The 57,273-nt window shown below is 65.3% G+C and carries 48 protein-coding genes, 1 tRNA gene, 1 other RNA gene and 1 other annotated feature (1 of these 51 only partly in view); of the genes, 26 read left to right on the top strand and 24 right to left on the bottom strand.

What is annotated here, in order from left to right; translation table 11 throughout:
• Positions 1–22: 22 nt before the first annotated feature.
• Positions 23–1,591, top strand: coding sequence for a recombinase family protein (locus HH800_RS11370; protein ID WP_082734419.1), 1,569 nt, complete (start codon positions 23–25; stop codon positions 1,589–1,591).
• Here HH800_RS11370 and HH800_RS11365 read toward each other — a convergent pair.
• The 3 genes from HH800_RS11365 to moaA all read right to left on the bottom strand — a co-directional run bounded on the left by HH800_RS11365 (position 1,577) and on the right by moaA (position 3,514).
• Positions 1,577–1,651: transfer RNA gene (locus HH800_RS11365), tRNA-Asn, on the bottom strand. The genes HH800_RS11370 and HH800_RS11365 overlap by 15 nt on opposite strands.
• Positions 1,652–1,727: 76 nt before the next feature.
• Positions 1,728–2,504, bottom strand: a complete 777-nt coding sequence (locus HH800_RS11360) for an NAD kinase (RefSeq protein ID WP_004207502.1) — start codon at positions 2,502–2,504, stop codon at positions 1,728–1,730.
• Positions 2,501–3,514, bottom strand: a complete 1,014-nt coding sequence (moaA, locus tag HH800_RS11355) for a GTP 3',8-cyclase MoaA (protein WP_169861136.1) — start codon at positions 3,512–3,514, stop codon at positions 2,501–2,503. The genes HH800_RS11360 and moaA overlap by 4 nt, the downstream gene beginning before the upstream one ends.
• 121 nt (positions 3,515–3,635) lie before the next feature.
• On the opposite strand from moaA, the gene HH800_RS11350 reads away from it, so the two are divergent.
• Complete coding sequence (locus HH800_RS11350) at positions 3,636–5,648, top strand: putative bifunctional diguanylate cyclase/phosphodiesterase (RefSeq protein ID WP_169861135.1); 2,013 nt, start codon at positions 3,636–3,638, stop codon at positions 5,646–5,648.
• Here the strand turns inward: HH800_RS11350 and HH800_RS11345 are convergent.
• Entirely contained in the window at positions 5,637–6,374 is a 738-nt protein-coding gene (locus HH800_RS11345) for a TorF family putative porin (protein ID WP_169861134.1), read from the bottom strand. The genes HH800_RS11350 and HH800_RS11345 overlap by 12 nt on opposite strands.
• Positions 6,361–6,768 (bottom strand): hypothetical protein, encoded by a 408-nt coding sequence (locus HH800_RS11340; RefSeq protein ID WP_048936909.1) that lies wholly within the window; start codon positions 6,766–6,768, stop codon positions 6,361–6,363. The genes HH800_RS11345 and HH800_RS11340 overlap by 14 nt, the downstream gene beginning before the upstream one ends.
• 498 nt (positions 6,769–7,266) lie before the next feature.
• On the opposite strand from HH800_RS11340, the gene HH800_RS11335 reads away from it, so the two are divergent.
• From HH800_RS11335 to HH800_RS11325, 3 genes are all read left to right on the top strand, one after another.
• Positions 7,267–8,403 (top strand): tetratricopeptide repeat protein, encoded by a 1,137-nt coding sequence (locus HH800_RS11335; RefSeq protein ID WP_169861133.1) that lies wholly within the window; start codon positions 7,267–7,269, stop codon positions 8,401–8,403.
• 116 nt (positions 8,404–8,519) lie between these two features.
• Positions 8,520–8,849: a DUF2322 family protein gene (locus tag HH800_RS11330; protein WP_169861132.1), complete on the top strand. Its 330-nt coding sequence runs from the start codon at positions 8,520–8,522 to the stop codon at positions 8,847–8,849.
• Positions 8,850–9,095: 246 nt separating this feature from the next.
• Positions 9,096–9,395 (top strand): hypothetical protein, encoded by a 300-nt coding sequence (locus HH800_RS11325; RefSeq protein ID WP_169861131.1) that lies wholly within the window; start codon positions 9,096–9,098, stop codon positions 9,393–9,395.
• 539 nt (positions 9,396–9,934) lie between these two features.
• Here HH800_RS11325 and mfd read toward each other — a convergent pair.
• Both mfd and HH800_RS11315 read right to left on the bottom strand, forming a co-directional pair.
• The gene (mfd, locus tag HH800_RS11320; protein WP_169861130.1) at positions 9,935–13,411 is read right to left on the bottom strand and encodes a transcription-repair coupling factor; all 3,477 of its coding nucleotides are present in this window, start codon (positions 13,409–13,411) and stop codon (positions 9,935–9,937) included.
• A 134-nt stretch (positions 13,412–13,545) separates the two neighbouring features.
• Positions 13,546–13,812, bottom strand: coding sequence for a succinate dehydrogenase assembly factor 2 (locus tag HH800_RS11315; protein ID WP_010338014.1), 267 nt, complete (start codon positions 13,810–13,812; stop codon positions 13,546–13,548).
• A gap of 87 nt (positions 13,813–13,899) precedes the next feature.
• Between HH800_RS11315 and recG the strand changes: the two genes are divergently transcribed.
• Positions 13,900–15,963 carry an ATP-dependent DNA helicase RecG gene (recG, locus tag HH800_RS11310; protein WP_169861129.1) on the top strand — a complete coding sequence of 688 codons (2,064 nt, stop codon included), beginning with the start codon at positions 13,900–13,902 and terminating at the stop codon, positions 15,961–15,963.
• Positions 15,964–15,977: 14 nt separating this feature from the next.
• Here the strand turns inward: recG and HH800_RS11305 are convergent, their stop codons facing one another.
• Entirely contained in the window at positions 15,978–16,367 is a 390-nt protein-coding gene (locus HH800_RS11305; RefSeq protein ID WP_169861128.1) for an endonuclease domain-containing protein, read from the bottom strand.
• Between the two features lie 135 nt (positions 16,368–16,502).
• On the opposite strand from HH800_RS11305, the gene HH800_RS11300 reads away from it, so the two are divergent.
• Positions 16,503–17,579 (top strand): mechanosensitive ion channel family protein, encoded by a 1,077-nt coding sequence (locus tag HH800_RS11300; RefSeq protein ID WP_234893182.1) that lies wholly within the window; start codon positions 16,503–16,505, stop codon positions 17,577–17,579.
• On the opposite strand, the gene HH800_RS11295 is transcribed toward HH800_RS11300, so the two are convergent.
• Both HH800_RS11295 and tyrS read right to left on the bottom strand, forming a co-directional pair.
• A complete protein-coding gene (locus HH800_RS11295; protein WP_004207490.1) occupies positions 17,551–17,907 on the bottom strand; it encodes a PilZ domain-containing protein in 357 nt (118 codons plus the stop codon). The two genes, HH800_RS11300 and HH800_RS11295, sit on opposite strands and share 29 nt — an antisense overlap.
• A gap of 76 nt (positions 17,908–17,983) precedes the next feature.
• The gene (tyrS, locus tag HH800_RS11290; RefSeq protein WP_169861126.1) at positions 17,984–19,201 is read right to left on the bottom strand and encodes a tyrosine--tRNA ligase; all 1,218 of its coding nucleotides are present in this window, start codon (positions 19,199–19,201) and stop codon (positions 17,984–17,986) included.
• A 55-nt stretch (positions 19,202–19,256) separates the two neighbouring features.
• Between tyrS and HH800_RS11285 the strand changes: the two genes are divergently transcribed.
• On the top strand, positions 19,257–20,342 hold the full coding sequence (locus tag HH800_RS11285; RefSeq protein WP_169861125.1) for an anhydro-N-acetylmuramic acid kinase: 1,086 nt from the start codon (positions 19,257–19,259) through the stop codon (positions 20,340–20,342).
• A 38-nt stretch (positions 20,343–20,380) separates the two neighbouring features.
• Here HH800_RS11285 and HH800_RS11280 read toward each other — a convergent pair whose 3' ends face one another.
• Entirely contained in the window at positions 20,381–23,056 is a 2,676-nt protein-coding gene (locus HH800_RS11280) for a hypothetical protein (RefSeq protein WP_169861124.1), read from the bottom strand.
• Positions 23,057–23,137: 81 nt separating this feature from the next.
• Between HH800_RS11280 and HH800_RS11275 the strand changes: the two genes are divergently transcribed.
• The 5 genes from HH800_RS11275 (at position 23,138) to HH800_RS11255 (ending at position 27,685) form a co-directional block, all read left to right on the top strand.
• Positions 23,138–23,440 carry an Hpt domain-containing protein gene (locus tag HH800_RS11275; RefSeq protein ID WP_037511783.1) on the top strand — a complete coding sequence of 101 codons (303 nt, stop codon included), beginning with the start codon at positions 23,138–23,140 and terminating at the stop codon, positions 23,438–23,440.
• Positions 23,441–23,543: 103 nt separating this feature from the next.
• Positions 23,544–24,716, top strand: coding sequence for a hypothetical protein (locus HH800_RS11270; RefSeq protein WP_169861123.1), 1,173 nt, complete (start codon positions 23,544–23,546; stop codon positions 24,714–24,716).
• A 77-nt stretch (positions 24,717–24,793) separates the two neighbouring features.
• Positions 24,794–25,879: a DUF2336 domain-containing protein gene (locus HH800_RS11265; RefSeq protein WP_017500594.1), complete on the top strand. Its 1,086-nt coding sequence runs from the start codon at positions 24,794–24,796 to the stop codon at positions 25,877–25,879.
• A complete protein-coding gene (locus HH800_RS11260; protein WP_169861121.1) occupies positions 25,876–27,267 on the top strand; it encodes a sensor histidine kinase in 1,392 nt (463 codons plus the stop codon). Before HH800_RS11265 ends, HH800_RS11260 begins: the two co-directional genes overlap by 4 nt.
• A gap of 76 nt (positions 27,268–27,343) precedes the next feature.
• Positions 27,344–27,685, top strand: a complete 342-nt coding sequence (locus tag HH800_RS11255) for a gamma-glutamylcyclotransferase family protein (RefSeq protein ID WP_169861120.1) — start codon at positions 27,344–27,346, stop codon at positions 27,683–27,685.
• A 60-nt stretch (positions 27,686–27,745) separates the two neighbouring features.
• Here the strand turns inward: HH800_RS11255 and gltA are convergent, their stop codons facing one another.
• Together gltA and gltX are read right to left on the bottom strand one after the other, a co-directional pair.
• Positions 27,746–29,032: a citrate synthase gene (gltA, locus tag HH800_RS11250; RefSeq protein WP_169861119.1), complete on the bottom strand. Its 1,287-nt coding sequence runs from the start codon at positions 29,030–29,032 to the stop codon at positions 27,746–27,748.
• Between the two features lie 20 nt (positions 29,033–29,052).
• On the bottom strand, positions 29,053–30,495 hold the full coding sequence (gltX, locus tag HH800_RS11245) for a glutamate--tRNA ligase (RefSeq protein ID WP_010336543.1): 1,443 nt from the start codon (positions 30,493–30,495) through the stop codon (positions 29,053–29,055).
• Positions 30,496–30,544: 49 nt separating this feature from the next.
• Between gltX and HH800_RS11240 the strand changes: the two genes are divergently transcribed.
• The gene (locus HH800_RS11240) at positions 30,545–32,677 is read left to right on the top strand and encodes a ComEC/Rec2 family competence protein (protein WP_169861117.1); all 2,133 of its coding nucleotides are present in this window, start codon (positions 30,545–30,547) and stop codon (positions 32,675–32,677) included.
• Here HH800_RS11240 and lexA read toward each other — a convergent pair.
• The 5 genes from lexA to trpD form a co-directional block, all read right to left on the bottom strand.
• On the bottom strand, positions 32,668–33,345 hold the full coding sequence (gene lexA / locus HH800_RS11235; RefSeq protein WP_097383507.1) for a transcriptional repressor LexA: 678 nt from the start codon (positions 33,343–33,345) through the stop codon (positions 32,668–32,670). The two genes, HH800_RS11240 and lexA, sit on opposite strands and share 10 nt — an antisense overlap.
• A 104-nt stretch (positions 33,346–33,449) precedes the next feature.
• Entirely contained in the window at positions 33,450–34,634 is a 1,185-nt protein-coding gene (gene glp, locus HH800_RS11230; RefSeq protein WP_169861116.1) for a gephyrin-like molybdotransferase Glp, read from the bottom strand.
• On the bottom strand, positions 34,631–35,116 hold the full coding sequence (gene moaC, locus HH800_RS11225; protein ID WP_169861115.1) for a cyclic pyranopterin monophosphate synthase MoaC: 486 nt from the start codon (positions 35,114–35,116) through the stop codon (positions 34,631–34,633). Before moaC ends, glp begins: the two co-directional genes overlap by 4 nt.
• Complete coding sequence (gene trpC, locus HH800_RS11220; protein WP_169861114.1) at positions 35,113–35,904, bottom strand: indole-3-glycerol phosphate synthase TrpC; 792 nt, start codon at positions 35,902–35,904, stop codon at positions 35,113–35,115. Before trpC ends, moaC begins: the two co-directional genes overlap by 4 nt.
• Complete coding sequence (gene trpD / locus HH800_RS11215) at positions 35,901–36,893, bottom strand: anthranilate phosphoribosyltransferase (protein ID WP_169861113.1); 993 nt, start codon at positions 36,891–36,893, stop codon at positions 35,901–35,903. Before trpD ends, trpC begins: the two co-directional genes overlap by 4 nt.
• Positions 36,894–37,025: 132 nt before the next feature.
• Here trpD and HH800_RS11210 point away from each other — a divergent pair, with 132 nt between their 5' ends.
• A complete protein-coding gene (locus HH800_RS11210; protein ID WP_169861112.1) occupies positions 37,026–38,780 on the top strand; it encodes a chloride channel protein in 1,755 nt (584 codons plus the stop codon).
• A gap of 161 nt (positions 38,781–38,941) precedes the next feature.
• Positions 38,942–38,997 (top strand) — a sequence feature (sul1 is cis-regulatory element that is thought to sense ions involved in sulfur or methionine metabolism; They are found in Alphaproteobacteria).
• Between the two features lie 63 nt (positions 38,998–39,060).
• Entirely contained in the window at positions 39,061–40,551 is a 1,491-nt protein-coding gene (locus HH800_RS11205; protein ID WP_169861111.1) for a SulP family inorganic anion transporter, read from the top strand.
• A 24-nt stretch (positions 40,552–40,575) separates the two neighbouring features.
• On the opposite strand, the gene HH800_RS11200 is transcribed toward HH800_RS11205, so the two are convergent.
• Positions 40,576–41,166 carry an anthranilate synthase component II gene (locus HH800_RS11200; protein ID WP_004207469.1) on the bottom strand — a complete coding sequence of 197 codons (591 nt, stop codon included), beginning with the start codon at positions 41,164–41,166 and terminating at the stop codon, positions 40,576–40,578.
• Positions 41,167–41,284: 118 nt separating this feature from the next.
• Between HH800_RS11200 and HH800_RS11195 the strand changes: the two genes are divergently transcribed.
• Positions 41,285–41,728, top strand: a complete 444-nt coding sequence (locus HH800_RS11195) for a hypothetical protein (RefSeq protein WP_169861110.1) — start codon at positions 41,285–41,287, stop codon at positions 41,726–41,728.
• A 128-nt stretch (positions 41,729–41,856) separates the two neighbouring features.
• On the opposite strand, the gene rnr is transcribed toward HH800_RS11195, so the two are convergent.
• Positions 41,857–44,172 (bottom strand): ribonuclease R, encoded by a 2,316-nt coding sequence (gene rnr, locus HH800_RS11190; RefSeq protein WP_169863302.1) that lies wholly within the window; start codon positions 44,170–44,172, stop codon positions 41,857–41,859.
• Positions 44,173–44,248: 76 nt separating this feature from the next.
• Here rnr and HH800_RS11185 point away from each other — a divergent pair, with 76 nt between their 5' ends.
• Positions 44,249–44,653, top strand: coding sequence for a cupin domain-containing protein (locus HH800_RS11185; protein WP_235682091.1), 405 nt, complete (start codon positions 44,249–44,251; stop codon positions 44,651–44,653).
• 125 nt (positions 44,654–44,778) lie between these two features.
• Here the strand turns inward: HH800_RS11185 and HH800_RS11180 are convergent, their stop codons facing one another.
• A complete protein-coding gene (locus HH800_RS11180; protein ID WP_169861108.1) occupies positions 44,779–45,105 on the bottom strand; it encodes a hypothetical protein in 327 nt (108 codons plus the stop codon).
• A 137-nt stretch (positions 45,106–45,242) separates the two neighbouring features.
• On the opposite strand from HH800_RS11180, the gene HH800_RS11175 reads away from it, so the two are divergent.
• The 3 genes from HH800_RS11175 (at position 45,243) to HH800_RS11165 (ending at position 47,785) form a co-directional block, all read left to right on the top strand.
• On the top strand, positions 45,243–46,640 hold the full coding sequence (locus HH800_RS11175; protein ID WP_169861107.1) for an aldehyde dehydrogenase family protein: 1,398 nt from the start codon (positions 45,243–45,245) through the stop codon (positions 46,638–46,640).
• A 16-nt stretch (positions 46,641–46,656) separates the two neighbouring features.
• A complete protein-coding gene (locus HH800_RS11170; protein ID WP_169861106.1) occupies positions 46,657–46,998 on the top strand; it encodes a gamma-glutamylcyclotransferase family protein in 342 nt (113 codons plus the stop codon).
• A gap of 232 nt (positions 46,999–47,230) precedes the next feature.
• Positions 47,231–47,785 carry a hypothetical protein gene (locus HH800_RS11165; protein ID WP_169861105.1) on the top strand — a complete coding sequence of 185 codons (555 nt, stop codon included), beginning with the start codon at positions 47,231–47,233 and terminating at the stop codon, positions 47,783–47,785.
• 69 nt (positions 47,786–47,854) lie between these two features.
• On the opposite strand, the gene HH800_RS11160 is transcribed toward HH800_RS11165, so the two are convergent.
• Positions 47,855–48,619: an NRDE family protein gene (locus HH800_RS11160; protein WP_169861104.1), complete on the bottom strand. Its 765-nt coding sequence runs from the start codon at positions 48,617–48,619 to the stop codon at positions 47,855–47,857.
• A 24-nt stretch (positions 48,620–48,643) separates the two neighbouring features.
• Here HH800_RS11160 and ssrA point away from each other — a divergent pair.
• The 4 genes from ssrA (at position 48,644) to HH800_RS11140 (ending at position 54,375) form a co-directional block, all read left to right on the top strand.
• Positions 48,644–48,998: a transfer-messenger RNA gene (gene ssrA, locus HH800_RS11155) on the top strand.
• A 297-nt stretch (positions 48,999–49,295) separates the two neighbouring features.
• Positions 49,296–49,676 carry a hypothetical protein gene (locus tag HH800_RS11150; protein ID WP_004207460.1) on the top strand — a complete coding sequence of 127 codons (381 nt, stop codon included), beginning with the start codon at positions 49,296–49,298 and terminating at the stop codon, positions 49,674–49,676.
• A 252-nt stretch (positions 49,677–49,928) separates the two neighbouring features.
• The gene (locus HH800_RS11145) at positions 49,929–51,584 is read left to right on the top strand and encodes a hypothetical protein (protein WP_169861103.1); all 1,656 of its coding nucleotides are present in this window, start codon (positions 49,929–49,931) and stop codon (positions 51,582–51,584) included.
• 91 nt (positions 51,585–51,675) lie between these two features.
• Positions 51,676–54,375 carry a TonB-dependent receptor domain-containing protein gene (locus tag HH800_RS11140; RefSeq protein WP_169861102.1) on the top strand — a complete coding sequence of 900 codons (2,700 nt, stop codon included), beginning with the start codon at positions 51,676–51,678 and terminating at the stop codon, positions 54,373–54,375.
• Positions 54,376–54,459: 84 nt separating this feature from the next.
• On the opposite strand, the gene HH800_RS11135 is transcribed toward HH800_RS11140, so the two are convergent.
• Entirely contained in the window at positions 54,460–54,969 is a 510-nt protein-coding gene (locus HH800_RS11135; protein ID WP_235682090.1) for a hypothetical protein, read from the bottom strand.
• A 216-nt stretch (positions 54,970–55,185) separates the two neighbouring features.
• Between HH800_RS11135 and HH800_RS11130 the strand changes: the two genes are divergently transcribed.
• Positions 55,186–56,730, top strand: a complete 1,545-nt coding sequence (locus tag HH800_RS11130) for an arylsulfatase (RefSeq protein WP_169861101.1) — start codon at positions 55,186–55,188, stop codon at positions 56,728–56,730.
• A gap of 99 nt (positions 56,731–56,829) precedes the next feature.
• Here the strand turns inward: HH800_RS11130 and HH800_RS11125 are convergent, their stop codons facing one another.
• Positions 56,830–57,273, bottom strand: the final stretch of a protein-coding gene (locus HH800_RS11125) for a bifunctional aconitate hydratase 2/2-methylisocitrate dehydratase (RefSeq protein ID WP_169861100.1). Its footprint extends 2,322 nt past the window's final position; 444 of the gene's 2,766 nt are visible here — the last part of the coding sequence; the start codon falls outside the window, past its right edge — the gene reads right to left on this strand; its stop codon occupies positions 56,830–56,832.

Genomic DNA, 57,273 nt, shown 5'->3' with positions numbered 1-57,273 from the left:
TAGTAGGATTCAGGAATTTGACATGGCTCGTCCCCGTAAACCCAAAGTGCAATCGCCTGCCCGGGGTCGCCCCGTCGGAGGTGAAAAAGCTGTCCTCTATGCTCGCGTCTCCACGGCGGAGCAGGAGAAGGAAGGCTTCTCGATCGACGCCCAGGTTGCTCTGGTCCGGGAGTATGCCGAGCGCATGGGGTTCGTCATCGCCGGCCAGTATGTCGATGTGGAGACAGCCAAAAAGACCGGCCGAACGCAATTCGAGGCGATGCTCAAATACCTTCGGAGCCATCCCGGGGTGCGCAACCTGCTGGTGGAAAAGACGGATCGGCTCTATCGGAACATCAAGGATTGGGTGACCCTCGACGGGTTCGACATCGAATTGCATCTCGTCAAAGAAGGAACGGTCCTCTCCCGCGACTCGCGGTCATCCGAAAAGTTCATGCATGGGATCAAAGTCCTCATGGCCAAGAACTATGTCGATAACCTGTCGGAGGAGGCTCGTAAGGGCATGCTAGAGAAGGCGAAGCAGGGCATCTGGCCTTCGCAGGCTCCACTCGGCTACCTCAATGTCGTCGGTCCACATGGGAAGAAAATCATCGTCCCCGACCCCGAGCTTGGCCCCATCGTACAGCGCGTTTTCGAATGGTTTGAAACCGGTGATTATGCTCTGAAGGAGGTCACCCAGAAAGCCAGAGACGCGGGGCTCAGATATCGTCGGAGCCAGCGGCCGGTCGGGAACAGCACAATCCACTACATGCTCCGAAACCGGCTTTATGCCGGCGCCTTCGAGTGGTCCGGCCGCTTGTACCAAGGCACTCACGATCCCTTGGTGACTCGTGAGACCTGGGAGAATGTGCAGGAGGTTCTCGACGGGCGTAGCGCGAGCAATGTCCGAGCCGAGGCTTTGCGTTTCGCATTCACCGGCCTCATCACCTGTGGGCACTGCGGATGCGCCGTCGTTGCGCAGATGCAACGTGGACGGTACATCTATTACCATTGCTCGGGCTTCAGGCAGAAGTGTCCTGAAAAATATGTTCGTGAAGAGGCCCTGGCATTAGCCTTCTCGGAGCAACTTGCTCGGTTGCGCTTGGATGACGAGATTTTCTCACTGATCGAACGCGCGATTCGCGAATCGCATTCCGACAAGAGTCGGGAGCGGGTTGAGACAATCGCCCGTTTGCGTCTCGAAGCGGACCGATTGCAGGAACGTCTCGACAAGCTCTACATCGATCATCTTGATGGCCGGATCACGGCTGACATGCACGACCGAATGTCTGCAACGTGGCGTGAGGAACGGGCAGGGTGCCAGCGCCGGATCGACGTGCTGCATAATGCCGAAGATGCATATGTCGAAGACGGGATCGCGTTGCTCAACCTCGGTCGGAAGGCGCACGCAACCTTCAGTTTACAGTCCCCAAGCAGCAAAAATTCGGCATTAAATCTGTTGGTTTTGAACAGTACATGGGCGAACGGCCAACTGCACGTCACCTTCCGTGAACCGTTTGATATGCTTGAAGAAATTGGATCAGGAAATCCGCCCACCGAGCCCCCGACCGGGTCGGGTGGCTCGGGCGTTTCAAGTTGGCTCCCCGAGTAGGATTCGAACCTACGGCCATTCGATTAACAGTCGAATGCTCTACCGCTGAGCTATCGGGGAGCAGCCCCGCTTGCGCCGGGCAGGCCGCGCATATGCAGCGGCTTGTCCCAAATGGCAAGCGTGAAATTGCAGAAAATTACGCGATGAATTGTTCGGCCGCGATCCGGTCGTCCAGCGTATGTTCGGGGTCGAACAACAAAGTCAGCGGAGTGGCGCGGTCGATCTTGACCTCCACCTGGGCGACGTCGCGAACTTCGCGCTGGTCGGCGACGGCGCTGACCGGGCGCTTGACCGGATCGAGCACGGTGAAGCGAATCGCGGTATTCTCGGGCAGGATCGCGCCGCGCCAGCGGCGCGGCCGGAACGGGCTGATCGGGGTCAGGGCGACCAGGGCGGACCCCAGTGGCAGGATCGGGCCATGGGCGGACAGATTATAGGCGGTGGACCCGGCGGGGGTGGCCACCAGCACGCCGTCGCATACCAGCTCCGGCAGGACAGGGCGATCATTGACCTGCACTTCGAGCTTGGCGGTCTGGCGGGTTTCGCGGAGCAGCGAGACTTCGTTGATCGCCGGGATGGAGAAACGCTCGCCATCGACGGTGTCGACCACCATGCGCAGCGGATTGACCTTGAAGCTCTTGGCCTTCTCCAGCCGCTGTTCCAGCCGTTCCAGCCGCCATTCGTTCATCAGGAAGCCGACCGTGCCGAGATTCATGCCGAAGACCGGCAATATACGGCGGGATTCCAGCATGGCGTGCAGCGTCTGCAGCATGAAGCCGTCGCCGCCCAGCGCGATTACCGTGTCCGCCTGTTCCAGCGGCACGAAATCATAGGCGGCGCGCAACCGCTCTTCCGCTGCCCGTGCAGCCTGGGTCGGGGACGCGACGAGGGCGCGCCGGGGTTCACTGTTCATCCGCCGGTGACACTCATATGTCGCTGGACCGCCGCGGTCGGAGCGCCGGCGCCGATCCGGAAATCATGGGCGGCGGGCTTGCGCCGCAGTGCGCGATCGACCAGCGGCTCGACCGCGGCGAGGCCGCCGCTGCGCAGGGCGGCCTTGAAATCGACATGGTCGTCATGGCCCAGGCACATGTAGATCTTGCCCTCGCAGGTCATGCGCATGCGATTGCAGTCGGCGCAGAAATTGCGGGTGAGCGGGGTGATGAGGCCAAGCCGAACACCCAGCCCCTCGACATCATGATAGCGCGCCGGGCCACCCGTGCGCGCCGCGATCGGGGTGAGGACATGATGGGCGTCAATCTCCTGCGCGACATGCGACAGCGGCAGATAATGGTCGGTGCGATCCTCGCCCGTTTCGCCCAGCGGCATGGTCTCGATCAGGGTCAGGTCGAAGCTCTGGCTGTCGCACCAGCGGAGCATCGGCAGGATCTCGTCGGCATTGATATCCTTGAGCGCGACCATGTTGATCTTGACCGCGAGCCCAGCCGCGCGCGCGGCATCCAGTCCGCGCCGCACGGCTGACAGGTCGCCGCCACGGGTGATATGGGCGAAGCGATCGGCCTGCAGGCTGTCGAGGCTGACATTGATACGGCGGACGCCGGCGTCGTGCAGCGCCTCTGCATGATCGGCCAGGCGCGTGCCGTTGGTGGTCAGCGTCAGTTCCTGAAGGCCGGCATCCAGATGACGACCGATTCGACGGATCAGGTCGATGATGTCGCGGCGCACCAGCGGTTCGCCGCCAGTCAGACGGATACGGCGCACGCCGCGCGCAATGAAGAGATCGGCGAGAAGCGCGATTTCCTCCAGCGTCAGAACCTGATTTTTCGGCAGGAACTGCATCCGTTCCGCCATGCAGTAGCGGCAGCGCAGGTCGCATCGATCCGTAACGGAAATCCGCAGATAATCGATCCGGCGGCCAAGGCCGTCGGTCATGGAAGTTGCGGCAGGATCGACCATGGCCATGCCCCTAGCTAGGCCATGGGCATGGCGGGCGCAAGCTGGCCGGTTGCGGGACGATGAAGAGGTCGGTAACCGGTTGCTGTTACAAGAGCGACATGTGCCTTGTCAGGGAGTCGAGAAAAGAGTGAGCGGGCAGGCCGCCCCGGACGGGCAGCGCAGCATCTTCATCCTGTCGCCCGGCGACCGCGACCCCCTGTGCCGCGCCGCGCAGGAGGCGGGCTGGCGCGCGATCGGCGCGCGGCGTGCCACGGATGCGCCGCAACGTTTCCTGCGCAGCGATGCCCAGATCGCGCTGGTCGATATGCGCGGTGGGACGGCGGCCAAACTGATTGCGCCACTGGTGCCGGCGGTTGACGCTGGCGGCTGCGCGCTGGTCGTGCTGGTCGATGCGGCGGCGGTCGCGACGCTGCCGCAATTGTTCGATGCCGGCGCGACCCATTTTCTGGTGGCACCGGTGACGCAACCCTTGTTGCAGGCGACGCTGGCATCGGCGCAGCGGCTGGTCGAGCGGCTCGGCGGTGGCGCGATGCAGAGCCAGCGTGCGCAGCGCATCCGCCGCGGCGACGCGCTCTACTGGGAGATGGACCGCGACGGCGCAGGACTGCGGCTGAGCGAGAGCCTAGCCCGCAATCTGGGGATAGAGGCGTGGCAGCCGGCGCCATCGACCCTGATCCACCGACTGGCGCGCAATGAACGCAAGGCGGTGTTGAACGCGCTGGAGGGAATGATGCAGTCGGGCCGTCCGGCGGCATTCGCCCATGCCGTGCCGGATCGGCCGGGCAATCGGCTGGTGCATCATCTGCGCTTCGTCGATGGCACGGTGGCCGCGGATGTGGAGTGGCTGTCCGACGCGCAGGACCAGGATGTGGCGAGCCGCGACAATCTGACCGGGCTGCGTTCGCGCCAGGCGGCGCTGGACTGGCTGGATCGCCGATCGGGGCTGCCGACGACGGTGGTGCTGCTGTCGATCAGCCAGTTCGATCGCATGAATGCGGCCTATGGCCAGGTGGTGGGCGATGCGCTGCTCGGGCGGATCGCTCGGCGGATCGAGCAGATTGTCGACAGCGTGGCGGGCCATGCGATGGTCGCGCGGATCGCCGGCACGGAATTTCTGGTCGGCCTGACTGGCGAGCCGGCGGCGGCGGAGCGGGCAACCTATCTGGCGCGGCAGTTGATCGAGGCGATCAGCCGGCCGTTCAGTGCGGGCGACCATCTGATCCGTTTGATTGCGCGATGCGGTATCGCGCAGGCGCGGGCGGAGGATGATGCGACCCAGTTGCTGCGGCGGGCGGGGGCTGCACTGGCCGATGCGCGGCAGGGCGGGGGCGAGGACATTCGCATCTTTTCCGCCGAGAAGCGCAGCCGGCAGCTCGACGCCGACCAGCTGGAAACCGACCTGCGGCTGGCGCTGCACCGGGGCGAGATCGGCATCGTGTTCCAGCCGCAATATCCGGTCTATGACCATCGCATCAGCGGGGTCGAGGCGTTGGCGCGGTGGAACCACCCGATTTATGGCCCGCTGGGGGCCGGCATATTGTTCGGCACGGCGGAACGGTCCGACTATATGCTGCCGCTGTCGGCGCATATTCAGGCCGAGGCATTGCGGCAGGCGGCGGCCTGGCCGAGCGCGCTGTCCAATCTGCGCCTGTCGATCAACGTCACGGCGGCGGATATTTCGCAGCCGGGGTTCATGGCTGATTTCCTGGGCCAGGTGGATCGCAGTGGCTTTCCCCGGTCGCGGCTGACGGTGGAGATTACCGAAAGCGGGCTGATCCATGATGTCGACGCGGCGGCGGCGCTGCTGACGGCGCTGCGGTCCGAAGGGCTGGCGGTGGCGATCGACGATTTCGGCACCGGCTATTCGAGCCTGGCTTACCTCAAGGGCCTGCCGCTCGATTATCTGAAGATCGACTCCAGCCTAGCCCAGGATATCGCCGGGTCGGCGCGCGACCGGATCATCGTGCGCGGGGTGATCCATATGGCGAAGTCGCTGGGCCTCAACGTCATCGCCGAAGGGGTGGAGACGGAGCAGCAGCTCGACCTGCTGGCACGGGAAGGCTGTGATTATTATCAGGGCTTCCTGCGCTCGGCCGGCGTCTCCACGCCCGAACTCATATCCCTGGTGCTACAGGGTTAGGCCGACCTTCCCGATGAGGGCCGCGCCGGCGTGGCGCGCGTCGCGGCTGTCGATGTCCGTGTCGCTGTAGCGCAGTTCCGCCGACCAGCGGCCGCGATACCAGGCGATGGCCGCGCCATAATCCCAATAATCCCCGCCCGGCCGCAACCGTTGCGAGGCGATCGGATCGCGATCCGACCCGGAACTATGGCCGACCCGCGCCGAGGCGGTGAGCGGCGTGCCCGGAATGGCGAAGGAAGCGGCGGAGGATAGATAGAGATTGTCGCCGCCGATCGCCGACTGGCGCGGGGCATATTGAGCGCCGATGTCGATGCTGGCAGGGCCGATCAGGAAGCCGGCGCCGGCGCCCAATTCGCCATAGCCCTGATGATCGGCGCCGGGGAAGAGGTGGTAGCGCGCGTCGAGCGACAGGCGCCAGCCGCCCAGTTGATGGACATAGGAAGGGCCAAGATCGATCACGGCGTCGGCGCCGCCATGGCGATCACTGCCCCAGAGGCTGGTCGCGGCGCCATCGAGCGACAGGCCCTGCGCGATCGGCACGGACAGGCTGCCACGCAGCACCGGATCGCCGTCGCTCCAGCTGAGGCCGCGGCGGCGCTCGTCGCTGGCGACCTCGACCGTGGCGCTCGGGCCGCTGGCATATTGGGCGGCGGCCGGTACGGCATGGAGGGCGAGGCCAAGCCCGCCCAGCCATGCCAGGCCGATGGTCCGATCAGTTCGACGCAAGATTGCGCACCGAGTCCAGTTCGGCCAGCAGCGGCGCGCGATCGGCCTCTGCCACGGCGATCAGATGTGCTTCGATCTTGTCCTGATACTGGGCCATGTTGCGTTCGCCCGACTGACGGCCGGTCGTGCAGGCGCCAGCCTCGCTACCCGAAAAGCGCTTGTCGCTCGACACGGTACGCGCCAGCGCCGGGCCATGGTCCAGCTTGCGGTCGACGACGATCGTCGCGGTCCACTGGCAGCGCTGGCCGTCCATGCGGTTGGGCGTCTTTGCGCCGATGGTCTTTGTGCGGATGTCGGCACGGGCGGTGTAGGTGGCGCCGACTTGGTTGCCATGATGCTCGACCGAGACATTGTGGGTCGCGGCGGCGGCAAGCGCCATAAGGATCAAACTCATTTCATTCTCCTGCTGTGACGCCGCGCTTTGTTGCCCGGTCGTCACGAAGGCATGTAGGTTTCTACTGTTGCTGCTTCTTTTCTGGTTGATGATGAATGGCGACATGAAGGTCGGATGGGGAGGCAGCCGACGCGACAGTTGAAAGTACATAGTGTCGATGTCGTGCGCATTTGGGCGTTTTTGCCCGAGAAGGCGACAGTCACGCGCCGACGAAGCGACAGTGGCGCGCCTGTAACGCAGCTGCGACGCGACAGTGAAGCGACAATGAGGCGACAGCAAAGCGACGATCATGGGCGATGATCTGGCGTGTTGCGGTGGTGGCGGGACCGGGTCGGTAATGCGGGCAAGGCGATGGGCGTGTGCTGTTTCATCCGACAGGATAGAGCAGGGAAAATCCAAATAGGAAAGCCGCGGCGCTCCATCGGGAGCTGGCATGGGGATTGGCAGGCCCGTGATGATCCGACACAATGATGCGGGGATAACGGGAGGAAAATCATCATGCTTGCCCTTCTGCTGCTGTTGCAGGCCGGATCGCCCGAGATCATCGTCACCGGCCAGAAGCTGGTCGAGGAGCAGGCGAAATGTGTGCATGGTGATTGCACGCCACTGCGCGATGCGCAGGCGACGATCGCGCTGGCCGAGCAGCGCTTTCGCGATGGCGACTATCTGAAGGCCAAGTATCTGCTGGCGGCGGCGATCCGCCGCAACAAGGACAAAGGGAGCGAAGCGCCCCGGCCGGTCGCGGCCATCTATGAAGCGATGGCGACGGTGGCGCTGCATGAGGGCGACCAGAATGCCTATCGCCGGGCCGTGGCGGGGCAGGTGAAGACGCTGCGCGACAATCTGCCGGCGGACGATGTGGCCGTGCTGGCGGCCTCCACCGCATTGGGCGACATGTGGATCAAGCTGGGCAATTATCGACAGGCGGCAGCGACCTATCGCGGGATCGAGGATCAGGCGCTGGCGCAGGGGCGAGCCCATCCGGCGATCATGGCGGGGATGAAGCGGGCCTGGCTGGCGGCGGCCCAGGGTGAGCGGCGCGAGGCGGCAAGGATGCTGGACGAACTGGAGCAGCGGCCGATCGCGCAGCAGCCGGGATATCGTACCGCCCTGCGCGTGCTGCGGCTGCGTCTCGCGGCGCGCGACGGGGATGACGCGGCGATCACTCGCCTGGCCGAGGCGATCGGCGCGGAGCAGGGTGCGGTGCCGATCCTGATCTGGCAGCCGCCCTATCCGGCCAGCGCGGACGCCGTCGATATCGGGCGGGCGCAGGATCTCAATGGCATAGCGGTGCGGCCGGGCGGCAGCACGGATATCGCAGCGATCCAGTGGATCGATGTCGGTTTCTGGATCCGGCCCGACGGACGGACCGAGGATGCGGAAATATTGCGCGGTTCGCGCACGTCCGGCTGGGCGCCTGCGATCCTGCGCCAGATCACGGGGCGGCGTTATGCCGCACGCGGGGAGGCGGGGGAGGCGGATGTGCCGGGCAGCTACCGGATCGAACGGGTAACACCCAGATATCAATATACCAACAAGGTGGGATCGCTCATCCGGCGCCGGATGCCGGCGCCCGGTTTCGAAGTGCTGGACCTGACCGCATCGGAAGCCGCGATGCCGCCTGCGGGCGGGTGAGGCGGGCGCTCAGGGGGCTGCGTGTCGGACCGAGCAAAAGCGCAAGGCTCTTCCGCCGCAAGGGATCAGGCCCTACGGGCACAGACTCATTCCAAATTCGAGGCGGGAAACCAGCGATGATTCAACCGGGTGTGACGTTCAAAGACAATCTCCAGCTGCTGCCGCCGATTGACGGCATTGCCCGCATCGACCTGAAAGACGCGAGCGGCAAGGTGGTCGCCAGCATCGAGAACCAGCCGGGCAAGCAGGGCTCGCTGGCGGTCTATCATTATCTGCAGAAGGTGTTTGGCACGCTCGACGCGGCCGCTGCCGAACATGGGCTGGCGGTGTTTGCCGAACATACGGCCGATGCCCGCAACCGGCCGGGTGCGCACCCCAATGTCGACCGGCTGATCGCGATCGTGGACGGTGGCGACGCGCTGGCGATCGGGGTGGTCGCGGGCTGAACAAGGCGGGTAAATCATTTCCTTGATGCGCCATTTCTTTTGCCGCTGTCGGGGCATGACGCAGTGCCTGCCAAGTCGGGCGGGCGAAATCGGATGAGGACAGACTGATCCGAAAGCCCCTCACCCTCCCACGCCTGCGGCGCGGGCCCCTCCCTCTCCCGTGAACGGGAGAGGGGAATTGGCAATGGCGGGGATGGGTGGTGAGCGGACTGTCAAGTTTACGACGGAGAATGCCTAAAGCGGACCTTGCCCGCGATCCCGACCTACGACATGATCTCATGCGTGAATAACGAAGGTTATAGAAGCCCGGCCACGGGCGCAGGACGAATAGGGTGTGCCGTTGCATCCATATTCGGCATTGTTTTTGGCCTGCCGTTCTTCTTCATTGCCACCTATACGAGTGGTGGCTGCGAAGGCGCTCCGCAGCCCTGCAAAAGTGATAACACTTGGTTCTGGATCGCGCTGCTTATCATCGCGCTCTCATGCACAGGCGTGGGGTGGTTGACGCGTAACGCTATTCTCCGCTTCCAGCAACGAAAACGGTGAAATTGGGTGGATTGGAGACGTTCTGCTTTTGGTCTAGGCCTATCACGAGGCGGACCGAGGTACGGGAACAAGGAAATGCTTTTGAATAAAATATCCATGCCTCTCCTGGTGATATGGGGTTTTATTTCCGTTGCATTATTTTTGCTTGGCATTAGCTTTTCTGGTGGAATTCTAAACGTTTTTATAGGCCCGCCGGCCAATGCCGACCTCGTATCTATAACATTTTGGTTGATAGCGTGGGTACTTATACTTGCTCCATTTCCATTGCTAACGCTCCGGCTCACCCAAATTTTGATGCGTTAAATTCTGAGCGATTTGCTTTGCCTTTGGATGATTTTCCGCTCTTGGGGATGCTCATAGCCGCGACAAAAATCGAACTGTGGTCGCAAGCCGCCCTATCCACATCCGTCATGCCGGGCTTGACCCGCCATCCCGCTTTTCTTCGTTGCCCCAGAAAAGTGAGACCCCGGCTCAAGGCCGGGGTGACGGCCGCAGAAAATGGTCGCTTTCTCCCCGCAGGGCGAGGGCAGGATGCGTATTTACCCTGCCGCCTTGGCCAGCCCCTTCGACAGTTGCAGCGCGCCGTTGAGGCGGGCGGCGGGGTCGGGCCAGGCGCGGGTGACGACCACCTTGCTGTCCGGGCGCAGGCGGGCGACGCCGTCGAGGCGCTGGACATAGGCGACCAGGCCTGCGGGATTGGGGAAGCGATCCTCGAAGAAGCTGACCAGCGCGCCCTTTGGCCCGACATCGATCTTGGCGATATTGGCCTTGAGGCAATTCTGCTTGATCTCGATGATCTTGAGCAGGTTCTGGGTCGGGGCGGGCAGCTTGCCGAAGCGGTCGATCAGTTCGGCGGCGAAGGCCTCCAGCCCCTGGCGATCCTCCAGTTCGTTGATGCGGCGATAGAGACCCATGCGCAGGTCGAGGTCCGGCACGAATTCTTCCGGGATCATGATCGGTGCGTCGACGCTGATCTGCGGCGAGAAGCTGTCGCGGCGTGCTTCGAGGCCGGCGCCGCCGGCCTTGGCGTCCATGATCGCGTCCTCCAGCATCGACTGGTAAAGCTCGAAGCCGACCTCCTTGATATGGCCCGACTGTTCGTCGCCGACCAGATTGCCGGCGCCGCGAATGTCGAGATCATGGCTGGCGAGCTGGAAGCCGGCGCCCAGCGTATCGAGATCGGACAGCACCTTGAGCCGCTTTTCCGCGGTTTCGGTGATGATGCGGTTGGCGGGCGTGGTGAAATAGGCATAGGCGCGCGTCTTCGACCGGCCGACGCGGCCGCGCAGCTGGTAGAGCTGGGCGAGGCCGAAGCGGTCGGCGCGGTGGATGATGAGGGTGTTGGCGCTGGGGATGTCGAGGCCGGATTCGACGATGGTGGTGGAGAGCAGCACGTCATAGCGCTTGTCGTAGAAGGCGGACATGCGCTCCTCGACATCGGTGGCGCTCATCTGGCCATGGGCGACGATCGGCTTTACCTCGGGCACTTCGGTCCGCAGAAATTCCTCGACCTCTGTGAGGTCCGAGATGCGCGGCACGACGAAGAAGCTCTGGCCGCCGCGATAATGTTCGCGCAGCAGCGCCTCGCGGATGACGACGCCGTCCCAGGGCATGATGTAGGTGCGTACCGCCAGGCGATCGACCGGCGGGGTCTGGATGACCGAGAGTTCGCGCAGGCCCGACATCGCCATCTGCAAGGTGCGGGGGATGGGCGTGGCGGTGAGGGTCAGGACATGGACGTCGGTTTTCAGGGACTTCAGCCGTTCCTTGTGGGTGACGCCGAAGCGCTGTTCCTCGTCGACGATGACGAGGCCGAGGCGCTTGAACTCCAGCCCCTTGGCGAGCAGGGCGTGGGTGCCGACGACAATGTCGATCGTGCCGTCGGCCAGGCCCGCCTTGGTCGCCTTCGCCTCCTTGTCGGGGACGAGGCGGGAGAGGCGGGCGATTTCCAGCGGGAAACCGCGGAAGCGCTCGACGAAATTCATGTGATGCTGGCGCGCGAGCAGGGTGGTGGGGCAGATCACCACCACCTGCATGCCGGCCATGGCGGCGACGAAGGCGGCGCGTAGCGCGACCTCGGTCTTGCCGAAGCCGACATCGCCGCAGACCAGACGGTCCATCGGACGGCCGGCGCCGAGATCCTCGATCACGTCGCCGATTGCGCGGTCCTGATCGTCGGTTTCCTGATAGGGGAAGCGGTCGACGAAGGCGGGATAGCCGGCGGCGTCCGGCTCGGCGATTTCGGCCGGGCGCAGGGCGCGTTCGGCGGCGGTCTTGAGCAGTTCGCCCGCAATCTCGCGGATCCGCTCCTTCATCCGCGCCTTGCGCCGCTGCCAAGCCTCGCCGCCCAGCTTGTCGAGGTTCACGCCCTCGCTGTCGGAGCCGTAGCGCGAGAGGACTTCGAGATTTTCGACCGGCACATAGAGCTTGTCGCCGCCGGCATAGGAGAGCGCGACGCAGTCATGCGCGGTCTTGCTGACCGGGATCTGCGTCAGCCCCTCATAGCGGCCGATACCATGGTCCATATGGACGACGAGGTCGCCGGGCGAGAGGGTGGCGAGTTCGGCGAGGAAGGCGTCGGCGCTCTTCTTGCGCTTGGCGCGGCGGACGAGGCGGTCGCCCAGCATATCCTGTTCGGTGAGGACGGCGACGTCGGGCGCGGTGAAGCCATGGTCGAGGCCGAGCACGGTGAGGACGGCGCTGCCGCCCGCGGCGGTGCCGAGCGCCTCCTGCCAGCTGTCGGCGGTGGCGAGACGGGCGACGCCATGATCGGCGAGCAGGCCCGACAGGCGCTCGCGCGCGCCGGCCGAATAGCTGGCGATCACCACCTTCTTCTTCGTGCGGCGCAGGGCGTCGATATGCTTGCCGACCGCCTCATAGACATTGACGTTCTGCGCGCGTTCGGGCGCGAAGTCGCGCGGGCCATCGACGGCGAAGTCGAGGACGGTGGCGCTTTCGGGCTCGTGGAAGGGGGTGGTGGCGTGCATCGGCCAGCTGGCGGCGGCGGCATCCCACTCGGCGGCGTCGAGATAGAGGGTTTCGGGCTTCAGCGGGCGATAGGCGCCGGGATCGGCCGATTTCGCGGCGATGCGGTTGCCATGATAGTCGCGGATCGCCTCGAACCGGGCGTCGGCCGCGCCGACCACGCCATGGTCGCGGACGATGATCGCGTCGTCGCCCAGATGCTCGGTCAGCGGAACCAGCTTTTCCTCGAACAAAGGCAGCCAATGTTCCATGCCGGCGAGGCGCCGGCCCTCGCTCACCGCCTGATAGAGCGGGTCGCCGGTCGCGGTCGCGCCGAAGGTTTCGCGATAGCGGCCGCGGAAGCGCTTGATCGTGTCTTCGTCCAGCAGCGCCTCGGATGCGGGAAGCAGGGTGAAGCCGTCGATGCTGCCGGTGGTGCGCTGGTCGGTGGGATCGAAGCGGCGCACCGTCTCGATCTCGTCGCCGAAGAAGTCGAGCCGCAGCGGCTGGTCCTCGCCGCCGGGGAACAGGTCGACGATGCCGCCGCGAATGGCGAACTCGCCGCGATCATGGACGGTGTCGGTGCGGACATAGCCGTTGGATTGCAGCATGTCGGCAAGGCGCGTGATCGCGATCCGCTCCTTGGGGGCAAGGCGCGCGACCAACTGGCGGACGCGGAACGGGGTAAGGGTGCGCTGGGTCAGGGCGTTGAGGGTAGTGAGGACCAGTTGCGGTCCCTTTGGTTTTGCCTGAAGCGCATGAAGGCCGGCGAGGCGCGCCGACGCGGTGCGGAGCGAGGGGCTGGCCCGGTCATAGGGCAGGCAGTCCCAGGCAGGGATTTCGATGAGCTCGATCTCTGGCGCGAAATAATGGGCGGTGTCGGCGACCGCGCGCATCAGTTGCTCGTCGGAGGCGACGAAGACGGCGCGGGGCGCATCCGAACCATGGGCGGCGCGGGCGATGTCCGCCAGCAGCCAGGGCTGGAAGCCGGCCGGCACGCCGGACAAGGTGAGCGGCGCCTTCGCCTTCAGGATTTTCTGGAGATCGGTCATGTTTCTACTTCCTTCCTCCCCCTTGGGGGGAGGGGGACCGGCGAAGCCGGTGGAGGGGTGTTACGCTCTCGAGAGGTTGACACCCCTCCGTCTGGCCTGCGGCCAGCCACCTCCCCTGCCAGGGGAGGATGGCTTCAGTTCTCGATCTTGACGAAATCGAGCTTCAGGAACTGGTCCATCATCGGGCCCTTCCATTCGTCCGGCACGGGGATGGTGCCGAGCGCCCAGCCGATGATGTCGGCATCCTGCTCGTCCATGAAGCGCTCGAACCAGGCGATCTGCTCGTCGTTCCAGCTCGCATGATAGCGTTCGAAGAAGCCGCCGACCGTGTAATCCGCCTCGCGCGTGCCCCGGTGCCAGGCGCGGAATTTCAGGCGACGCATCAGCGGGTTGTCGTTCACAATTTGTTCCTTTAACGGACGTGCCGAAACAGCCGATCGGATATTTGAATGACCGTCCCGGCTGCGTTAGAGAAGCCTCAGATAGCCATGCGACCCGATATTCTCAATCCGCTCTTTGCCGAAATCTCCGCGCTCAAGGGCATTGGCCCGGCGCTGGCCCGTCCGCTCGAACGGCTGGGGCTGGCGCGGGCGGTCGATGTCGCCTTCCACCTGCCGGTCAATTATGTCGACCGGAAGCTGATCGACGAACTGGACATGGCCGACGCCGGCAAGGTGATCGGCATCATGCTGACCCCGGTCGATTATCGCGCCAGCGGCAATGCGCGCGCGCCGTTCCGGGTGCAGGCGGTGGACGCCCATGGCAATGCCGTCTCCCTCGTCTATTTCGGCCGCAACAGCGCCTGGCCGCGCAAGCTGTTGCCGCTCAACGAAGCGAAATTCGTGTCGGGCAAGCTGGAAGCCTATGGCGACAATCTGCAGATGGTCCATCCCGACTATGTGCTGCCGCCCGAGGAGGCCGACACCGTGCCGGCGCGCGAAAGCGTCTATGGCCTGTCGGAAGGGTTGACCAACAACCGGATGCGCGACCTGGTGGGGCAGGCGCTGGCGCGTGCGCCCGAACTGCCCGAATGGATCGAGCCGAGCCTGCTGGCGAGCAAGGGCTGGCCGGCCTGGCGCGCGGCACTGGAACGCTTCCATGCCGACCCGACCGACGCACAGGCGCGCGAGCGGCTGGCCTATGACGAGATTTTCGCCGGGCAACTCGCGCTGATGCTGGTGCGGCAATCGTCGCGGCGGCGGCGCGGCGTGCCGATCAGCGGCGACGGACGGCTGCGCGCGATGCTGAAGCTGCCTTTCGCCCCGACCGGTGCCCAGCGCCGCGCTATCGGCGAGATTGAGGGCGACATGGCGCAGGCGACGCCGATGTTGCGGCTGCTGCAGGGCGATGTCGGATCGGGCAAGACGCTGGTGGCGCTGATGGCGCTGCTGAACGCGGTCGAGGCCGGGATGCAGGGGGCAATGCTGGCGCCGACCGAAATATTGGCGCGGCAACATTATGAGACGCTGCGCAAGATGGCATCGGGTCTGCCGATCGAGATCGCGATCCTGACGGGCCGTGAAAAGGGCAAGGTGCGCGAGGCGACGCTGATGGGGCTGGCCGATGGCAGCATCCATATATTGGTCGGCACCCACGCGATCTTTCAGGATAAGGTGCAGTATAAGGCGCTGGGCCTGGCCGTGATCGACGAGCAGCATCGGTTCGGTGTGGCGCAGCGGATGATGCTGGCGAGCAAGGCCGAGCGATCCCCGCATCTGCTGGTGATGACGGCCACGCCGATCCCGCGCACGCTGACCCTGACCTATTATGGCGAGATGGACGTGTCGCGGCTGGACGAGATGCCGCCGGGCCGCCAGCCGATCCAGACTTTGGTGATGTCCGCCAACCGGCTGGACGAGGTGGTCGAGGGGCTGGCCCGCCATGTCGAGGGCGGTGGACAGGCCTATTGGGTGTGCCCGCTGGTCGAGGAGAGCGAGACAAGTGACCAGGCGGCGGCCGAGATGCGCGCCGAGAAGCTGCGCCAGCGCTTTGGCGACCGGGTGGGGCTGGTCCATGGCAAGATGAAGGGGCCGGACAAGGATGCGGCGATGGAGGCTTTTGCCGCCAACCGCACCCAGATATTGGTGGCGACCACGGTGATTGAGGTCGGCGTCGACGTGCCCAATTCCAGCCTGATCGTGATCGAGGGGGCGGAGCGCTTTGGCCTGGCGCAATTGCACCAGCTGCGCGGGCGGGTTGGGCGGGGCGACAAGTCGTCGGTCTGCCTGTTGCTGCGCGGCAATGCGCTGGGCGAGACGTCGCGGGCGCGGCTGGCGCTGATGCGCGAGACCAATGACGGCTTCCGGATCGCCGAGGAGGATTTGAAGCTGCGCGGTGCGGGCGAGGTGCTGGGCACGCGCCAGTCGGGCGAGGCGGAACTGAAGATCGCGACACCCGAACATGTGGCGGCATTGGTGGACGCGGCGCGCGACGATGCCCATCTGCTGATCGACCGCGACGGCGGGCTGGATAGCGAACGGGGGCAGGCGGCACGCACCTGCCTCTATCTGTTCGAGAAGGATGCGGCAGTGGGGTTGCTGCGCGGGGGGTGAGGGGGCTTGTCGTCTTAGCCCTCTCTCGCTTTCGCGGGAGAGGGTTGGGTGAGGGTCTTCTTTTTCGAAAGCGCTGATCGAATGGCGTCTGCAACGCCCTCGATATTTTCCACTACATCATGATTCCAGAAGCGGAGGATGTGCAAGCCGCGCGCCTCCAGATAGGCAGCGCGACGGCGATCGCGATCTTCATCATGCTGACCGCCATCAAGCTCCACGGCCAATGCGGCTTCCACGCACAGGAAATCGACGACGAATGGATCGATCGTTGCCTGACGACGAAATTTGAATCCGTCCAACTGGCGGTTGCGCAAAATGCTCCATAGCATGCGCTCGGCATCGGTCATGTCGCGCCTTAGACGTGCTGCGTGGGGACTGATCTGGCGGGGACCGGGAACATTCATCGCATCATAAAGGAAGAAAGACCCTCACCCAACCCTCTCCCGTGAAGACGGGAGAGGGCTAAAAGTGCCCGGCCTTCCCGCGTAAATTTGCTGCACCTGCGAAACAAAATGTGGGGCGGTCGCGTTGCCCTTGGCATGACCGACATCAGCCTGACCCATATCACACCGATGGCCGCGCTTTCGATCGCGCTGTCGGTGGTCGTCGCCTTCGTCGTCCATTGGGCGCTTTACTGGATCGCGCTGCGGCTGGTGAAGCGCGCGCGGATCGAGCCTTTGTTGTTGCCGGCCATCTTCCAGCCGACGCGCTGGCTGGTGGTGCTGCTCGCGCTGGGGGCTGGGCTCAAGTCGATCGAGATGGGGCCGCGGATCGAGGATATCTGGTCGATCGGGGCGCGGATGGTGTTTGCGCTGCTGGTCGGCTGGTTGATCTTTCGCGCGATGCGGGCGGGCAAGGCGATGCTGGAGGCGCGCGCGGACATCAGCGTCGAGGATAATCTGAAGGCGCGGCGGCAGCGCACCAAGATCAGCATCCTCTATCGCATCTGCCAGTGCATCGTCGGCTTCTTCGTGATCGCGATGATGCTGATCGCCATTCCGGGCGTGCGGACGATTGGCGTGTCGCTGATGGCGTCGGCAGGCCTCGCCGCGCTGGCGGTGGGCGCGGCGGCGCAACCGGCGCTCAAAAATCTGATCGCGGGCATCCAGATGGCCTTTTCCGAGCCGATCCGGCTGGACGATGTCGTCATCATCGAAGGGGAATGGGGGCGGATCGAGGAGATCAGGCTGACCTATGTGATCGTGCGCATCTGGGACGACCGGCGCATGGTGGTGCCGGTATCCTATTTCCTGGAGAAGCCGTTCCAGAACTGGACCACGAAGACATCGGACCTGCTGGGCACCGTCTTCCTCTATGTCGATCCGACCGCCGATATCGAGCGAATCCGCGCGCGCTTCGTCGAGGCGGTGAAGGCGAATGGGCGCTGGGATGGGCGGGTGGCGATCCTGCAGGTGACCGACCATCGCGCCGATGCGCTGGAACTGCGCGGGCTGCTGTCGGCGCGCAATGCCGGGATCGCGTTCGATCTGCGCTGCGAGGTGCGGGAGGCGATGCTGACCTTCCTGCGGACCGACATGCCCGAGGCGCTGGTGCGCGGGCGTCAGACGCTGGAGAGGGACGAGGCCTTTACCAGGCGGTCCGGCGTGGCGGGATGAGCGCCATCATGGCGTCATAGCCCGCGGTCGGGATCGGCTCGACAAATTCGAGGCCGATCCGGCCTTCCTCGCTCCAGCGGACGAGGGCGCGCCGATCCTTGAGCACCGGCAGCCAGATCAGCACCCGACCGCTCAGCGTGAGCAACTCTTCCGTGCGGCACATCAGGCCGAGCGGCGAGATGTTGATGATCCGCACGCCATGGGTGCGGCCGTCCGCTGTGATATGGCTGACCATGTCGACGAGGTCGCGCGCCACCCGTCGCTGATCGACGGACGGGTCGCGCGACCGCATGACATGGCCAAGATTGGCGAAAACCGAGGAGGACATGGGTTTCAGCCTAGCGGGCGGAAAGTGGAGGCTTTCCTACCTGGTAGCGTTAACTGGGCTGAAACCCTGTTTGTCCTCAGGCGGTGACCAGGCCGTGCTTCTTGGCGCCGAAGCTCAGCTTGTCGCCGGCCTTGAGCGTGATGGCCGGGTCGGTGACGACTTCACCATTCACCTTGATCGCCCCCTCGGCCAGCTTGCGGCGGACTTCCTTGTTGGAGGTCGCAAAGCCAAGGCCGGTGGTGGCCTGGACCACGGTCAGGCCTTCGGTGCCCAGCGCGACGGTCGGCAGGTTGGCGTCCGACGCACCTTCCTCGAAGGTCTTGCGCGCAGTTTCGGCGGCCAGAGCGGCGGCTTCGACGCCACGGCAGAGTGCGGTCGCCTCGTTCGCCAGGATCTTCTTGGCCTCGTTGATCTCCGCGCCCTGGAGCGCGGCGAGGCGATTGACCTCGTCCATCGGCAGGTCGGTGAACAGGCGCAGCCGGTTGAACACATCGGCGTCGGCGGTGTTGCGCCAGAACTGCCAATAATCATAGTCGGACAACTGATCCTGGTTCAGCCAGACGGCGCCGCCCACGGTCTTGCCCATCTTGGTGCCGTCGGCATTGGTCAGCAGCGGCGTGGTGAGGCCGAACACCTGCGTGCCATCGACGCGGCGGGCCAGTTCGACGCCGTTGACGATATTGCCCCACTGGTCCGATCCACCCATCTGCAGGCGGCAATTGCTGCGGCGCGACAGTTCCAGGAAGTCATAGGCCTGGAGGATCATGTAGTTGAATTCGAGGAAGCTGAGCGACTGCTCCCGGTCGAGGCGCAGCTTGACGCTGTCGAAGCTCAGCATCCGGTTGACCGAGAAATGCTGGCCGATGTCGCGCAGGAACGGGATATATTCGAGCTTGTCGAGCCAGTCGGCATTGTCGACCATGATCGCGTCGGTCGGGCCATCGCCGAAGGTCAGGAAGCGTTCGAACACGCGCTTGATGCTGGCGACATTCTCCTGAATCAGGTCGACGGTCAGCAGCTTGCGCGCTTCATCCTTGAAGCTGGGATCTCCGATCTTGCCGGTGCCGCCGCCCATCAGGACGATCGGCTTGTGACCCGCCTTTTGCAGCTGGCGCAGCATCATGATCGACACGAGGTGGCCGACATGGAGCGACGGCGCGGTCGGGTCGAAGCCGATATAGCCCGGCACCACCTGTTTGGCGGCCATGGCATCAAGCCCTTCCGCGTCGGTCAGCTGGTGGATGTAGCCGCGTGCTTCGAGCAGGCGGAGGAGATCGGACTGATAGTTGCTCATGACGCGCGCCTGTAGCATTGGGGCAGCAAGTGGAAAAGAGGCGGAGTTTTCGATCATGTTGGCAATCGGTCTGATGTCCGGCACCTCGCGCGACGGGATCGACGCCGCGCTGATCGAGACGGATGGCGAGGGGCAGGCCGAGGCAATCATTTTCCACGCCCAGCCCTATAGCGATGATTTTCGCGAACGGCTGGCTGCGGCCTGCGCGCGGGCGATGGCGATGGACGCGCCGGGCGAGGATCCGCTGATCCGCGCGGTGGAGATGGACCTTACCAATTTCCATATCGATGCGATCGCCGACATGCTGGGCCGCAGCGGCCATGTGGCGGAGGATATCGGGGTGATCGGCTTTCATGGTCATACCGTTGCCCACCGACCCGAGCGGTGCTGGACCTGGCAGATTGGTGACGGCGCGGTGCTGGCCGGCGCGTTCGGCATTCCCGTGGTCGCCGACCTGCGCAGCGCCGATGTGCGCGCGGGCGGGCAGGGGGCGCCGCTGATGCCGGTCTATCATCGGGCATTGTCCGAAGGTCTGGCCAAGCCGGTCGGCATCCTCAACCTGGGCGGCGTGGCGAACATCACCGCGATCGGATCGGACGGTAGCCTGGTCGCCTTCGACACCGGGATGGCGAGCGGTCTCATCGACAACTGGATGCAGGCGTATGGGGACGCGGCCTATGATGCGGGCGGCGCGACCGCCGCGCGGGGCCAGGTGGACGAGGCGCGGCTGGCGGCGATGATGGCTGACCCGTGGTTCGCCGCGCCGCCGCCCAAGAGCATCGACCGCGAAGCCTTCACCATCGCGCCGGTCGAGGGATTGTCGCTGGCGGATGGGGCGGCGACGCTGACCGCCTTTTCCGCGCAGGCGGTGGCGCGCGGTGTCGACCATCTGCCCGAGCGGCCGGCGCGCATCTATGTGGCAGGCGGCGGGCGTCATAATGCCACGCTGATGGCGATGCTGGCGGCGCGGACCGGCGCCGATGTCCGGTCGGTCGACGAACTGGGCTGGGATGGCGACGCGCTGGAGGCACAGGGCTTTGCCTATATGGCGGTGCGGCACCTCAATGGCCTGCCGATCAGCTTTCCCGGCACCACCGGCGCGCCTGAACCGATGACCGGCGGCGTGTTGTTCCAGCCCTGAAAAAGGGGGGTGGGGCGGCCGGGCGCCGCCCCTGATCCTTATTGCCGCAGGCGCTCGATCGCCTGGGCAAGGGCGACATAGAGCTTGCCCATGTCGGACGAGAGGATGGCGACGCCCAAGGCATTGCCGTCACGCGCCGACAGGATGATCCGCAGCATCGCCTCGAAATCGTGGATGTAGCGGTTCACATGCTCGCGGAAATCGGCGTCATTGTCATAATGGAGCGCGATTTCGCGGGACTCGCCGGCGTCGAGCAACTTGACCGCACGGCGGGTGAAGACGCCGCGATCGCCCTTGAGATAGGCCGACCAGTTGGTGTCGGTCACATCGTTGGACAGGATCTTGGCGACGTCGATCGCGGTGCTGTTGAGCGATTCGATCAGCAGGGCGGAGCGGCGCGAGAAATGGTCGCGATCGCGTTCCTCGGCCGCGCGGCCGGCTTCCTCGATCCTCTGTTCCAGCCCGGCGCTGGTATCGGCGATCGTCATCAATTGGCGGGTCAGCCGGTCCGAAGCATTGTGCGCGGCGCGCACGGCCTCTTCCGCGACATCGGCCAGCTTCTCGATCTGAGCCAAAACCTGATCGCCGACCGCCTGCTGCATCGCCTGCTCGCTGGCTTCGGCCAGGTTCTGCACCGCGTCAGGGATGGCACGGCCGAGCGCCTGACGGGCGCGCTCGGCGGCCTGTTCGGCGGTGTCCTTGACGCGGAGCAGGGCGGTGATGAGCAGCGGGCCGGCACCTTCGGTGATGCGGGTCGTGTCCTCATGCGCGGCGTCGAGCGCGGTGCGCAGCTTTTCCACCAGCTCGCGGTTGGATTCGATGCCGCTCTGGGTGCTTTCCAGCCATTCGGAGAGGCGACGACCCTGGCCGCGCAGCATCTCTTCGGCTTCCTGGGTGCGGCCGACCAGCGCTTCCGAAATGGCTTCGAGCCGTTCCAGCTCGGGCGTTGCGGCGCCCAGCATGGCGCGGCTGGTTTCCAGCCGGGCGTCGAAGCGGGCGAGCGCGCCGGGGTAGGTTTCGTCCAGTTCGCGGACGCTCGAATCGAGCGCCACCATCAGCGTTTCGGCATTGCCGATCAGCTTTTCGGCGGTGGTGCCGCCGTCATGCAGCGCCGTGTCGATCCGGCGGGTTTCCTCGGTCAGGCGGGTCAGCGCGTCGGTCAGCTTCTGGCTGCGGGCGAGGGCATTATCCTCCAGCGCGGCAAAGCGGGCCTCGGCCTGATCGATCGTCTGGTTGAGCGTGCCGTGCAGCCCGGCCATCAGGCTGCGCTGTCCTTCGACCAGATCGTTGATCTGGTGCAGGCGGCTTTCGACTTCGCCAATATCGTCGGCAAGGCCGGCGACGGTGTCGGTGCCGATCGCGGCGATACTGTCACGCGATCGGGTGATGAGGCTGTCGAGCGCACCGGCCTGGTCGCGCAGCCCGGCATCGGTGAGGGCGAGCGTTTCGCGGGCCTGGAGCAGGGTGGCGTCGAGCCGCTGGCGCAGATCATCCTCGATCGAGCCGAGATCCTGCCCCAGCGCCGCGAGCGCATTCTGGCTGGTGGTGGTGATGCTGGCCTGGGCGCGGGCGACCAGCGCCTCCAGCGTGGCGCGCTGGGTCGAAAGCCCTTCCTGCGCGCGCTCCATCGTGTCGCGCACCTGATCCATCGAGGTTTCGAGGCGACCGCGCAGCGATGCCTCGACCAGATCGAGATCCTGGGTGAGGGCGCGAACGGCACCATCGCTGGTTTCGCCGAGCGAAACAGCGACACGATTGACCAGCACGTCCAGTGCGGCCGACTGGGCATCGATATCCTGCCGGGTCTGGTCCATGGCGGCGCGTGCGCTCTGCGCCGATGTCTCGATCCGGCCGGCGGCGATGTCGGCCAGGCCGTTCACCTCGTCGGTGGCGCTGCGGGTCGTCTCCTGCAACTGGCCTAGCTGGCTCGACAGGCTCTTGGTCGCGGACAGGGTGCGGGTGCGGGTATCGTCGGACAGTTCGCCCAGCGCATGGAGGCGCGCTTCGAGCGTGTCGATCCGTTCGGCGAGCGCATGACCATTGTCCATGATCTGCGCGGCCATGCGCACGGCCCGTTCTTCGAGCTGCGGCATGGCGGCGATCAGCGCGTCCATCCGCGCGACAAGGGCGGTGCCGGCACGCTCGGCGCTTTCGGCGCGGTCGGCGGTGGTCTGGGCGCGGCCGGCGATCAGTTCGGCCGATGCCTCCATATTGCTGCTGGCGGCGGCGCCATAGCTGTCGAGCAGTTCGGCCTGGTCCTGCATCGTCTGGCGCGCGGATTCGAGCCGGTCGGCGATCCGGCCGAGGCGCAGTTCGAGCAGTTCGGCCTCGGTCCGCAGCGCATGGGCGGTGTCGAGATAGCGGCGCGATTCGGCGCGGCTGTTGCGCACGATCAGCAGATAGGCGATGCCGAGCAGGCTGATCGGCACCAGCAGCGTGGCGACGAGCGCGGGCCAGGCGGCAGGGCCGGCCCGCCACTGATCCGACACGATCGTCGCCCAGAGCGCGAAGCCGAGCCAGAGTAGCGCCAGCAGGCTGAGCCCGATCCGGGCGTTGCGCACCAGCTTTTCGCCTTCCCCCTGCGCGTCGTCAGGGGCGTCTTCAATGTCCAATACGGCCTGCTTCAATAGCAGGATGTCATCCGCGGCCGGCGCGTTGCCGGTCGCGTTTCCCTCGTCTCGCCAGAATTCGACGATTGTGCTGCCCCCATTCATGGGTGTGATCCTATCATCTTTTCCGTCTGCGCAAATGCCTTGTTACCAAAACTTAACGCAATTTCGATAGCTTCCGTCCCCATGTCCTATGATCCTGGCGCTCTTAATGCGGCATTGGCCGCCGCCGTCGGCGAAGACGCGGTGCTGATTGCCGATCTGCGCGTGGCTTTCCTTGAAAGCGCGGAGCGCCATCTCGACCTGATGAGCCGGGCGCGCTGCGACGCCAATTGGGAATTGGCGGCCTGGCGTTTGAAAGGCCTGGCGGCGAGTTTCGGCCTGACCAGCCTGATGGCGCTGGCGGACGAGGCGGTCGAGGCCGCGCCGGGCGATCCGCGCGCCTTGCAGCGCCTGCGCAGCACGATCGCGCTGCTTCAGCAGGGCTGAAACCGGCGATTTGAAAGCGGTGATTTGAAAGCGGCTGCTTGCGCTGCGTCGTTCGGCTTGCAAGAAGATCGTTGCAATCAAAACGGGTCGGTTTCCAGACAATATGACATTCGCGGCCATTCTCAGTGCCAGCCGGGCTTCAAGTGATTCGCCTGCAGCGCTTCGCGCCACCCTGCATTTCGCCGGTCAGACGCTGGTCGAATATCAGGCGCGACAGGCGGTCCGGGCCGGTGCGGACCGGATCATGATCCTGGTCAGCGTCATCACGCCGGCCATTTCGCAGGCGGTCGACCGGCTGAGCGCGGACGGCATTGCCGTCGCCCTGATCCGCGACATGGTGTCGATGGTGCGCGATGCGCCGCGTGACGCCGATGTGCTGCTGGTGGCCGATGGCGCGGTGGTGGCGCAGGGCCATTATGACGCGCTGGCGGGGCAGGCGGGCAATGCTTTGCTGGTCACCGACGACAGCCGCGCCAGTGCGCCGTTCGAGCGGATCGATGCGGGCCAGCGCTGGGCCGGGCTGGCGCGGATCAATCCTGCGCTGCTGTTCGGCACGCTGGACATGATCGGCGACTGGGATCTGGCGCTGACGCTGGTGCGATCGGCGGTGCAGGGCGGTGCGGTGCGAATCACCGTGCCGCAGGATGATCTGCTGGAAGGCCGAGTCGCGCTGGTCGACGGGCAGGAACAGGCGGACCTCGCCGCGCAGGCGGTGATGTCGACCGGCACGCGGTCGGGATCGTCCAGCCGCGGCGGGATCGAACATTATCTGTTCGGGCCACTCGCCCGGCTGCTCGGCCCTGCACTGATGCGCAGCCAGGTGCCGGCGATGCAGGTGCGGATCGGTTCGATCGCGCTGGCCGGCATTGCGCTGATGCCGCTGGAACTGGGCTGGCCGGGCACCGGGCTCAGCCTGTTGCTGCTGGCGCTGCTGCTGGCGGAACTGGCCGATCGGCTCGATGAAATGGCGCTGCGCCGGCCGCCGAGCGGCTGGATCGCCTTTCTGGCGCCCGGACTGGCACTGATCGGGGTAATGCTGTCGGGTAGCGGGATGGTGCCCAACTATCTGGCGTTGTTGCTGGGCATCATCACGCTTGCCGATCGCTGGCGCCGGACCGGGGCGGCGCGCCCCTGGATGATCTTCACGCCGGGCACCGCGTTGCTGGTGCTGCTCGCGGCTTTGCTGACGGGGGCGGAGGCACTTGGTTTCGACGTCGCCATGCTGGCGGCGATCGGATCGATCGGGGCGATCATCCTGTCGCGTCGGGGCGGATGATTTTTGTCGCATCGAGAGCGTTGATTTTGCTGTCAGGGTTTAGTGCATTTTAACGACGTGGGGTTATGCTGCCTTGCATGAGCGCCCACACGTCCCTTGCCGGATCCATCATGGCGGACAGCTGGCCCATGGCACATGTCATGGCCGGCATGTCTGCCGTGCCCGTCGGCCATGCGATTGATCTCGCCTTTTTCTTTCCGGTCGAGGACCGCGCGCGCCATGATGCGCTGATCGCGGAGACGCGCCGTCATCTGGGCGGATGCCTGACCGCGATCGAGACTGCGCTGCGGCTGAGCCTGGCGGGTGATCCTGCCATTGCCGCGGCGCTGGGGCGTTGGCCCGATGGGCTGTGCTGGCCGACCATCTGTGCGCAGCCGACACTGCTGGGGCCGGCCTTGCTGGCCCATATGCAGATGCGTGCGGGGGTGAGCCTGTTGCTGCGGCAGATCGGGCGCCCCGATGGCGAGCCGCCGGAACAGCCCGAGGCCGAATCGATCCTGTCGTCGGACGATCCCGAAATTGGCGATGCGATCGTCGCGCTGGCACTGGCCGAGGGGCAGTGGCAGGCGATGGGCGGCGAGGATCAGCCGATGCGGCCCGATCTGCCGGCCGAACATTTTGCTGAACTGGTGTGGACGGCGGCTGCCTGTCTGGCGGCCGTGGTGCAGCGCACCGCGCTGGAGCCGGACAATCAATTGCTCGGCGCGTTCGAGCGGGCGGGCTGGGCGCTCCTCGCCAGCCATGACGAAAGCAACGGCCCGATCGCGGCGGCCGACCAGCTGGTGCGCCGGCTGGGGCCGCAGGCCGATGCGCCCGACCTGCTGGGCGCGGCGCTCGGGCAGCGGCGGTTTCTGCTGTTTGCGGCGCTGGCCGGGCGACGGCTGCGCCTTGGCACCGCGCAGGTGACCGACATATTGATCATGGGACCGGTGATGCAGGTGGCGACCCTGTGCCGGGCGCTGGGCGGAACCGGGGCGGATTATCGCCATCTGCTGCTGGCGCTGCGGCCGGTGCGGCCTGGCCTGTCCGACGCGGTGATCGTGGCCGAGGCCGACCAATATCAATTGCTAAGCGACGTGAAGGCGGAAGCCGTGGTGGGCGCCCTGCGCGCGCCGGCCGCCTTCCGCGCGAAGCTCGATCATTTGCGGCGCGTCACGGGATGAACATGACGCTCCACCCCTCCATCGTCCGGGCAACGGCATCGGCGGACGGCACGCTATTGAGTGCTGATGCGCCGCTGCTCGCCTTGCAGCGGGAGGCGGGGAGCGATCTGCTGGGGCCGCTCGCCATTCCGCAACTGGCCGCAGTGGTGCGACTGGCGGCGCGGCTGGGCGTCACGGTGTCGCGGCCGGTGGTCGCGGCCGCCGAGCGGGGCGACATCGACATGTGGGTGCGGGCGCGCAGCGACGAAGGGCCGGACGGGCGCATCGTGTCGCTGGCGGTGGTCGACTGGAGCGAGCGGCCGCCGCTCGCCAATGCCGGCGACCATAGCCGGCGCGAGGCCGATCTGGCGGCGCTGGCCGATGGCTGGACCTGGCAGATCGACACCCAGTTGCAGTTCCAGATGGCAATTGCCGGGACCGACCGGCAGGGCGCGTTGCCGACGCAGCCGCCCCTGCCGGGTAGCCGTTTCTCCAGCTATTTCGAGCTGCAGAGCGATGGCGAGGGCGACATGGCGATCCTGCGTGGCTTCACCCAGCGCCGCGCCTTCCGTGATCAGGTCGCGACATTGGTGCATGATCCCGAACAGCATGTGCGGCTGGCGGGCTTCCCGCTGTTCGATCTGGCCGGCCATCTGGTCGGCTATCGCGGCAAGGCCTGCCCGATCGAGCGACCACCGGCGCTGGCGCGGGCGGATACGACGCAATTGTCGCTCTATCCCGGTGAGTTCGGCAAGCGGCTTGATCGGTCGCTGCGCCAGCCGCTGGGGCGGATCATCGCCAATGCGGACACGATCGGCGCGCAACTGGAAGGGCCGCTGCGGCCCGATTATGCCGATTATGCCAATGACATTGCGACTGCCGGCCGTCACCTGATGGCGCTGGTCGACGATCTGGCCGATCTGCAGGCGATCGACCGGCCCGATTTCGGCGTGATCATCGAGGATGTCGACTTGGCCGACCTGGGCCGGCGGGCCGGCGGCCTGCTGACGGTCAAGGCGCTGGATCGGCACATCAAGATCCATTGCCCGGACGTCGACCAGATGCTGATGGCGAGGGGCGAGTTCCGCCGCGTGCTGCAGATACTGGTCAATCTGGTCGGCAATGCGGTGCGCTATTCGCCTGAGGGATCGCAAGTGCGCATCGTGGTAGAGCGCGAGCACCGGCAGGCACGGGTGCTGGTGATCGACCAGGGTGCGGGCGTGGCGCTGGAGGATCGCGAGAAGATTTTCGACAAGTTCGAGCGACTGGGACGCGATGACCCCGGCGGCAGCGGGCTTGGCCTCTATATCTCGCGCAAGCTGGCGCGGGCGATGGGCGGCGACATCAGCGTTGGCGGCACGCCGGGCGAGGGTGCGCGCTTCATCCTGACGCTGCCGGTGCTCGACTGACGGGCGCGCGATCGCGCTTATATGAGATAAAGAGCGCTTGTTTGTCCGGCCGATGCTGCCCCGATAGGGTGGCGGCATGGACAGATCGCATTGCCTGGCCACCTATGGCACGCTGGCGCCCGGACGGGCCAATCATCATCAACTGGCGGAACTGCAGGGCATTTGGCAGGCGGGGCATGTGACCGGCTATCTGGTCGCGCATGGCTGGGCCGCGTTGATGGGCTTTCCCGCCTTCATTCCCGACGAGGGCGGCGCGGCGATGCCGGTCCAGCTGTTCCGCTCGCCCGACCTGCCGGCGCACTGGGCGCGGCTCGATGCGTTCGAGGGGGCGGACTATCGCCGTGTCGCGATCGATGTCGTTACCGATCAGGGGCGCGTGCCGGCCTGGATCTATGTCTATGCAGGGGTAGGCGGCTGAACCCCAACGAAAAACGGCGCCCGATGGGGCGCCGTTCCTCTTGTCTCTTGTGACCGCGTCTTAGCGCTTGTCGACGGCGACATAGTCGCGCTGCGTCGGGCCGGTGTAGAGCTGACGCGGACGGCCGATCTTCTGCGCTGGGTCCGAAATCATTTCGTTCCACTGTGCGACCCAGCCGACGGTGCGGGCGAGGGCGAAGAGCACGGTGAACATTTCGGTCGGGAAGCCGATCGCCGACAGGATCACGCCCGAATAGAAGTCGACATTCGGGTAGAGCTTCTTCTCGATGAAGTAGGGATCGTTGAGGGCGATCTGCTCCAGTTCCTTGGCGACGTCGAAGATCGGGTCGTTGACGCCGAGCTTTTCCAGCACGTCCTTCGCGGTCTTCTGCATCACGGTCGCGCGCGGATCGTAATTCTTGTAGACGCGATGGCCAAAGCCCATCAGGCGGAACGGATCGTCCTTGTTCTTGGCGCGGGCGATATATTCCGGGATGCGATCGACGGTGCCGATTTCGCGCAGCATGTTGAGCGCGGCTTCGTTGGCGCCGCCATGCGCCGGGCCCCAGAGGCAGGCGATGCCGGCCGCGATGCAGGCGAAGGGATTGGCGCCCGACGAACCGGCGAGACGCACGGTCGAGGTCGACGCGTTCTGCTCATGGTCGGCATGCAGGGTGAAGATCTTGTCCATCGCGTCGACGACGATCGGATCGATCTTATACTCTTCCGCCGGGACCGAGAAGGTCATGTTCAGGAAGTTGGCGGTGTAGCTCAGGTCGTTGCGCGGATAGACGAAGGGCTGGCCCACCGAATATTTGTACGCCATCGCAGCGATCGTCGGCATCTTGGCGATCAGGCGGTGGCTCGCAATGCGGCGCTGTTCCGGATCGTTGATGTCGGTCGAGTCATGATAGAAGGCCGACAGGGCGCCGACGACGCCGACCATGATCGCCATCGGGTGGGCGTCACGACGGAAGCCGCGGAAGAAGGCGGTCAGCTGTTCATGCACCATGGTGTGGCGCGTGATGGTGTTGGTGAAATCGGCCAGTTCCTTGGCCGACGGCAGTTCGCCGTTCAGCAGCAGGTAGCAGACTTCCATGAAGCTGGACTGTTCGGCGAGCTGGCCGATCGGATAGCCACGATGCAGCAGCACGCCGGCGTCGCCATCGATATAGGTCAGGCCCGACTCGCAGCTGGCGGTCGAGGTGAAGCCCGGATCGTAGGTGAACATGCCGGTGTTGGCGTAGAGCTTGCGAACGTCGATGACCTGGGGACCGACGCTACCATCCATGATGGCATAGTCCTTGGCCTCTCCGCCAACGGTCAAACTGGCATTATTATCCGACATGTTTTTCTCCTTAACTGCCGTCAACCGGCCACCACGTGCCCCGCAGCGGTCAGTCGCTTCAAGCTTTCCTCTTTCCCCAGAAGGAAGAGGACATCAAAAATACCCGGCGAGACCGTGCGCCCGGTGAGCGCCGCACGAAGCGGCTGTGCCACCTTGCCCAGGCCAAGCCCCGCATCCTCTGCCACGCGGCGTATCACTTCATCGATCGCTTCAACCGTCCAGGACTGGACGGGCTGGAGAGCGTCGGCTGTCTTTTTCAGCAGCTCACGCGCGGGTTCATCTAGCAGAGCAGACGCCTTCTCGTCAAAATCGAGCGGGCAAGATTTGAACAGAAACTCCGCGCCTTCTGCAATTTCGTTAAGTGTCTTGGCCCGCGGCTTGAGCGAAACCATCGCCTGGGTCAAAATATCGCGCTGGGCGTCATTCAGTTGCGTATCAAGACGCGACTCAACGCGCGGGGCGACCAGGGCGGCCAGGCGCGCCTCGTCGGCCTCGCGCAGATAATGGCCGTTCAGATTTTCCAGCTTCTTGATGTCGAAGCGCGAGGGCGAACGGCCGACGCCGTCGATATCGAACAGTTCGATGGCGCGCTCGATCGAGATGATCTCCTCGTCGCCATGCCCCCAGCCCAGGCGCAGCAGATAGTTCAGCACCGCTTCGGGCAGCATCCCCATCTCGTCACGATAGGCGTCGACGCCGAGCGCACCGTGGCGCTTCGACAGCTTGGCGCCGTCCGACCCGTGGATCAGCGGGATATGGCCATAGACTGGCTCCTCCCAGCCCATCGCCTTGATGATGGCGAGTTGGCGGAAAGCGTTGTTGAGATGGTCGTCGCCACGGATGACATGGGTGACGCCCATGTCATGGTCGTCGACCACGACGGCCAGCATATAAGTGGGGGTGCCGTCCGACCGCAGCAGGATCATGTCGTCCAGCTCGGCATTCTGCACCACGACGCGGCCCTGCACCGCATCCTCGATCACCGTTTCACCGGTCCGAGGGGCCTTGATACGGATGACGAAGGGGGCGCCTTCGGGCGCTTCCTCGGGCGAACGGTCGCGCCAGCGGCCGTCATAGCGCATCGGCTGCTTGGCGGCGCGCTGCTGTTCGCGCAGTTCGGCCAGCTCTTCCTGTGTCGCATAGCAGCGATAGGCATGGCCATTGGCGAGCAGCTGATTGGCGACCTCGGCATGGCGCGGGGTGCGCTCGAATTGGAACACGGCCGGCTCATCTCCGCCCAGGTTCAGCCATTCCAGGCCGTCGAAGATAGCGGCCACGGCTTCCTCGGTGGAGCGGGCGCGATCCGTATCCTCGATGCGGAGCAGGAACTTGCCGCCATGATGGCGCGCGAACAGCCAGTTGAACAGCGCGGTGCGGGCGCCGCCAATATGCAGGAAGCCCGTTGGCGACGGGGCGAAACGGGTCACCACCTGCTTGTTCAATCCCGTTGCACTTGCCGTCATATTCGCTGACATTCTTCCTGCCTGATCCATGGATGCGACGCCCCCTAGCATGGCTTTTGAGCCACGACAAACGTCCGTTGGGCGCAGGACGGTGCGTATTGCGCACAATGGATTTGCGCGGATCGAACAATGGCTGGAGGTGGAGCGCGAACAGCTCGCCTTGTGGGTGCCGGTGGCGCTGGGCGCGGGCATTGCCGGCTGGTTCGTGCTGCCGGGGCCGGTGGACTGGCTGGCCTGTTGCTGCGCGGCGCTGGGGCTGGCCTGTCTGGCACTATTGCTGCCGGTGGGCGCGCGATCGCGGCATATGCTGGTGGCGGGCGGCTTGCTGGCTTGTGTTGGTTGCCTGCTGGTCTGGGGCAAGGCGGCTTGGCTGGGGCAGCCGCCGCTGGCCCGTCCCATATTCGTACAGGTGACGGGGAGCGTGACGGCGGTGGCCAAGCTGCCGGCGCAACAGATGGTGCGGGTGGGCTTGCGGCCGATCGCGGCGCCAGCGCTGCCCGCGGCGATCCGGGTGAATATCGCGGAGGCGGACGTGCCCGAAGGGCTGGGCAAGGGGGCGGTGCTGCGCTTTCGTGTGCGGCTGATGCCGCCCGCGCCGCCGAGCGTGCCGGGGGCGTTCGATTTTGCGCGACGCGCCTATTTCCAGGGGATCGGGGCGACCGGGCGGGCGCTGGCGCCGGTCGAGATGGTGGAGCAGGCGCGCGAGGGGCCGACGCTGCGGGCGCGGCTGTTCGATCATATCGGCGGGCAGGTGGCGGGCGCACCGGCGGGGATTGCGGTGGCGCTGGCGACCGGCGACCAGGGCGCGATTGCCGAGGCGGATGCCGAGGCGATGCGGCGCAGTGGCCTTGCCCATCTTCTGTCGATCAGCGGGCTGCATGTGACGGCGCTGATCGGGGCGGTGATATTCCTGCTGCTGCGCCTGCTGGCGCTGATCCCGCGCGCGGCGCTGGACTGGCCGCTGATGTTGATCGCGGCGGCCGGCGGCGCGCTGGCAGGGATCGGCTATACGCTGCTGACGGGCGCGGAGGTGCCGACGGTGCGATCCTGCATCGCGGCGCTGCTGGTGCTGGGCGGGCTGGCGCTGGGGCGCGAGGCGATCACCCTGCGGCTGGTCGCGACCGGGGCGCTGGTGGTGCTGGTCTTCTGGCCCGAGGCGCTGATCGGGCCGAGTTTCCAGATGAGCTTTGCCGCCGTGGTCGCGCTGGTGGCGCTGGGCGAGCATCGGCGGTTCAAGGGGTTCGCGATGGCGCGGGACGAGCCTTGGTTGCGCAAGGCCGGGCGAACGGTGGCGGCGATGCTGTTGACGGGGTTCGCCATCGAACTGGTGCTGGCGCCGATCGCGCTTTACCATTTTCACAAGGCAGGTTTGCTGGGCGCGGTAGCTAACCTCGTCGCGATCCCGCTCACCACCTTCGTCATCATGCCGCTGGAGGCGGTGGCGCTGGGCTTCGACCTCGTCGGGCTGGGTACGCCCTTCTGGTGGCTGACCGGCAAGGCGATCGCGCTGTTGCTGGCGGTGGCGCATGGCGTGGCGGCCAGCCCGATGGCGGTGATGCTGGCGCCGGCGGTGCCGGGCGGGTTGTTCGCGATCATCGTGGCGGGTGGTCTCTGGTGCCTGCTCTGGCGCAGTCGCTGGCGTTGGCTAGGGCTTGGGCCGGTGGCGGTCGGCCTGATCGGCATCACGCTGCTGGCGCCGCCCGATATCGTGGTGACCGGCGATGGGCGGCATGTCGCGGTGCGGACACCGGCGGGGACGATGGCGCTGCTGCGCGAGGGGGCGGGCGACTATGTCCGCGATGTGCTGAGCGAGAGCGCGGGCTATGACGGGACGCTGGAGGCGATCGCGACGATGAAGCAGGCGCGCTGTTCGACCGATCTGTGCGCGGTGACATTGCCACGGGGCGGGCGCGACTGGCATTTGCTGGTGACGCGCAATGCGATGCTGGTGGACCGGCCGGTGCTGGAGCGAGATTGCGCGGCGGCGGATATCGTCATCAGCGACCGGGGCCTGCCCTTTTGGTGCCGGCCGCGCTGGATGAAGATCGACCGCCGGCTGCTGTCGCGCACCGGCGGCCTGTCGATTGGCCTTGAAGGCGGCAAAGTTCACACCGTCCATCGGCCCGGCGACGCGCATCCGTGGATCGTGCGCCGCCGGCCCCGAACAGCCGGTCAGTTGTAGCGGCGTAGCAGGCCGGCGAGCTTGCCCTGGATGCGGACCTGGCGCGGATCATAGATCTGCGGTTCATAGGCGGCATTGGCGGGATCGAGCCGGACGCGCGATCCTTCGCGGCGGAAATATTTGAGCGTCGCTTCGGCGTCGTCGATCAGGGCGACGACGATCTGGCCCTCGCGCGCGACATCGGTGCGCTGGATCAGCGCGAAGTCGCCGTCGAGAATGCCGGCCTCCATCATCGAGTCCCCCGACACTTCGAGCGCATAATGATCGCCCGAGCCGAGCAAGGCGGCGGGGACGGAGAGCATGGTGTGGCTTTCCATCGCCTCGATCGGCACGCCGGCGGCGATGCGGCCGTGCAGCGGGATTTCGATCACGTCATTGGCGGCGGTCGGCAGCAGCACGGCGGGCGCCGATATCTTGGGCGTCGGAATGGCCGGCGCGGGCGCGCGGTGCATCGCATCGGGCAGCTTGAGCACTTCGAGCGCGCGGGCGCGATTGGGCAGGCGACGGATGAAGCCCCGTTCCTCCAGCGCATTGATCAGCCGGTGGATGCCGGACTTGGAGCGCAGGTCGAGCGCGTCCTTCATCTCCTCGAACGAAGGGGACACGCCGCCTTCTTCCAGCCGGGTCTGAATGAAGCTCAGCAATTCCTGCTGCTTGGGCGTCAACATCGGCGGTCCTCCATGGAACGAATGAAGAACGCATAGGAAACGGAAAGGGGCAAGTCAAGCGCGTTAAGCCATGCGCCGCTTTTGCCGGTCAGGCAGTCAGATAGTCAGGCGGTCAGGGGGATGATGTCGACCATGTCGCCGGCAATGGCGGGGGCTGAACCGGCCGGGCGGCGGATCAGGCAGTCGGCCAGCGCCATGGCGGCGGTGGCGGCGCTGTCCTGCGACGTGACCGAGACGATGCCGTCGGCGCCGCGATAGGCGCGCAGATAATCGTCGCGTTCCGCCGTCGCGCCGAGTGGGGCGGCAAGGCGGGCCTGCACGACCGGCGGCAGCGGCGCGCGCGATCCGGCGAGATGGCGGACCAGCGGGCAGAGGAAGAGGGTGCCGGTGACGAAAGCGGAGACCGGATTGCCCGGCAGGCCGAGGAAGGTGGCGTTCCCCAGGCGCCCGGCCATTAGCGGTTTGCCCGGCCGCATCGCGATCTTGTAGAAATCGAGCGTGCCGCCGGCGGCCGCAAAGGCGAGGCGGACATAGTCATGGTCGCCGACCGAGGCGCCGCCGGTCGAGACGATGATGTCGGCCTGTGCCGCCTGTTCCAGCGCCTGCGTCATGGCGGCGAGATCATCGGGCACGATGCCAAGGTCGATCACGTCGCAGGGCAGGGCGGCGAGCAGGGCGGCGAGCATCGGCGCGTTGGACGAGGGGAGATAGCCCGGCGGCGTCGGCGCGCCGGGGGGGACAAGTTCATTGCCGGTCGAGAGCAGGGCGATGCGGGGCCTGGCGCCGACGGGCAGGCTGCCATGGCCGCCAAGGACCGCAAGCGCGATCTGGCCCGGCGTGAGGCGGCTGCCGGCGCTGACCAGCAGCGTGTCGACGCGGAAATCCGAGCCGAGCGGGCGGACATGCCTGCCGGACGTCAATATGCCGTCATGCGCGGTCAGTTTGTCGCCATCGCGCGTGGCATTTTCCTGGATCAGGATCGCATCGGCGCCGGCCGGCAAGGGCGCGCCGGTGAAGATGCGGCAGGCCTGGCCCGGTTGCAGGGCCGGGATATCGGCGTCGCCCGCGCTGCTGGTGGCGACCAGCTGCCACGGCCCGGCGCCTTCGGATGCGCGCACGGCATAGCCGTCCATCGCGGAAAGATCGGCCCAGGGCTGGTCGCGGAGTGCGCTGATGTCGGTGGCGAGCCAGCGACCGGCACAGGCGGCGACGGGCACATGTTCGGCCGGCAACGGATTGGCAAGGGCAAGGAGCCGCGCCTGCGCGTCCGCGACCGGCATCAGGCTCATCGGTCGCTGCTCTCCGGCGCGGTCCAGTCGCCCGACTTGCCGCCGCGCTTGGCGAGCAGGCGAACATCGCCGATTATCATGCCCTTATCGAGCACCTTGGCCATGTCATAGACGGTGAGCAAGGCGGCAGTCGCGGCGGTCAGCGCCTCCATCTCCACCCCGGTCTGGCCGGCGGTGCGCGCGGTTGCGGTGACGGTGACGCCATCGTCGCGGAGGGTAAAGTCGATGGTGACGGCGCTCAGCGGGATCGGATGGCAGAGCGGGATCAGTTCGGCGGTGCGCTTGGCGGCCATGATGCCGGCGACGCGGGCGACGGCCAGCACATCCCCCTTCTTGACGAGGCCGGCGGCAATCGCCTGCGCGGCGTCGGCCGCCATGGTGATGCGGCCGGCGGCCACCGCCTCGCGCGCGGTCACGGCCTTGGCCGAGACATCGACCATGCGCGCCGCGCCATCCTCGTCCAGATGGGTGAGGCCGGTCATGCGCCGGTCAGCAGGTTGCGGGTCGCCGCCTCGACATCGGCCTGGCGCATCAGGGTTTCGCCGACCAGGAAGTAGCGCACGCCATGATCGGCCATGGCGGTGAGGTCGGCATGCGAACCAAGGCCGCTTTCGGCGACGAAGGTGCAGCCGTCGGGCGCCTTGCCCACCAGTTCATAGGTGCGGGCGAAATCGACGCTGAAATCGCGCAGGTCGCGGTTGTTGACGCCGATCAGGCGCGAGCGGAGTTTGAGCGCACGTTCCAGTTCGGCCTCGTCATGCACCTCGATCAGGGCATCCATGCCCAGGCCGAGCGCCGCATCCTCTATCTCCTGCATCTGGCTATCTTCCAGCGCGGCGACGATGATCAGGATCGCGTCGGCGCCGAGCGCGCGGCTTTCCAGGATCTGCCAGGGATCGACGATGAAATCCTTGCGCAGCACCGGCAGCGCGCAGGCCGATCGGGCGGCCATCAGATAATCGTCATGGCCCTGAAAATAGGGTTCGTCGGTCAGCACCGAAAGGCAGGCGGCGCCACCGGCGGCATAGGCGACGGCATGGGCTGGCGGATCGAAATCGGCGCGGATCAGCCCCTTGGACGGGCTGGCCTTCTTCACCTCGGCAATCAGGCCGAAGCCCGAACGGGCGGCATCGTCCAGCGCCTTGCGGAAGCCGCGCGGCGGGGTCTGCTCGCTAGCGCGGACGTGGAGCGATGCGATCGTCGTCGCGGCCTTGCGGCGGGCGACATCCTCGCGCTTGAAATCGCAGATTTCGATGAGCTTGTTGGTCATTGATAGGCAATCCAGCAATTGAGGAGCGCGTTGGCAAGGCCGTTGTCGATCGCTTCGGCGGCCTGTTCGACGCCTTCCTGGAAATCATGGGCAGCGTCAGCCACCACCAAAGCGGCGGCGGCGTTGAGCAGCACGGCGTCGCGATAGGCGCCGGCCTCGCCCTGGAGCAGGGCACGGAGCGCCGCGGCATTATGGGTCGGGTCGCCGCCGCGAATGGCGGTTACGGGCTGGGTCGAAAGGCCCAGTTCTGCGGCGGTCAGGCGGCGCATCGCGACGACGCCGTCGGCCGTCACCTCGGCAATGTCGTTGCCGCCGGCGAGCGAGAGTTCGTCAAGCCCCTCGTCGCCCGACACGATCATCGCATGGGTGGCGCCCAACTGGCCCAGTGCGTCGGCATAGATGGGGACATAGGCGGGACGGGCGATGCCGACCAGTTGGCGGCGGACATTGGCTGGATTGGCGAGCGGCCCCATCAGGTTGAAGATGGTGCGTTCGCCGATCGACCGGCGGATCGGACCGAGACGCTTGAGCGCAGGATGATAATTTTGCGCGAACAGGAAGCAGATGCCCAAATCCTTGAGCGTCGCTTCCGCCGTGGCGGCGGCGCGATCGAGATCGAGGCCCAGCGCTTCGAGCGTATCGGCGGCGCCCGCCTTGGACGAGGCGGCGCGATTGCCATGCTTGGCGACCGGCACGCCGGCGGCCGCGACCACCAGGCTGACGGCGGTCGAGACGTTGAGCGTATGATGGCCGTCGCCGCCGGTGCCGCAGACGTCGATCGTGCCGTCGGGCGCGTCGACCGGGATCATCCGGGCGCGCATCGCGCGGGCGGCGGCGGCGATTTCCGTCGCAGTCTCGCCGCGCCGCGCCATGGTGACGAGGAAACCGGCGATCGCCTCGTCCGACAGGTCGGCGTCGAACAGCAGGTCGAAGGCGCGGGCGGCTTCGTCGGCGGCCAGGGGCGCGCTGGGATGGGGCAACAGGGTCATGGGCCAAGCCTTTAGTCCCGGCCGCGCGCGAAAGTCGAGGGCGACATGCTATTTGCCCGCCAATTGGAATTTTGTTGCGTGGCCCGGCAATTGGCTTGACGTGCAGGCCAAAGGGGCGTTGTCGGAGAAACCATGCGCCGTTCCTGGTCGACCCTGTTCTGGAGCCTTGCCATCCGCCAGCGCCGCCGGTTGCGCGAGAGCGAGGCGGCCTTCATCCTGCTCGCCATACTGGCGGGCGTGGCGGCGGGGCTGATCACGAACCTGTTGCAGCTGATGGCGCACGGCATCCAGGAACTGCTCTACGGCGTCAGCATCAATCGGCTGAGCGCGTTGGGCGAGATCCGCCATCCCTGGCGGCTGCTGGGCCTGCCGCTGGGCGGGCTGGCGCTGGTGCTGCTGGCGCGGCTGCTGCGCCGGCGGCAACGGCCGCTGATCGACGTGGTGGAGACCAATGCGCTGCATGGCGGGCGCATCCCGATGGCCGACAATCTGGTGATCGCCGGGCAGACGGTGCTGTCGAACGGGGCGGGTGCCTCGGTCGGTCTGGAGGCAGCCTATGCGCAGATGGGCGGCGGCGTCGCGTCGCTGCTGGGCCAATGGCTGAAGCTGCGGCGCAATGATCTGCGCACCCTGGTCGGTGCGGGCGCGGGGGCGGGCGTGGGCGCGGCCTTCGGCGCGCCGCTGGCCGGCGCCTTCTATGCGTTCGAGATCGTGATAGGCCATTATACGCCCGCCGCGATCGCGCCGGTTGTGGCAGCGGCCTTGAGCGCGGCGTTCGTGACCCGCGCGCTGGGCGTCGAGCCGTGGCTGATCGCGACCACGGCGGACCGGATATTGGGGACGGCGGACTATCTTCTCTATGCGCTGCTGGGCCTGCTGTGCGCGGGGCTGGGCATATTCATCATGCGGATGGTGACCTTTGCCGAAATGCGGGTGCAGGGCTGGACCTGGCCGGGGCGGTGGCGGCCGCTGATCGGCGGCGTGCTGCTGATGCCGCTCGCCTGGCTGACGCCGCAGACGCTGTCGGCGGGCCATGGCGCGCTGCACCTCAACCTCATCCTGCTGCCCGACTGGACCGTGCTGCTGATGATCCTGTGCCTCAAGATCGCGGCCTCGGTGATTTCGCTGAGCTTCGGCTTTCGCGGCGGGCTGTTCTTCGCGTCCTTGTTCCTGGGATCGCTGGCGGGGCAGATTTTCGCACAGATCGTCGACCTCATCGGGATCGGCTGGGCGCTCGACCCCAATGATGCGGCGCTGGTGGGGATGGCGGCGCTGAGCGTCGCGATCGTCGGCGGGCCGATGACGCTGGGCTTGCTGATGCTGGAGACGACCCATGATTTCCAGCTAATGGGCGTGGTGCTGACCGCGTCGCTGCTGTCGAGCGCGGTGACGCGGGAAATGTTCGGCTATTCCTTCTCCACCTGGCGGCTGCATCTGCGCGGATCGACCATCCGCAGCCCGCGCGACATTGGCTGGGTGATGAACCTGACCGCCGGGCGGATGATGCGGCGCGACTGGGTGTCGGTGCCCGATACGATGAATGTCGGCCAGTTTCGTGCGCTGGTGCCGCTGGGGTCGGCGAGCAAGGCGATCATGATCGACGGCGCAGGCGGCTATCGCGGCATCGTGCCGACGGCGGCGGCCTATCGCCCCGAACTGGCGGAAGATGCGCCGATCGCGCCGCTGGCAACGATGGCCGATATCTCGCTGCGGGCTGACGCGGATATTCGCGCGATCCTGCCTTTGTTCGACAAGGCGGCGGCGGACGAGCTGGCGGTGGTGGACGAAAGCGGGCTCGTGCTGGGTGTGCTAACCGAGAAACATGCGCGGCGGCGCTATTTCGAGGAGATTGAGAGTTCGCAGCGGGCGCTGTTCGGCGAGGGATAGGGCTTTCTTGGAAAATGCGCGGAAGGGCGCATTTTCGGTGCCGCACCGGCCCGCGCCCCCACCCGGCCTCCCACAGTATATCGCCGTAGGGCGTCCGGGCGAGGGCGCGGGCCGAGCCGGGGTTGCATTGGCGGGGCAGGGCTGTAGAAGGCCGGCATTCGCATGGACCCGGTGAAATTCCGGGTGGCTATTCCGGCCGCCGATCCGCCGGACAACATCACACATGATTATCGAACAAGCGCCCGCGTTGGCGCCATGTGACCTGATGTGGATTTTCGACATGACCCAATTTTTCAGCCGCTATCGCCGCCAATGGTTCAGCGACGCCCGGACGGCGCGCCATGACATCATGGCCGGCATCGTCGTCGCGCTCGCCCTGATCCCCGAAGCGATCGGCTTTTCCATCATCGCCGGGGTCGATCCGCGCGTCGGCCTCTATGCCTCGGTGGCGATCGCCATCACCATCGCGCTGATCGGCGGGCGGCCGGGGATGATTTCCGCCGCGACCGCCGCCGTCGCCGTGCTGGTCGGGCCGCTGGTGCGCGAGCATGGCGTCGAATATCTGTTTGCCGCGACGATCCTGATGGGCGTGGTGCAGATCATCGCCGGGCTGCTGCGGCTCGACCTGCTGATGCAGTTCGTGTCGCGATCGGTCATCACCGGCTTCGTCAATGCGCTGGCGATCCTGATCTTCATGGCGCAACTGCCGCAGCTCACGAATGTCGGCTGGCAGACCTATGCGATGGTGCTGGGGGGGCTGGCCATCATCTATCTCTTCCCCCGGATCACTAAGGCGGTGCCGGCGCCGCTGGTGGCGATCGCGCTGCTGAGCGTGCTGTCGATCGGCCTGGGCCTGCCGGTGCATACCGTCGGCGACATGGGGCGCCTGCCCGAAGGGCTGCCGAGCCTTGCCCTGCCGCAGGTGCCGCTGACCTGGGACACGCTGCGCATCATCCTGCCCTATTCAGTGACGATGGCGGCGGTCGGCCTGCTCGAATCGCTGCTGACCGCGCAGATCGTCGACGACATGACCGATAGCGACAGCGACAAGCAGCGCGAATGCATGGGGCAGGGCGGGGCGAATATCGTCGCGTCCCTGTTCGGCGGCATGGGCGGCTGCGCGATGATCGGCCAGTCGGTGATCAACGTCACGTCCGGCGGGCGCGGGCGGCTGTCGACCTTCGTCGCTGGCGCCTTCCTGCTGTTCCTACTGGCGGTGCTGGGGCCGTGGGTCGGGCGCATCCCGATGCCGGCGCTGGTCGCGGTGATGGTGATGGTGTCGATCGGCACCTTCAGTTGGGCCTCGATCGCCAATCTTCGGCGCCATCCGCCGACCTCCTCGGCCGTCATGCTGGCGACGGTGGTGGTCGTGGTGGCAACCCGCGACCTGTCGCTGGGCGTGCTGACCGGCGTGCTGCTGTCGGGCATCTTCTTCGCCGCCAAGGTGCAGCGCATGTTCGCGGTGGAGCGCAGCGAGGCCGATGGTCGGGAGACCTATCGCGTCACCGGCCAGATTTTCTTCGCCTCGGTCGACCGCTTCACCCGCGCCTTCACGGGCGAGGAAAGCGCGACCCATGTGCTGATCGACGTGTCGGGTGCGCATTTCTGGGATATTTCGGGCGTCGGCGCGCTCGACAAGATCATCGCCCGGCTGCGGCGCGAAGGGCGCATGGTCGAGGTGGTCGGCTATAACCGGGCGAGCGCCGACATCGTCGACCGCTTCGCCCTGCACGACAAGATCGGGGTGGAGACGGGGGCGGTGCCGCACTGACATGCGGCCTGCCCCGGAGCGGCCTTAGGCCGCTTCGCGCTCGCGGACCGGGATGCCGGCGACCTTCATGAAATTGGCCAGCATGTCATGGCCATGTTCGGTCGCGATGCTTTCCGGGTGGAACTGGACCGAATGGATCGGCAGGGTCGCGTGGCGGAAGCCCATGACCGAACCGTCCTCGCTGGTCGCGTTGACCACCAGGTCGGCCGGAATATCCTCGACGATCAGCGAGTGATAGCGGGTCGCGGTGAAGGGCGAGGGGAGGCCGGCGAACAGGCCGGTGCCGTCATGGCGCACCGGCGATGTCTTGCCGTGCATCAGCCCGCCGCGCACCACCTTGCCGCCGAAATGCTGGCCGATCGCCTGATGGCCCAGGCACACGCCCAGCAGCGGCGCGCCGGCATCGGCGCAGGCGGCGACCAGATCCAGGCTGACACCCGCCTCATTGGGGGTGCAGGGACCGGGCGACAGCAGGAAGGCCTTGGCCCCGCTCGAAAGGGCCTGGCCCGCCGAGATAGCGTCGTTGCGCACGACCTCTACCTTGGCCCCCAGCTCCATCAGATAATGGACCAGGTTCCAGGTGAAGCTGTCATAATTGTCGATGACGAGGATCATGGGACACAGCCTATAGGCGCGGATGACGATGGGGGGAAGGGGATGCGGGGGATTTCCACTGTCGGGTATCGGCCAATGATCATTTGCAGAATTGCATTCAGCCGATCTAGGCTGCCTAATGACCCAAGTGCTTACGTTCAAAATCGAATATCTGGATGGGGGGCCTGTATCGTTGATGCCCTGTATCGATGGCGTCACATTGGCCGATCTTGTGGAAGCCTTTGAGCGTGCCAATGGCTATATGGATCCGGCGGGTGGCTACGGCGGCATAGTGCCGGCATATTTCAACCTCGGTCCGCTGACTTCGTATTTCATGGGCCGAGAGGGGCCAATTGAAGGCGATGAGGCTGGTGAAATTTACGCGTTGTTTTGCGAGTGTGGCGAAGCTGGTTGTTGGCCGTTGATCGCTCATGTTCGATCGGATGATCAAATTGTAACATGGAATGCTTTCGCCCAACCTCATCGACCAAAGCGTGACTATAGCGGCTTCGGACCTTTCGAGTTCGCCCGATCAGAATATGATGAAGCTTTAGCTATCGCCGCATCCTTTGATGTTGAATGACGCAATGGTTCTTTCGTCATCCCAGCGCAGGCTGGGATATCTCTTTCTTTCGGCCCATGAAGAAAAATGAGATGCCAGCCTGCGCTGGCATGACGGAGTAAAAGGAGGGCGCGCGCTACGCCCGTCCCCTAGCGTTTCTTGTGCTTGCCCCGGCTGCTGCCGATGTGGCGGATGTTGGTGGGGCGGCCGCGGTGGATTTTGGGGCGGGTGCGGTCGCGTTTCAGCGGGCTGCCGCGCGGGGCCGGATTGTCGGGCAGCTCGAAGCGCAGCGCGCCGTTGATTGGATCGGCTTCGGCGAGGCGCAGTTCCAGCCGTTGGCCCACCGTATAGCCGTCGCCGCTTTCGACGCCCTGCAGCGCCTTGCCCGCTTCGTCGAAGAAGAAATGTTCGGCGCCCAGCGTCGATACGGGCACGAGGCCGTCGCCGCCCAGCCCCTCGACCGTCGCGAAGAAGCCGAAATTCTGGACTCCGGTGATCCGCGCCTTCACCACCTCGCCGACATGGGCCGACAGGAAGGCGGCGACATAGCGGTCGATTGTCTCGCGCTCCGCCTCCATCGCGCGGCGTTCGTGGCCCGAGATCATCTCGCCGACCCGGCCCATATTCTCATAATCCTCCTGGCTGAGGGAGGAACGGTCGGGGATCGCCTTGTCCTTGGGTGCGGGCAGTTCGAGATCATAGGCACCGACCAGCGCGCGATGGACCAGCAGGTCGGCATAGCGGCGGATGGGCGAGGTGAAATGGGCGTAGCTGCCGAGCGCCAGGCCGAAATGGCCCATATTCTGCGGCGCATAATAGGCCTGGGTCTGGGAGCGCAGGATCTGGGTCATGATCTGCTCCTTCTCCTCCGACTCGCCGACCTTCTTGATCAGCTGGTTGAAGGTGGACGGGCGGATCACCTGGCCGAGCGCGAAGTCGATGTCGAAGGTGGCGAGATATTCCTTGAGCGCGACCAGCTTGTCGCGGCCCGGCGTTTCATGGACGCGATACATGACCGGCGCCTTCTTCGCCTCCAGCGCCTTGGCCGCGGCGACGTTGGCGGCGATCATATAATCCTCGATCAGCATATGGGCGTCGAGCCGTTCGCGCACCGCGACGCTGACGATCTTGCCCCATTCGTCGAGGACCACGCGCCGTTCGGGCAGGTCGAGCGCAAGCGGATCGCGCTTTTCGCGGGCCTTGCGCAGCAGCGCCCAGCAGGCCCAGAGCGGTTTCAATGCCGGTTCGAGCAAATCATTATCCTGCTCGCCATCGATCGCGGCCTGCGCATTTTCATAGGCGAGGACGGCGGCGACGCGGATGATGGCGCGGGAGAAGCGGAAGCTCTTCACCTTGCCCTGCGCATCGATCACCAGATGGCAGGCCATGGCGGCGCGGTCCTGACCGGCGCGCAGCGAGCACATGTCGGACGAGAGCTGGTGCGGCAGCATCGGCACGACCAGGTCGGGGAAATAGACGCTGTTGCCGCGCTTGCGCGCCTCGCGGTCGAGCGCGCTGCCGGGGCGGACATAATAGCTGACATCGGCGATCGCGACGATCGCCTTATAGCCGCCTTCATTGGCGGGATCTTCGTCCGGCGCGGCCCAGACGGCGTCGTCATGGTCGCGGGCGTCGACCGGATCGATCGCGACGATCGGCAGATGGCGCAGATCTTCGCGCTTGTCTTCATGCAGCGGCAGCTTCGACGCGATAACCGCTTCCTCCTCCACCGCTTCGGGGAAGACATGGGGGATGCCATGCTTGTGGATCGCGATCAGGCTGAAGCTGCGCGGGGCGAAGGGATCGCCAAGAATGTCTGTGACGCGCGCGCTGATCCGCGGCGGGCGACCGGTCGGCTCGGCCAGGACCAGGTCGCCCTTCTTCGCGGTGCCGATGTCGCTGATCGGCGTATCCTTGCGGATGCGCTTGTCGACCGGGCGCAGCCACAGCTTGCCGTCGGCCATTTCCTCAACCACGCCGAGCAGCATTTCGGTCGCCTTGGCGAGCTTCTTCATCGGATGGGCGAGCCAGCCCTTGCCCGCTTCCTCGGTGCGGGCGAGGATGCGGTCGCCGATCGTCAGCGCGCCGCGCTTGCCCCGTTCGACCACGCGGATGCGGGGCGCGGGCTGGCCTTCGGCCTCCCAGCGTTCGGGGGTGGCGATCAGGGTGGTGTCGTCGACATCGACGATGCGCAGCACCGTCACCTTGGGCACGCCGCCCATCTTGTGGAAGGCGCGCGCCGGTCCGATGTCGAGCAGGCCTTCGTCCGCCATGTCCTTGAGCAGCGCCTTCAAGGCGATCTTTTCCTGCCCCTTGAGGCCGAACGCCTTGGCGATTTCGCGCTTGCCGGCCGGGGTGTCGGACTCGGTGATGAAGTCCATCACCTGCTGCCGGGTGGGGAACCCGGCGGGACGGACTTTCGCGCGGGCCGGGGCCGCCTTCTTCTGCTTCTGGGTCGATGCCATGGCTCCGCTATAGGGGGCAGGGGGCATGGGCGCCAGTGGCATGGCGGGATGGGGGTGGCGGATCGTTGGGACGGGCATGACGATATTGCTTCTCCCCCTGTTGCTCGCTGCCGCGCCTGATGCCCCGATCGCGCCGATAGATAGGGCCAATGCCGAACATTATGTCTGGGGTGGCAGCAATGATGGCTGGCATCTGGTGAAGCGCGACGAGATGTCGGTGATCCAGGAACGGATCGTGCCGGGCGGGGCGGAGATACGCCATTATCACCAGCGGGCGCGGCAATTCTTCTATGTCCTGTCGGGCGAACTGACGCTGGAGGCGGGCGGGGTGACCCATGTGCTCAAAGCGGGCCAGGGGCTGGAAGTGCCGCCGGGCGTGCCGCACCGGGCGCAGAACAGGAGCGGCGCGCCGGTCGATTTCCTGGTCAATTCGACGCCCAAAAGCCATGGCGACCGGGTCGACGCGCCGGCGGAGAAATAGGAAATCGCCCGCTTAACTTCGCATATTTCCCGCACATTCTGATATTTTGGAACAATTGTTGGAAATCTTGTTGCGCGCCGGCCCGCTTGCCTTTGTGCGCCGTGCAGCGAGGACTATGCGGGCCATCAATCGGGCTGATACCAGTAGATATCATGGCCGATCTTGGAGAAGTGTGGGCCTGACGGCGGACCTTTCCGGCTATCGTGCGTGATGAAATAGCCCCAGCCGCCGTCAAAATAGGGCTTTGTCAGAATGTCGACGCCATCGGGGGAAATCGTGACGCTCATGGGATCGAGCTGCGCAATGTGATGTGGCCAACGGCTTTTGGGCACGAATTGCTGGCTGGCGGGCGTTCGCGCAGCCAAGGCTTTGGCTTCCCGTTCAATCGCTTGCAGGGTTGCAGTGTCCTGAACTGGCTGCCGGCACCCGGTGAGCGAGGCAAGGATGGCCATGATGGCGAGGCCGCCAATGCGATTTGCGTGCATATACTCCCCCGATGCGGAACGTCGCCGCTTATGAAGTGGGTCTAGCGGATCGCATCACTGTAGGACAGGCTTGCAGCATGGCATGGCTGCGGTAGAGGGGCGGGATGCAGCTTCTTATCGATGGTGAGCTGGTCGATGGCGCGCGCGCCATCGACCTTGTCAATCCGGCGGACGGGCAGGTCTTTGCCGCCGCGCCCTGTGCCGATGCGGCGCAGGTGGAGCGGGCGGTGGCGGCCGGGCAGCGGGCCTTTGCCGGCTGGCGCGCGCTGGACTTTGCTGCGCGTGGCGCGCGGATTGCGGCGCTGGCCGATGCGCTGGAGGGCCGGGCCGAGGATTTTGCTACGCTCCTGACGCAGGAACAGGGCAAGCCGCTGGCCGAGGCGCGGGGCGAGATCGAGGGGGCGGTGGCGGCGCTGCGCTATCATGCCGGGCTGCGGCTGGAGCCGGTGGTGCTGAAGGAGAGCGCGGCCGAGCGCGTGGTCGAGCAGCGCCATCCGCTGGGCGTGGTGGCGGCGATCGTGCCGTGGAATTATCCGCTGCTGCTGCTGGCGCTCAAGCTCGCGCCGGCGCTGATCGCGGGCAATGTCGTGATCGCCAAGCCCGCGCCGACGACGCCGCTGACGACATTGATGCTGGGCGCGCTGGCGGCCGACATCTTCCCCGCCGGGGTGGTGCAGATGCTGGGCGATGCCGGCGATGTCGGGCCGATGCTGACGGCGCATCCGGGAATCGCCCATGTCAGCTTCACCGGATCGACCGCGACCGGGCGGCGGGTGATGGCGGCGGCGGCCGACACGGTGAAGCGCTTCACGCTGGAACTGGGGGGCAATGATCCGGCGATCCTGCTGGACGATGCCGATGTCGCGGCGGTGGCACCGATCCTGTTCGACGGGGCAATGGGCAATGCCGGGCAGGTCTGCCTGGGTGTCAAGCGCATCTATGCGCCGCGCGCGCTGATGCCGGCGCTGGGCGCGGCGCTGGTCGAATGCGCGCAGCGGGCGGTGGTCGGCGACGGTCGGGCGGCCGGCACGACCATCGGTCCGGTGCAGAATGCGGCGCAATATGCGCGGCTGGTCGACCTGCTGGCGGAGGCGCGGGCGCAGGGGCGGGTGCTGCATGGCGGTGCCCCCATGGAGGGGGACGGCTATTATATTGCGCCGACCATTGTCACCGACCTGCCCGACGCGGCGCGGCTGGTGCAGGAGGAACAGTTCGGGCCGATCATCCCGCTGCTCGCCTATGATGACGAGGAGGAGCTGGTCCGGCGGGTGAATGACGGCCCCTATGGACTGGGCGCGTCGGTATGGACCGCCGATGCGGCGCGCGGGCAGGCGATGGCGGCGCGGATCGACAGCGGGCTGGTCTGGGTCAACCGGCTGTTCGACCTGCCCTTCGACGTGCCGATCGGCGGCGCCAAGCAATCGGGCATCGGCCGGCACCAGGGGCTGGCCGGGGTGGAGGAATTCACTCAGATCCGCATCGTCAATGCGGCCCTGGGCTGAGCGGAGGAGCGTGGTGATGACCGAGATATTGCTCTTTTCCTATGGCACGCTGCGGCTGGCAGAGGTGCAGAGGGCGCTGTTCGGCCGGCTGGTGCAGGGCGAGCCGGATGCGATGCCGGGCTATCGCCAGCGCATGATCGAGATCAGCGACCCCGACGTCATCGCCAAGAGCGGCACGCGCTGGCACCCGATGGTCGAGCCGAGCGATGATCCCGAGGATGCGGTGGAGGGGACGCTGTTTCGCCTGACGGAGGCGGATGTCGCCAGCGCCGACGCCTATGAGGTCGACTATGTCCGGCGCGAAGTGCTGCTGCGGTCGGGACGGCGGGCCTTTGTTTATGGGGACAAGGGGGCTTAGCCGGGCGGGGGCTGAATTGGGTGGATTTCAGACCGTCCGGTTTGGAGGAGGTGATTGGCGATGACTGAAGCTGCGCCGAGAAAATCGTTCGGTAATAATCGCCTAATTGCGGACTTTCAGCTACGATCATGAGCCGGTAGCTGCGGTGGGTGAGTGGCAATCTGTTGGCGGATATGCGAGCAGCCGGATGGAATTGTGTTGGACGATATGGTGAAGTGGGGCGAGTTAAGTGATGAGACGATCTTTCATTGCCGGGTCGCTGGCGGCACTAGGTTTGGGCAACGCTCGCGCGACGCCGACGCCAAAAAAAGCATTTCCACCTGTCCCGACTTGGAAGCCATCTTTTTCGCAGCCGACTGACGCCGTGATTGATCGCATCTCCTATTATTCAAATGGCAAAAAGGACTTTGCGGTCTTTTGCAACGGAACCTGCGTGATACTCGATGACGGTCTGTCCGATGTTGATGCCAAAGCAACTTCTCTCAAAGTCTTGGCTGATATTTTGAGCTTCCATCCTGACATGAACCCCGCTCCGATGGACGATGGCAACATACTCGTGCGCTATAATCATCCAGCCGTGAATGTGGTGCTCAGCACGGTCGCGAAAGCACATTGGGATGAGATCGATAAGCGCCATCTTGACGGCTTAACGCCCGACGAGGTTTTGATAACGCCGCTTGGACAGAACAAGTTCGACGATTTCGGGAAGCAAGCGCTGCTAGGCCGCGCCTACATGTTTATGGATGCGCAGTCTCCTGAGATCATTCGTCTGGTCCGGCATCGCTAACAGGAATGTAAACGATCTGATGGAGTGACCACCTTTGGTTGTTTGGGGCGGTCGCAAGTATCGCCGTCATTAGGCAGCCGGCCAATGAAAGGGGATGCTGCTGTTGCCAGTGACCTCGCCCTGCGCATCGAAGCGGCGTTCCAGCGCCAGGCCGGTGCCGTCCGGGGCGATGGCGAGGATGCTGCTGCAGCGTGTGCCATAGACGGAGTTGCGGATGAAGATGGGCGAGAGTGGCGGCTCCAGCGGGGCGTCGGACGGCGTGGCCGGGGCGATGCCGGTGGCGGGCAGGGTCTCGCGGCGCAGGGCGTCGAACAGGTTTTCGGGATCGGTCGCGCCGGCGACGAGCCATTGCAGCATCGCCTCCTTGAGCGCGAGCGTCTTGGGCCAGGGCTGGTCGAGCGGCCCGTTGGAGAGGCCGTAGAGGCCGGGCGCGAGCAGGCTGCGCTGGGGCTCGGGGCGATTGGTGAGGAAGACGAGCCGGTCGCGGTCGGCGAGCAGCAGGTTGAACGGGTTGAAATCGTCGAGTGCCGCAGTGTTAGGATCGGCATAGGTGCCGCTGCCGGTCAGCAGGTCGGTCACCAGTGCGCCGCGTGAGGCGCGGTCGGGCAGGGGGTCGCCGAAGCCGCGCAAATTGGTGATGACGGCCGCCCGACCCTCTTCGTCCGCGCCGAGCCAGGTGCCGCCCGATTGCAGGTCGCGCCCGGCGATCAGGCCCGGCCGATCGTCCCAGCGCGCCATCGCGGCGGCGGGACGGGCATGATATTCGTCGCGATTGCCGATCAGGACAAGCTGCCAGCGCGGGTGCGCCCGCCAGGCCAGTGCCACGATACACATAATGCCGCCTCCATCATCCAACACCGGCTTGATAAATCGCGCGGCCGCCGCCATATAGGGGGTGCCGGGCTCGCCCGGCTATGGTGATAAATCGTGTCGTATAATAGACGCAGCGGACCCGGGGGCAGTACCCGGCGGTTCCACCACATGTCCCGGAAGACCTTTGGTCTGGCGGGGTGTCTGATGGGGCCGAACTAGGATCGACGTGTGTTCAAAGGCGATGCTTTTACCCGGCCCGTGTAAGCCGTTAAACTGTGCAAAACTCACAAGTGCCAACGATAACGAAGCACTCGCCATTGCAGCGTAATTGAGGGCCTCACGGCCTGACGTTACTCTAAAATAGCGCGGTTGAGCCCACCGGGCAACAGAAGGGAATTCAGCGGCCCCCGGAGGCGCCGGGCAACAGAAGCCTCCGGACCCAATCCATCGACGATGTTTTTTCAGGCCACGCCGCTTGCGGCGCATGGCCTTTTTTCGCGTGCATGATGCGATTCGAATCGGATGAAATTTGCATGCCGCATTCGATTTCACTTTTATGACACTGATGTGAAAATCGCATAAGGCAATGAAATTGCACCGATATAAAATGGAATCGGCGCCCATGCCTGATCTTGTGTCGATGTCATCAAGATGAAATAATTCCGGCTATGTTGGAAAGTTTTTTCGGAGAAAATCGATGTTCAAGGCGGCGGCAGTTGCGGGCTTTCTTCTGGCTTCGGCAGTGCCGGCCATGGCATCGGCGGCGGATGACGTGATCGTCAGCGTCGTGCCGGATGCGGGTCTGGCCGCGTCGGCGCTGCTGGCCCATGATTTCGACAAGGCCGCCCGCAAGCTGCAGGCGGTCTGGCCCGACACCATCAACGATCCGGCGCGCCTGATCAACCTGGGCAATGCCTATGCGGGCATGGGTCGCACCAGTGACGCGCGCGAAGCCTATGCCGCGGTGGCACGCGTGCCCGACATGACGCTGGTGCTGGCCGATGGCAGCGAGGAATCCTCGCGCTCGATCGCGCAGCGCGCCTCGGCCCGCCTGAATACGAGCTATGCGATGCGCTGAACGCCCTGTTTCAGTGGCTCGCGCAGGGGTGTCGTCCGATGGACGGCGCCCCTTTCTGTTGCTGTGGCGGTTGGGTCACTGTCTTTGAACTGTAATTTTACCGACCCCGATATGTCATAAAAGGAAAATGAGGCTGTCATTTACCGCGCCTACCTGCCGCTTCCGAGGGCGACAGGGGGCGTTGTCCGATTCGCTTTTCCCCCTTGCGCTCCGCATCGCAACAAACCCGGCAGAAGCCGGAGCGGAGACGACATGGCCAAGATCAACCGTATCCATAATATCCTGATGGCGGGCTGCGCCTGCGCGGCGCTGGCTGCCTGCGGCGCGGACGACATCGCTTCGCCCGGCACCGGTGGCGACGTCATCATCAACCCGACCCCGACCCCCACGCCGACCCCGACCCCCACGCCGACCCCGGCTGCCGTCACCCCGGCTGCGGGCTGCCCGACGATCGCCGATCCCAAGGGTCTGACCGACGAGGGCACCATTTCCAGCGCGAACGGTGATGCCTGGCGCGTCTGCACGCTGCCTTCGATCATCGCCAAGAGCATCACCCTGCCCAAGATTGCCGGCCTGGTCTATCAGATGAAGGGCCGCGTCGACGTCGGCTGCGACAGCGGCTTCGCTGCGCCCACCGCCTCGGCGCCCGTCACCAGCTCGACCGTGGGCTGCACCACCGCCAACGGCTTCACGCTGGTCGGTGGCCAACTGACCGCCGACACCAACGTCACCCTGACCATCGAGCCGGGCGTCATCGTCTATGGCGGCACCGGCACGAGCTGGCTGGCCGTCAACCGCGGCAACAAGATCAACGCCGTCGGCACCGCCAGCGCGCCGATCATCTTCACCAGCCGCGACAATATCAACGGCAACTCGACTGAAAACTCGATGGGCCAGTGGGGCGGCGTCGTGCTGATGGGCCGTGCGCGCGTCACCGACTGCAACAGCGGCGGTTCCGTTGGCGCAGACACTTGCGAGCGCCAGACCGAAGGTTCGGCCGATCCGGCCGTCTATGGTGGTCGTGACGACACCTATAATGCGGGCACGATGAAATATGTGCAGATCCGCTATTCGGGCTATGTTCTGGGTTCCAACTCGGAGCTGCAGGCGCTGACGACCGAAGGCACCGGCAGCGCCACCACGCTGGACTATATCCAGAGCTTCAACAGCTCGGACGACGGCGCGGAATTCTTCGGCGGCACGGTCCACATGAAGCATTATATCGCCACCGGCGCGGATGACGACAGCCTCGACGCCGACACCGGCATCCAGGGCCGCTTCCAATATGTGCTGATCGTGCAGCGTCCGGGCCAGGGCGACGCGCTGATGGAAGTCGACAGCAATGGTCTGGAAAGCGATACCCCGCGCCAGAACACCATCGTCGCCAACTTCACCGCGATCCAGTCGCAGGTCAGCAGCAACAACGAAGCCAATGACCAGGCATCGATCCTGAACCGCGGCAACAGCGACCTGTCGCTGGTGAACGGCATCGTCGTGTCGCCCAACAACGAGTGCGTCCGCCTGCATGGTACCGGCACTGCCGCGACCCGCGCCACGCTGACCGCCCGTTCGGTGCTGATGCAGTGCAACGCGACCAAATATATCGGTTCGGGTAGCGGTTCGACCGCCTACACCGCCGCCGATGTCGCCGCGATCTTCAGCGGCAACAACAACAATGATGCCTACACGGCCTCGCTGAGCGCGGTGTTCATCAACGGTGCGGCCGAAACCGCCGCCACCGCGATCGACGCCAAGACGCTGGACAGCTTCTTCGACACGACGACCTATGTCGGCGCGGTCAAGGACGCCAACGACACCTGGTTCGCCGGCTGGACCTGCAACTCGGCCTACGCGCCGTTTGACAGCACCAGCACCGCGCGCCGCGCCTGCACCTCGATCCCGCTCTAAGACGGGACGGACCTGATGCGGGGCGGGACGCGGCCATGATCGGCCGCATCCCGCCCCGAAACGTGCAATGACCTTATCTAGGGGATATTCGATGGCGACGCCGCTCAAGTTCGCGGGCCTGCTGCTGCTTTCCACCGCGCTGGTCGCGCCGGCCGCGCTGGCCCAGGAAGTGCCCGCGCCCGCCGATGCCACCACGTCCGACCCGCAGGCGGCCGATCCTGCTGCCGCTGCCGGTCGTTCGACCGCCGAGGATCCGGAGGCGGCGCCCGACATTTCGGTCCCCGGTTCCGACATCATCGTCACCGGCCGCCGCAGTGCCAACGTCCAGAAGAATATTCCGGCGGTGGTTTCCGTCCTGTCTTCGGCTGATATCGCCCGGACGGGTGATGGCAACATTGCCGGCGCGCTGGGCCGCGTCACCGGCCTGTCGGTGGTCGGCAACGGCTATGTCTACGTCCGAGGCCTGGGCGATCGCTATTCGCTCGCGCTGCTGAACGGTTCGCCGCTGCCCAGCCCCGAGCCGCTCAAGCGCGTCGTGCCGCTGGACCTGTTCCCGACCAACATCGTCTCGTCCTCGATGGTGCAGAAGAGCTATTCAGCCAATTATCCCGGCGAATTCGGCGGCGGCGTCATCAACCTGACGACCAATGCGGTGCCGGCGGAAAGCTTCCTGACGATCAGCGGCGGTATCGGTGCCAACACCGAAACCACCTATCAGATGGGCTATAGCTATTATGGCAGCAAGAGCGACTGGACCGGCTTCGACAATGGCAGCCGCGACATTCCGCCGGCGCTCGCCGCCTTCTTCGCCAGCGGCGAACGGATCAGCTCGGGCAATGTCGATACCACCGCGATCGCGGCGGAAATGGTGCGCTTCAGCAAGGGCACCGTCCAGCGCATCAAGGATATCGACCCCAATTATTCGGCGACCATCTCGGGCGGCACCTCGTTCGACCTGGGCGGTTCGACCCTGGGCCTGATCGCCACTGCGGGCTACAGCAACAAGTGGACCACGCGCGACCAGCGCCAGCAAAACTCGATCACGCCCGACCTGTCGGCGCTCAATTCGGATTTCCAGCGCGTCACCACCGACAATCGCATCGTCGTGAACGGCCTGCTGGGCCTGGGCCTGGAGTTTGGCGATAACAAGATCCGCTGGACCAACCTCTATATCCGCGACACGCTCAAGCACACCCGCATGGGCCTGGGCAACACCCAGACCCAGCCGACGTCGGACATCATGGAGCAGGATACCGCCTGGTATGAGCGCCAACTGATCGACACGCAGGTGGTGGGCGAGTTCAAGCTGAGCCCGGCGTTCAGCCTGGACGTGCGCGGCGGCTTCGCCAATTCGCAGCGCGAAGCTCCCTATGAACTGTCGTTCGAATATATCCGCACCAATGCGGCGGCCGACCCCTATGGCAATCTGTTCGTCAACCGTCTGAACGGCAATACCGGCCAGACCGCGACGGTCAGCTTCTCTGACCTCAACGAGGATCTGTGGTCGGGCGGCGCGGACCTGACCTGGAAGCCGTCGGCCGACATGGCGCTGACCGCCGGCTATGCCTATGTCGACACCAACCGCACCAGTTCGCGCCGCGACTTCCAGTTCCGCGCGTCGAGCGACATGCCCGAGGGCGTGGGCGTGCTGCGTCCCGACCTGCTGCTGGCGCCGGGCATCGTCAACGCTTATGACATTGCCCTGATCGAGACCAACGAAGGCAATCCCGCCTTCCGCGCGACGCTCAAGAACCATGCCGGCTATGGCAAGCTGAACTGGCAGATACTGGACGACCTGTCGCTCGACGCGGGCGTGCGTTATGAAACGGCCAAGCTCAACGTGTCGCCACTGCAGGTGTTCAGCACGCCAGGCGCCGGCACGGCCTCGACCCAGCTCGACAACAATTACTGGCTGCCCAGCGGCACGCTGACCTGGCAGATGCGCGACGACATGCAGGTGCGCCTGAACGCGTCGAAGACCATTGCCCGGCCGCAGTTCCGCGAGTTGATCTATCAGTTCTATTTCGACCCGGACACTAACCGTCGCTATCAGGGCAACCCCTATCTACAGGACAGCAAGCTGTTCAACGCGGAAGCGCGCTATGAATGGTATTTCGCGCGGGATCAGCGCTTTACGCTGTCGGGATTCTACAAGACGATCGACAATCCGATCGAAACCTTCATCTCGCTTAACAGCGACGCGTTCATCACCAGCTTCGCCAATGCGCCCAAGGCCGACCTCTATGGCGGCGAAGTCGAACTGCAGAAATATTTCGACCTGTCGTCCATGTCTGACAGCGCGTTCTTCTCGACCCGCCGTCTGGTGACGATCGCCAACTATACCTACACCAAGTCGAAGCTGAAGGTGAAGGAAGGCGATACGACCGCCGTGTTCGGCGCGTCGTCGACGCTGGCGACCGACTATTTCCGCAACGGTTCGCCGCTGACGGGCCAGTCGGACCATCTGGTCAACTTCCAGTTCGGCCTGGAAGACCAGGACAAGCTGTCGCAGCAGACGCTGATCCTGTCCTATGCCAGCAAGCGCGTGACCAGCCGTGGCCTGGCCAACCAGGACCAGCCGGACGTCTATGAACATCCCGGCATCAACCTGGACTTCGTGGCGCGCCAGGGCGTCTATGTCGCAGGGCGCCAGTTCGACGCCAAGTTCGAGGTGCGCAACATCCTGGGCAACGACTATGAGGAAAGCCAGTCGAACGGCACCAACAAGGTCATCTACAATGCCTATAATTATGGCACGACCTTCAACTTCTCGCTTTCGACGACCTTCTGACGTCAGGCACAGCCGAAACGGAAAGGGCGCCCGATCGGGCGCCCTTTTGCGTTGGGGGATCGGCGGCGCGGGCTCATTTTTCGATCAGCTTTCGATCAGCAGCTTCACGATCCGGCGCTTGCCGAAGCGCAGCGGGTCGGCGAACCAGGTTACCTCCAATTTCTGCCCCTCGCGCAGATAGGGCGGGCCGCCGGCAAAGCCGCAGAAGGTCGCCACCGGGCAGCGGCTGCCCTCGTGCCAGGAAAAACTCTCCTCGCCGATGTCGAAGCCCTGGGTGACATTGGTCTGATGTTTCTGGAAGGAGAGGGGGTCGGTATTCCGGCTGCGCGTGCGGATGTCCCATAATTTGCTGATCCGGCCTTTTGTCACGCTCATCTGGTCCATGTCCATGGCGCTGACCCGTAGCTGGTCGAACAGCGGCAGGCCGCCGAACCACAGGCCGGCAAGCAGGATCGCGGCTGGCGTATAGCGCGGCATTCGTCGCCCGGATCGCTTCCACCAGCGGGCGCCCAGGAACAATAGGGCACAGAAGATCAGATAGAGGATCGCGGCCCAGTCGAACGGCGCCATGCTCCTGTCATAGGCTGTAATCACCTCATCCTCCCCCTGTGCATTGTTCCCGTCATGCCATGACGGTTGCGAAAGGAAAGAGGCTGGCGGTGCGCGTGGCCGGGCGGGGGCTGGACGCGGGCAAGCATGTTGTCCGTGCATCATCGCGGACGCTTCACAGGGTTTTCCCCGATAGCCGGCTGGTCAGGCAGGATGCAGACAAAGGCGACCCAATTCCTGTTCATGCGAAGGGAAAGCACCATGGCCGAGAAGAAACCTAATATCCTCGTCATCTGGGGCGACGATATCGGGATATCGAACCTCAGTTGCTACACCGACGGGGTGATGGGCTATCGCACGCCCAATATCGACCGGATCGCCAAGGAGGGGATGAAGTTCACCGACAGCTATGGCGAGCAGAGCTGCACCGCCGGCCGTTCTTCCTTCATCACCGGACAGAGCGTGCTGCGCACCGGCCTGTCCAAGGTCGGCATTCCCGGCGCGCCGGTGGGCATGAGCGACAAGATCATCACCATCGCCGCGCTGCTGAAGGAACAGGGCTATGCGACCGGCCAGTTCGGCAAGAACCATCTGGGCGACCTGAACCATATGCTGCCGACCAACCATGGCTTCGACGAATTTTACGGCAATCTCTATCACCTGAATGCCGAAGAAGAGCCGGAGATGGAAAATTATCCGCTCAACGAACCGGACATGCCGCATTTCAAGGAACGCTTCGGCCCGCGCGGGGTGATCCATTCCTTCGCCAGCGATGTCGACGACGCCACCGAAATGCCGCGCTGGGGCAAGGTCGGCAAGCAGAAGATCGAGGATACCGGCCCGCTGACGGCCAAGCGCATGGAGACGTGCGACGATGATTTCGTCGAACGCGCGTCGAAATTCATCAAGCAGGCGGAGGCCGACGGCAAGCCCTGGTTCGTGTGGGTCAACACCACGCACATGCACATGTTCACCCACCCCAAGCCGGGCAGCAAGGGCCAGGCCGGCCGCTGGCAGTCCGACTATCACGACACCATGATCGACCATGACAGGAATGTCGGCCAGTTGCTCGACCTGCTGGACGAACTGGGCAACGCCGAGGACACGTTCGTCCAATATTCGACCGACAATGGCCCGCATCGCAACAGCTGGCCCGATTGCGGCACGACGCCGTTCCGCAGCGAAAAGAACACCAATTGGGAAGGCGCCTTCCGCATTCCGATGATGGTGCGCTGGCCGGGCAAGGTGCCGGCCGGATCAGTTTCCAACGGCATCGTCCAGCATCATGACTGGCTGCCGACCTTCCTGGAAATGGCGGGCGAGCCCGACATCGTCGAGAAGGTGAAGAAGGGCTACAAGGCGATCGGCCGGACCTACAAGAACCATATCGACGGCGTCAGCCTGGTCGGACACATCACCGGCAAGGAGGAGAAGAGCCCGCGCAACGCCTTCTTCTACATCAGCGACGATGGCGACATCCTGGCCATGCGCTACGACAATTGGAAATGCGTGTTCCTGGAGCAGCGCTGCGCCGGCACGATGAAGGTCTGGGGCGAGCCGTTCACCCGGCTGCGCATTCCCAAGCTCTTCAACCTGCGGATCGATCCCTATGAGTTCGCCGACATCACATCCAACACCTATTATGACTGGGTGTTGAAGAACACCTTCCTGCTCTATGGCGCGCAGGCGGGGGCGGCCCAATTTGCCGACACCTTCAAGGAATTCCCGCCGATCCAGAAGCCCAACACCTTCACCATTGACGACGCGATCAACGCGATGGGCGATGCGGCGGGCGGCGCGAGCTGAACCATGAAAAAAAGCGGCGCGGGATACTGTCCCGCGCCGCTCCTGATAATCGCTGTCCTGATGCCGCCGCCCGATCCTGCGATCGGGCGGCGGTCTTGATCAGGCCGCCTTGGGCGGTGCGAACTTGGTGAGGTCGATGCCGACCACGGCCTTCTTATATTCGTCCATGTTGGGCGTGCGGCCCAGGATGGTCGAGAGCACGACCAGCGGGGTCGAGGCGAGGAGGGACTCGCCCTTCTTCTCGGCCGTGTCTTCCACCACGCGGCCCTGGAACAGGCGGGTCGAGGTGGCGAGGACGGTGTCGCCCTTCGCGGCCTTTTCCTGGTTGCCCATGCACAGGTTGCAGCCCGGACGCTCCAGATAGAGCGTGTTCTCATATTCGGTGCGGGCAGCGTTCTTGGGGTGGCTGTCGTCGAACTCGAAGCCGGCGTACTTCTTGAGCACGTCCCAGTCGCCTTCGGCCTTCAACTCGTCGACGATATTGTAGGTCGGCGGGGCGACGACCAGCGGCGCCTTGAACTCGACCTTGCCCTCGGCGGCTTC

Source organism: Sphingobium yanoikuyae, from assembly GCF_013001025.1.
Taxonomy (GTDB): Bacteria; Pseudomonadota; Alphaproteobacteria; order Sphingomonadales; family Sphingomonadaceae; genus Sphingobium; species Sphingobium yanoikuyae_A.
Note: the sequence above shows the minus strand (reverse complement) of the source record. Positions and strands in the feature narration are given on the sequence as shown.

Excerpts from the sequence above, each read along its gene's own strand:
- tyrS (WP_169861126.1), bottom strand. The coding sequence starts at position 19,201 with ATGAGCAACTATCAGTCCGATCTCCTCCGCCTGCTCGAAGCACGCGGC.
- HH800_RS11270 (WP_169861123.1), top strand. The coding sequence starts at position 23,544 with ATGACATTCGCGGCCATTCTCAGTGCCAGCCGGGCTTCAAGTGATTCG.
- HH800_RS11255 (WP_169861120.1), top strand. The coding sequence starts at position 27,344 with ATGGACAGATCGCATTGCCTGGCCACCTATGGCACGCTGGCGCCCGGA.
- HH800_RS11180 (WP_169861108.1), bottom strand. The coding sequence starts at position 45,105 with ATGGCCATCCTTGCCTCGCTCACCGGGTGCCGGCAGCCAGTTCAGGAC.
- HH800_RS11240 (WP_169861117.1), top strand. The coding sequence starts at position 30,545 with ATGGCTTTTGAGCCACGACAAACGTCCGTTGGGCGCAGGACGGTGCGT.
- HH800_RS11275 (WP_037511783.1), top strand. The coding sequence starts at position 23,138 with ATGTCCTATGATCCTGGCGCTCTTAATGCGGCATTGGCCGCCGCCGTC.
- gltA (WP_169861119.1), bottom strand. The coding sequence starts at position 29,032 with ATGTCGGATAATAATGCCAGTTTGACCGTTGGCGGAGAGGCCAAGGAC.
- moaC (WP_169861115.1), bottom strand. The coding sequence starts at position 35,116 with ATGACCGGCCTCACCCATCTGGACGAGGATGGCGCGGCGCGCATGGTC.
- HH800_RS11340 (WP_048936909.1), bottom strand. The coding sequence starts at position 6,768 with ATGAGTTTGATCCTTATGGCGCTTGCCGCCGCCGCGACCCACAATGTC.
- HH800_RS11265 (WP_017500594.1), top strand. The coding sequence starts at position 24,794 with ATGAGCGCCCACACGTCCCTTGCCGGATCCATCATGGCGGACAGCTGG.
- HH800_RS11175 (WP_169861107.1), top strand. The coding sequence starts at position 45,243 with ATGCAGCTTCTTATCGATGGTGAGCTGGTCGATGGCGCGCGCGCCATC.
- HH800_RS11185 (WP_235682091.1), top strand. The coding sequence starts at position 44,249 with ATGACGATATTGCTTCTCCCCCTGTTGCTCGCTGCCGCGCCTGATGCC.
- HH800_RS11145 (WP_169861103.1), top strand. The coding sequence starts at position 49,929 with ATGGCCAAGATCAACCGTATCCATAATATCCTGATGGCGGGCTGCGCC.
- HH800_RS11285 (WP_169861125.1), top strand. The coding sequence starts at position 19,257 with ATGTTGGCAATCGGTCTGATGTCCGGCACCTCGCGCGACGGGATCGAC.
- HH800_RS11360 (WP_004207502.1), bottom strand. The coding sequence starts at position 2,504 with ATGAACAGTGAACCCCGGCGCGCCCTCGTCGCGTCCCCGACCCAGGCT.
- HH800_RS11200 (WP_004207469.1), bottom strand. The coding sequence starts at position 41,166 with ATGATCCTCGTCATCGACAATTATGACAGCTTCACCTGGAACCTGGTC.
- trpC (WP_169861114.1), bottom strand. The coding sequence starts at position 35,904 with ATGACCAACAAGCTCATCGAAATCTGCGATTTCAAGCGCGAGGATGTC.
- HH800_RS11300 (WP_234893182.1), top strand. The coding sequence starts at position 16,503 with ATGACCGACATCAGCCTGACCCATATCACACCGATGGCCGCGCTTTCG.
- trpD (WP_169861113.1), bottom strand. The coding sequence starts at position 36,893 with ATGACCCTGTTGCCCCATCCCAGCGCGCCCCTGGCCGCCGACGAAGCC.
- glp (WP_169861116.1), bottom strand. The coding sequence starts at position 34,634 with ATGAGCCTGATGCCGGTCGCGGACGCGCAGGCGCGGCTCCTTGCCCTT.
- HH800_RS11165 (WP_169861105.1), top strand. The coding sequence starts at position 47,231 with ATGAGACGATCTTTCATTGCCGGGTCGCTGGCGGCACTAGGTTTGGGC.
- HH800_RS11195 (WP_169861110.1), top strand. The coding sequence starts at position 41,285 with ATGACCCAAGTGCTTACGTTCAAAATCGAATATCTGGATGGGGGGCCT.
- HH800_RS11150 (WP_004207460.1), top strand. The coding sequence starts at position 49,296 with ATGTTCAAGGCGGCGGCAGTTGCGGGCTTTCTTCTGGCTTCGGCAGTG.
- lexA (WP_097383507.1), bottom strand. The coding sequence starts at position 33,345 with ATGTTGACGCCCAAGCAGCAGGAATTGCTGAGCTTCATTCAGACCCGG.
- HH800_RS11160 (WP_169861104.1), bottom strand. The coding sequence starts at position 48,619 with ATGTGTATCGTGGCACTGGCCTGGCGGGCGCACCCGCGCTGGCAGCTT.
- HH800_RS11210 (WP_169861112.1), top strand. The coding sequence starts at position 37,026 with ATGCGCCGTTCCTGGTCGACCCTGTTCTGGAGCCTTGCCATCCGCCAG.
- HH800_RS11140 (WP_169861102.1), top strand. The coding sequence starts at position 51,676 with ATGGCGACGCCGCTCAAGTTCGCGGGCCTGCTGCTGCTTTCCACCGCG.
- HH800_RS11280 (WP_169861124.1), bottom strand. The coding sequence starts at position 23,056 with ATGAATGGGGGCAGCACAATCGTCGAATTCTGGCGAGACGAGGGAAAC.
- HH800_RS11335 (WP_169861133.1), top strand. The coding sequence starts at position 7,267 with ATGCTTGCCCTTCTGCTGCTGTTGCAGGCCGGATCGCCCGAGATCATC.
- HH800_RS11370 (WP_082734419.1), top strand. The coding sequence starts at position 23 with ATGGCTCGTCCCCGTAAACCCAAAGTGCAATCGCCTGCCCGGGGTCGC.
- recG (WP_169861129.1), top strand. The coding sequence starts at position 13,900 with ATGCGACCCGATATTCTCAATCCGCTCTTTGCCGAAATCTCCGCGCTC.
- mfd (WP_169861130.1), bottom strand. The coding sequence starts at position 13,411 with ATGACCGATCTCCAGAAAATCCTGAAGGCGAAGGCGCCGCTCACCTTG.
- HH800_RS11330 (WP_169861132.1), top strand. The coding sequence starts at position 8,520 with ATGATTCAACCGGGTGTGACGTTCAAAGACAATCTCCAGCTGCTGCCG.
- moaA (WP_169861136.1), bottom strand. The coding sequence starts at position 3,514 with ATGGCCATGGTCGATCCTGCCGCAACTTCCATGACCGACGGCCTTGGC.
- HH800_RS11260 (WP_169861121.1), top strand. The coding sequence starts at position 25,876 with ATGAACATGACGCTCCACCCCTCCATCGTCCGGGCAACGGCATCGGCG.
- HH800_RS11205 (WP_169861111.1), top strand. The coding sequence starts at position 39,061 with ATGACCCAATTTTTCAGCCGCTATCGCCGCCAATGGTTCAGCGACGCC.
- HH800_RS11305 (WP_169861128.1), bottom strand. The coding sequence starts at position 16,367 with ATGAATGTTCCCGGTCCCCGCCAGATCAGTCCCCACGCAGCACGTCTA.
- HH800_RS11170 (WP_169861106.1), top strand. The coding sequence starts at position 46,657 with ATGACCGAGATATTGCTCTTTTCCTATGGCACGCTGCGGCTGGCAGAG.
- gltX (WP_010336543.1), bottom strand. The coding sequence starts at position 30,495 with ATGACGGCAAGTGCAACGGGATTGAACAAGCAGGTGGTGACCCGTTTC.
- HH800_RS11130 (WP_169861101.1), top strand. The coding sequence starts at position 55,186 with ATGGCCGAGAAGAAACCTAATATCCTCGTCATCTGGGGCGACGATATC.
- rnr (WP_169863302.1), bottom strand. The coding sequence starts at position 44,172 with ATGGCATCGACCCAGAAGCAGAAGAAGGCGGCCCCGGCCCGCGCGAAA.
- HH800_RS11295 (WP_004207490.1), bottom strand. The coding sequence starts at position 17,907 with ATGTCCTCCTCGGTTTTCGCCAATCTTGGCCATGTCATGCGGTCGCGC.